Below are 57,238 nucleotides of genomic sequence, written 5' to 3' on the forward strand. Positions count from 1 at the left end.
GGCGTTGTGACGCGTCAGGATGTGCTTGACGATCGACAGGCCAAGCCCCGTGCCCTTCTGGGTCCGGCTGGTCTCGACATCGATACGATAGAAGCGCTCGGTGATGCGCGGTATGTGCTCCTCGGGGATGCCGGGACCAAAATCCCTGATCGTGACGTCGATGCCAGGTTCGGAACCATCATCGCCGCGCGTGATCGACACCACGACACGGCCGCCCGACTGTCCGTATTTGCAGGCATTTTCCAAAAGGTTCTCGAACACCTGGAACAGTTCATCGCGATCGCCCGGCACATTGAGAGGACCGGCTGCGAATTCGCGCTCGATGGCGACACTGGTTTCGCGGGCGAGCGGGCCGAGCGAATCGATGACACTGTCGACGGTCTGGCGCAGATCTACTTCGGTTCCCGGCTTCAGATAGGGCTTCATCTCCAATCGCGACAGCGACAGGAGGTCGTCGATCAGGCGCGCCATGCGGCCGGTCTGGTTCTGCATGATCTGGAGGAATTGCTCGCGCGCCGCCGGATCGTTGCGGGCCGGTCCGCGCAGCGTTTCGATGAAGCCCGCGATCGAGGCCAGCGGGGTGCGCAATTCGTGACTGGCATTGGCGATGAAATCGGCGCGCATGCGGTCGATACGCCGCGCCTCGCTCTGGTCCTTGAAAACCAGCACATAAAGATCGGTGCCATGCCCAACCGACGATGCGCTGACACGGTAGGCCCGTTCGACTGGCAGTTTCTCGGTGTAGTCGACGACATCCGAGGCGACAGTGCCCGACAGCACACTGTCGAGCAGCGCCTGCATTTCCGGCGCCCGGAATTTCAGCGGCAGCGATATGCCGGGCGCGATGCCGCCAAAGGCGGCAAAGGCGGCGGCGTTGGCGTGGACGATGGTGGCGGCGTGGTCGAAAATGATCAGCGGGTCGGCGACGGCGGCCGCCAGATATTCACCGGACAGGCGCTGCAAGCCAATCGCCTCGATCGCCGCGGCGTTCCCCGCGGAATGGCGGGCGCCGGTGACCGGCAATATTGCCGCGGCCAGCAGCAGGAGCAGCGCCGGCACCAGCACGTAGGCGGAAAAGCCCGCGAAGCCAAAGGCGATCAGAACCGCCACGACACCGGCCGCAAGCAGCCAGCGGCTGTGCCACAGCCGAGCGGCCACAGCTTGCCCCGTGCTCTTCTGCTCTGCGCCCAGCTCGGTCATTCGCGCGCCCAGCCTCCACCGGTCAGACGGCGGCGAAAACTTCCGCTGGACCGCAAATCAAAAGTGCTACAGCCTCCTTTGCGCGTCCAAACGGAGGCGCGGCGCTGTAGTGGCTCCCAATAGCATGAGTCCAGACACTTAAAAGGGTTCGTCTGCATGAAAAAAGCCAACGACAATTCGGTCACTCCAACCTCAGGCCCGCTGAAAATCAGGATCGGCGGCAAGGAACGGGAGTTCGATATCGAGAATCCCGAGCTTCCGGACTGGGTCGAGGAGAACAAGCTGACCGCGGGCGGATATCCTTACGACAAGAAGATGAAGAGCGAGGAGTATGACGAGACGCTCGAGAAATTGCAGATCGAGCTCGTCAAGGCGCAGGCATGGCTGCAGGCGACCGGCAAGCGGATGATGGCGCTGTTCGAGGGTCGTGACGCTGCCGGCAAAGGCGGCACGATCTTCGTGCTGCGCCAGTATCTTAACCCACGCACGGCGCGCAACGTCGCGCTGACCAAGCCAACCCCGACGGAACTGGGGCAATGGTACTACCAGCGCTATGCCGACCATTTCCCGACAGCGGGCGAATTCGTCACCTTCGACCGCTCCTGGTACAATCGTGCCGGCGTCGAGCCGGTGATGGGGTTCTGCACCCCCGAACAGCACGAGAAGTTTCTCGACGAGACGCCGCATTTCGAACGCATGATCGTCAATGACGGCATCCATTTCTTCAAATTCTGGCTGAACATCGGCCGGGAGACGCAGCTCGAGCGCTTTCACGATCGCCGCTACAGCCCCCTGAAGAGCTGGAAGTTCTCGCCGATCGACATTGCCGGCATCACCAAGTGGGACGATTACACCAAGGCGCGCGACACCATGTTCGAGCGCACCCACAAAGAGTTCGCGCCATGGATCATCGTGCGGGCCAACGACAAGCGCCGCGCGCGGCTGGCGGTGATGCGCCGCATCCTCCTGTCGCTGCCCTATGAGGGGCGCGATCTCGACGACATCGGCAAGGAAGACAAGAAGATCATCGGCGAAGGGCCGTCATTCCTGGGCAAGGAAAGTTGATACCGCCGTGCCGCGTGATGGTCCGCGCGGCACGGCATTCCGGGCAGTGGCTCAGGCAGCCAGCCTGGCGATCCGCTGCAACCGTCGCAACGTGGCGTCGTCCTGCAGCGCCTGCTGGAACAGCGATATCTCCTCGTCGATGCGCTCGCAAAGCGCGGCGGTGTTCCCCTTGAGCAGGCCGCGTGTCTGCAGCAAAGCGGCAACCGGCTTTTTGGCGAGCTGCCTGGCTCGGCCAAGCGCCGCTTCCTCGACGCTGCCTTCCGCGACGATCTCGGCAACGAGGCCGAGCGCTCTGGCGTCTTCGGCAACAAGCGTGTCGCCGAGACAGAAGAAGCGGAAAGCACCGGCATAGCCGAGTTTCTGCGGCGCCAGGATGCTGGTTGCCGCGTCCGGCACCAGGCCGAAATCGACGAACGGCACCCGGAACGTGCTTTTTTCAGATGCGATCACCATGTCGCAATGGAACAGGATGGTGCAGCCGACGCCGACGGCATCGCCGTCGACACAGGCCAGGATCGGCTTTGGAAACGTCGCCAGCATGCGGAACATGTCGGTGACGGCGGCGATCAGCTTCTGGTGCTTGGCGGCATCCAGGAATTCGGAAAAATCACCACCGAGGCAGAAGCAGCCCGCCAGGCCGCGCAGCACGACGACCCGCACCTCGTCATTCTCGGCGGCTTCATGGAACGTCCTGGCAAGGCTCTCATAGGCCCTCCGGTCGAGCACCGGCCGGCCGTCGTTCGACGACACAGTGACGATCAGTGTGTGGTTGCGCAGTTCGGGTTGCGGGTGCGCGTTCATGACGCCCTCCTTTGACCGAACATGTCGGGATATCCCCTGGCTAGGACGGGTGCATGATGATTGCGGCGCGAACGCACCACGTCCAGCGTGTGCTCGTTGAAGGTGAGCAGCGTCGCCACGACCTGCTGGTTGCCATAGGTGCGCTGATAACCGAGCGGCGTCGCCAGGAAGTGCAGTTGCAATGCGCGCAGCACCCACATCGGCTCGAACTCGATGATCACCTTGTCGACGCCGCGCTTCAGACCCCACTCGACGAAGCCGGCTATCAATTCCGTGCCGACGGTCGAGACGCCGCGCCGGCCATCGCGAAAACCCGGAGCCACCGCGTAGCGGGTCAACTCCCAGATGTTGGGACCCGCCGGCGGCGTTCCTTCGGAGAGATCGGTCAACACCTCGGTCAACAAATGCGGCCGTGTGGTCGGCAACATCCTCTGATAGCCCGCGACTTCATTGCCCCTGATGACGATCTGATGCACCGCCTCGTCATGATCGAACTGGTCGACTTCAAATCCGTCGGGGCGCCGAAGGTCCTCCCATCCCATCTCCTCGACGAATATCCGGTAGCGCAGCCGATGGACGGCCTCCCAAAGGTCGGGACGTTCCATCAATTCCTTGGTCGTAAGACAAAAAAGCATTCCGTAGTCTCCTGTGGTTCAGGGGAAGATACGGCCGTGCTTCGATGCGAAAATTGCGTGATCACGTAGGCAAGAAGTTCTAGGCCTGCACGGCCGACCTAGCTAATGTAGCCGCGCCTTATCGCCTCGGCGACTGCCTGGACCCGGTTGACGGCACCGAGTTTGCTTTTGGCGTTAAGAAGATGTTTCTCCGAGGTGTGCTCGGAGATGCCGAGGATTTGGGAAATCTCCCATTCGGACTTGCCGACGGCAGCCCATTGCAGGCATTCGCGTTCGCGCGGCGTCAGCTCGATGTGATCGATCGTCGTGGTCGCCATGGTGTGGAGTTGCATGGCGCGGCCGACGGCATAGGTCGAGACCAGGGAGACCAGGCCGAACTCGGCCGCCGACAGTTCCACGGCCTCGCCCCCCAGCGACACCATGACGATTTCGCCGTCGAGCGTGATCAACGGAAAGGCCAGCCCGTCGCGCAGCTTGAAGGCGCCGGCGTCGCCCATCACTTCGCCGCTGCTCTTGTCGATGCGGATGCCCTGGGCGGCTTCCCGCCACTGGAACGGCGCTTGCAGCTGTTTCATGTGACTGACGACGGGATCGTGATCGACATAGTTGCGCGTCACGTAGCGCTCGAGCCATTCGACCGGCCAGTCGCAGAGCAGCACATGCTGCTTCTGCTGGCCCGTCGGTGTGCCCGGCTGCGGAACGGTTCCGGCCATCAGCGCGGTCAGGCCGAACTCCGACGTTACGCCCAACAGTTTCTCGCAGACCGCGGCCGCCGTTGCGGCGTGCTGCAGTTGATCTATGTATTCCAGCGTTCGATCGAACTGACTCATCGCAACATCAACCCCATGTTGCCTCATGCATTAAGTCCATGGTCCGCGCCTTCCCGGCACTTCGCCACCGACCACGGATTGCAAAGCGCCCGCTTCCGGTTGTGGTTCTCGACCCTGGCATCCCACCAGGGCAGCCACCGCTGTTTGCAAACCGACCGAACCATATCCTGAAATCGAAGCGTTGAAATCAAAAAGCATTGTGCCTGCATCGTTTTCGTACCAAAACCGGCACGAGCACGGGTGCGGCGGAGTTTTATCGTGGCGTTCCAATGGAGGTCCCATGTCCTGGCAGCGGCGCTCATCGCCGCATTGTCATGGGTTTCCGGCGCGGGCGCGGCGGAGCCGCAGGTGCCGGTGTTGTGGGATGCCAAGGAGCGGCTTCCCAAGCCCGACCTTTCGGCGCTGCCGCGGCTGCGGTTCCTGACGACCACGGATTTTCCCCCCTTCAATTTCCTCGACGGCGCGGGGAAGCTGTCCGGTTTCCACATCGACCTGGCGCGCGCCATCTGCGCGGAACTCGGCATCGTCGACAAATGCCAGATCCAGGCCTTGCCTTGGGCGGAGCTTCAAGGCGCGCTTGAGAGGGGCGAAGGTGAAGCTGTTATCGCCGGCATTGCCCCAACGCCACAGTCGCGCCAGACATACGCCTTCTCGCGCGCCTACCTGCAGTTCCCGGCGCGCTTCATCACCGCGAAGAACAAGGCGCTGGCGGAACCGCTCTTCGACAAATTGCACGGCAAGCGCGTCGGCGTGATATCGGGCTCGGCCCATGAACGCATGCTGCGCGACTATTTCGGCACGGTCCAGGTCGTCCCCTTCGACAAGCCGGAAGCCCTCTATGGCGATCTCAAGGCCGGCAAGATCGACGCGGCCTTCGGCGATGGCATGCGCTTCGCCTTCTGGCTCGGCGGCTCCGATGCCGCCGGCTGCTGCCGCTTTGCCGGCGGCCCCTACCTGGCGCCCGAATATCTGGGCACCGGCATGGCCATCGCCACGCGAGCGGACAATCCGGCGCTGGCCGCGGCCCTCGACTACGCTTTGCAAGAGATTTCGATGAAAGGCACCTTTGCCGAATTCTACCTGCGCTATTTCCCGGTCAGTTTCTTCTGATCAGGTCCGGTCAGCTTTTCTGATCCGGCCGTAACCTCGTCAGGTCAGAGTTCGCAGCCGCGCCTTGGCCGCACGACCGATGGCCGCCACGGTCAGCGTGTCGAGATCGAGCTGACGACGGATCAACTGCAGCACCCGCACTTCCTCCAGCCGCATCTCCAGATCGACGGCGGCCACTTCGAAGGCCGCGGCATAGGCGGTGTCGCGCAACCGCTCCGGCAGCGCCTCCGAGACCTGGGTCAGGACACCTTCGAGCCCACCCTTCTCATGCAGCATCTTCTGGCAGGCCTGGGCCACGGCAACCAACCGGTCCTGCTTGAAATCCTCGAACACCGGCCACGAGCGAACAACCTCACCGATCCTGGCCAGTTCGACATCGGTCATGTCCCGGTCGGAGGCCGAAGTGATGACCATCAGATAGATCAGGGCTTCGTGCGGGGTGGGCGACAGCATTCTTTGCTCCTTGAACGGGCTCCGAAGGTAGGAAGGGGAGCCTGAGGCCGCAAGGAAAAAGCGCCCGACGCGTTGACGCTCCGGCCACGCACGCCTAGAGACCGGTTGAAAATGCACTTGCGGCTATTGCCGGGATACAATCTGGAAAACTGTGACATGGCGGGATCAAACATCATCGATCTCAATCCCGAACTGCTGACGGCCGCGGCCGAGAGCAAGGCATGGCCGTTCGAGGAAGCCAAAAAGATTATCGAACGCTACAAGGGCGCCGATTTCCCCGAAACGATCCTGTTCGAGACCGGCTATGGACCGTCGGGCCTGCCGCATATCGGCACGTTCGGCGAAGTGGCGCGCACCTCGATGGTGCGCCATGCGTTTCGCGTGCTGACGCAGGACAAGGTCGCGACCAAGCTGCTGTGCTTTTCCGACGACATGGACGGCATGCGCAAGATACCCGACAGCGTGCCGGACCGCGCTGCGCTCGAGCCATATCTGCACAAGCCGCTGTCATCGGTGCCCAACCCCTTCGGCGGCGACTATGCTAGCTTCGCCGACCATAACAATGCGATGCTCTGCCGCTTCCTGGACACGTTCGGCTTCGATTACGAATTCGCCAGCGCGACGCAATACTACAAGTCAGGCCGCTTCGATGCGATGCTGTTGCGCGCCGCCGAACGCTATGACCAGATCATGGCGGTCATGCTGCCGACGCTCGGACCTGAGCGGCAGGCGACCTACAGCCCCTTCCTGCCGATCTCGCCAAAGAGTGGGCGCGTGCTTTACGTTCCCATGAAGCATGTCGACGCCAAGGCCGGTACCATCACCTTCGACGATGATGGCACCGAAACCACGCTGCCGGTCACCGGCGGCCGCGTGAAGCTGCAGTGGAAGCCGGATTTCGGCATGCGCTGGGCGGCACTCGGCGTCGATTTCGAGATGTTCGGCAAGGATCATCAGACCAATGCAGTGGTCTATGACCGCATCTGCAACATACTGGGCGGGCGGGCGCCGGAGCATTTCGTCTACGAACTGTTCCTCGATGAGAATGGCCAGAAGATCTCCAAGTCGAAAGGCAACGGCCTGACCATCGACGAATGGCTGACCTATGCGCCGACCGAGAGCCTGGGGCTCTACATGTACCAGCGGCCGCGGCAGGCCAAGAAACTCTATTTCGACGTCATCCCGCGGGCCGTGGACGAATATTACACCTTCCTCGCCGCCTATCCCCGCCAAGAGTGGAAGGAGCGGCTGGGCAACCCGGTCTGGCATATGCATGACGGCAATCCGCCCGCCATCGACATGCCAGTGCCGTTCTCGTTGCTGCTCAACCTTGTCAGCGCCTCCAATGCGCAGAACAAGGACGTTCTGTGGGGTTTCATCTCGCGTCACGTCGCGGGTGTGACTCCGGCGACCCATCCCGAGCTGGACCGGCTGACGGGCTACGCGATCCGCTACTTCGACGATTTCGTGAAGCCGACGAAAACCTTTCGCCCGGCCGACGAGGTCGAGCGCGAAGCGCTGGTGGCTCTCGAAAAGGCACTTGGCGACTTGCCGGCGGGCGCCAGCGGCGAAGCGATCCAGAACGCTTCGCTCAACGTGGCGCGCAAGATCGAACGCTATCAGGATCATTCCAAGCAAAGTCCTGAAGGTGGCCCGGGTGTCTCAGGCGCCTTCTTCCAGATGATCTACCAGGTGCTGATCGGCCAGGAGCGTGGTCCACGCTTCGGATCGTTCGCCGCCCTCTACGGCGTCGCCGAGACCCGCTCGCTCATTCAGAAGGCGCTGGCTGGTCAGCTGGCTTGAGGACGCCGCCGTCCTCCTCCAGGATCGAGCCCGGCGCCTGAGGCGCTGGGGTGGGTGCGGCCGGCATCGCCGAGATGCCGGCAAGGTTCGGCGCCGACCCGAAAATGCCTTTCTTCGCGCCTTGTGCCTTGTCACCGGCCTCGACATAGGGTCCGCCCTTGGCGGCACGCGCCCACCCGTTTTCGACCAGCCATTGACCGACATCCTGCTTGCCGATCCGGCATTCCGCCGCGATCCGGTCGCGTCCGCCTTCCGGCGGCACCGTGCAAACCACGGCGCGGCCGCGCAGAAAGGCGCGGAATGCCGTGCGCGCGCGGATGCCGCACGGCCAGGATTTCCCGTCGGTGGTGCAGGTCTCGTCCTGCCTGACGACATCGATGCCGGAAATCGCGACCGAATACCCCTTCGCCTCGATCAGGCCGGCGGCCGGAGCGACCGGCTGGAACAGCTTCGTGCCGTTCCAGTCGTCGGGCATTTTAGGCTTGGGCGGCACGGCGAGCGCCAGCTTGCTCAACGGCGCACGCGGCTCGACCCGCTCGAGTTCGCCGGTGGGCAGTTCCGGCGGCGCGACCACGTCCGGGTCGATCGCCCGCGAATGCACCGCCGGATTTGGTGGCTGCGCCGGTGCACGAATCGCTGAGGTGGACGGTTCCTCGGGCGTCGCATCCCTATCTGCCTCAGCGGTAGTGTCGGCGCCGGGATCGATCTGATCCACCGCAACAGTGCTTTCGCTGCCTTTCAGCGTGCGTCCGCCGGCAACGACCAGCGCCGCCATCGCCGGGATCATCAGAACCGCCAGGACAAGATGAGGAAGTCGCACCCGTTGCACCTATTGGCTTGCCCAGACGATCCGCGCCACCCACTCGACCTCGAGCATGGGGATATCGCGGTCCGGATGCTCCGGATTGAGCGAGACCAGCGCGATCGACTTGACTGTCTGGCGCTCGAGCACCTTGGCCATCACCTCGCCCGAAGTGGTCTTGACGACGACGCGGTCGCCCTTACGGGTGGCCGCACCCGGCTCGACGATGAGGACGTCGCCATTGCGGTATAGCGGCAGCATAGAATCGCCCTGCACCTGCAGCGCATAGGAACTTTCGGTCGATTGCGCCGGCAATTCGACGAGATCCCAGCCCTGCCCCGCCGGAAAGCCGGCATCGTCGAAGAAGCCGCCGGCGCCGGCCTGGGCGAAGCCGAGCAACGGCACCGCGCGCCGGCTGGCGGGCGATGCGCCACGGCCTTCGATCAGCCCGGTGAATTCGTCCAGCGAAGCGCCCGTCGCCTCGATGATCTTGGCCAGCGATTCGGTCGAAGGCCAGCGCGGCCGACCGTCCGAGGACAAGCGTTTGGATTTGTTGAAGGCGGTTGAATCAAGTCCCGCGCGCCTTGCCAGACCCGAAGCCGAAAGCGAATAGCGCTCGGCAAGAGCATCGATGGCAGCCCAGACTCGGTCGTGCGAGAGCATGACGTGCTCTCCTTCGAAACAGGAAAAAATGCCTCTTCCTGTCTAACGCGCAACGGCTGCGTTGTCCACCAGCGGGCCGGCGGATCACGAACAAAGCTGTGTGCCGCAACGACGGCACAGTGTCATGGCCGAAGCCGCTATCCGGCCAATGCCGCCATCGCCCTCGGCAGGCCTTTCTGGAGCTCGTCGACGTTCATCACCGGGATCAGCTCGACGGTGGCATTGAAGGCGAAGAAGAACCGCTCGGCGACATAGGGCATGTCCGAACTGTCCTTTACCTCCAGGAAAAGGTAGGCCGTCCGCCAACCACCGTCTGCGGTAAAATAGGCAGCCTCCGGCTTGAGATCGGACAGGGTTTGCTCGATGATCTTGCCCATGCTGCCGTCCTTGATCGCCTTATTGCCTTCCTCGGCCGGGATGGAAACTCTCAGCATCATACGCATGATGATTACTCCTCCGCCAACATCATGTTAGCGATATCTAATATATCATCCACGCCTGGTTTGGGGAAGTCGATCGAATCCTGCTTACCAACGGGTTGATCAGCCGGACGATTTGGCCAGGCCGCGCAGTCCCTGGTGCGATGTCATGAAATTGCGTTCTGCCTCGGTCGGTGGCCGCGGTTCACCGCACGGCCAAGTGCGGCGACAACCGCGTCAATGTCGAGGAAGCGGCGCGCCTTGCGGCCATAGTCGGTCGGCAGGCAGCGAAAGGCCAGCCGGCCTTCACCGCCCATCATGTAGGGGCCACGGCTTCGCGCCGTGGCCAGCATGCGCGCCCAGACATAACATGACGCTCTGTCAGGCTGCCTGCTTCACATCGCCCTTGGCATAGGGGTCGAAGCGTTCGTAGAAGGTCTCACCTTTCTCGGCCATGTCGAGGAGCAGCTTGGGCGCCTTGAACTCGGCCCCATACTTCTTCTGCAGCGCCTTGGCGATCTTGACGAATTGTTTGGCGCCGATGCCGTCGATGTAGGACAGCGCGCCGCCGGTGTAGGGCGCAAAGCCGAAGGCCAGGATCGAGCCGACATCGGCCTCGCGTGGATCGGTGACGATGCCCTCTTCCATCACGCGCGCCGCTTCGAGCGCGATGGTGACCAGCAGGCGCTGCTGCAGCTCCTCATAGTCGACCTTCTCGGCCGCGAGCTGCGGATAAAGGTCCTTGAGGCCGGGCCACAGCTTCTTCTTGGCCGGCTTGGCCGGATAGTCGTAAAAACCCTTGCCGTTCTTGCGGCCGAAACGGCCGTGATCGTCGACCATGGTGTTGATCAGCGCCATCTGCCTGGGGTCGACGGCCTTTTCGCCGAGATCCCTGATGGTCTGCTTCATGATCTTCTGGGCAAGGTCGATGGCCGTCTCATCGGTCAGCGCCAAGGGACCGACCGGCATGCCGGCGGCCTTAGCCGCATTCTCGATCATCGGCGCGGGCACGCCTTCGATCAGCATCTTGTAGGCTTCCGACATGTAACGCAGCACGCAGCGATTGACGTAGAAGCCGCGCGTGTCGTTGACGACGATCGGCGTCTTCTTGATGGCCCGCACGAAGTCGATCGCGGTGGCCAGGGCCTTGTCGCCGGTTTTCTTGCCAAGGATGATCTCGACCAGCATCATCTTGTCGACCGGCGAGAAGAAGTGGATGCCGATGAAATTCTTCGGCCGCGCCGAATTCCTGGCGAGGCCGGTGATCGGAATGGTCGAGGTGTTCGAGGCGAAGATCGCCGACGATTTCAGCACGGCTTCCGCCTGTTCGGTGGCGTTCTTCTTGACGGCGGAATCCTCGAACACGGCTTCAACGACGAGATCGCAGCCGGCGAGGTCGGCATAGTCTGCCGTCGGCGTGATCAGAGACAAGAGCTTGTCCTTGTCCTCGGGCTTGGCACGGCCCTTCTTGACCTGATCCGAGATCAGGCCGTCGGAATGCGCCTTGCCCTTTGCGGCCGCCTCCATGTCCCGGTCGAGCAGCACCACCGGAATGCCGGCCTTGGCGGTGACATAGGCGATGCCCGCGCCCATGAAGCCGGCGCCGAGGATGCCGATCTTCTTGAACTTGGTGTCGGGCACGCCGGCCGGGCGGCGTGCGCCCTTGTTCAGTTCCTGCAGCGACACGAACAGCGAGCGGATCATCGCCGCCGCTTCCTTGGTCTGCATGATCTCGGTGAAATAGCGCTGCTCGATCCTGAGCGCCGTGTCGAAGGGCACCAGGAGGCCCTCATAGACGCATTTCAGGATCGCCGCGGCGGCCGGATAATTGCCATGGGTCTCGCGGCGCAGGATGGCGATGGCTGGCGGCCACAGATTGGCACCGGCCGCCGAATAGACCGGGCCGCCGGGCAGCTTGAAACCCTTCTCGTCCCACGGCGCCACCGGCTTGAGGCCGTTCCTGATCATTGCCTTGCCGGTCTCGACCAGCTTGGCCGGTTCGGCGATCTCATGGATCAGGCCCATCGCCTTCGCCTTCTGCGGCGACAGGGTCTGGCCGGAGGTCAGCATTTGCAATGCCTGCTGCTGGTCGGTCAGCCGCGGCACACGCTGGGTGCCGCCGGCACCGGGGAAGATGCCGATCTTCACCTCGGGGAGTGCCATCCTGACCTTGTCGGAGTCGGCCGCGACGCGGCCATGGCAAGCGAGCGACATTTCGAAGGCGCCGCCCATGCAGGTGCCGTTGATCGCCGAGACCCATGGCTTGCCGCAGGTTTCCAGCTTGCGGAACAGGCCGGTCATGATGCCGGCGTTGTCGAACAGCGCCTTGGTCGCCTTTTCGACATCCTTGACCTTGTCGGTGGCGAAGGTGGTCAGCATCTTCTGCAGCAAGGTGATGTCGGCACCGCCGGAGAAGGTGTCCTTGCCGGAGGTGATCACCGCGCCCTTGATGGCGGCGTCGCTGGCCACCTTGTCCACGATGTCGTTCAACTCGCGCATCACCTCTTCGGTGAAGACGTTCATCGAGCGGTCCGGGCTGTTCCAGGTGACCAAGGCGATGCCATCGGCGTCGATGTCGAGGGTGAAATTGGTGTAGCTCATCGTTCTCTCCCCGTCAGACGCGTTCGATGATGGTTGCAGTGCCCATGCCGGCGCCGATACAGAGCGTCACCAGCGCGGTGTTGAGGTCGCGCCGCTCGAGTTCGTCCAACACGGTGCCGAAGATCATCGCGCCGGTGGCGCCGAGCGGGTGACCCATGGCGATGGCGCCGCCATTGACGTTGATCTTGTCGTGCGGAATTTCGAAAGCCTGCATGTAGCGCAGCACCACCGAGGCAAAAGCCTCGTTCAGCTCGAACAGGTCGATATCCGACAGCTTCATCTTGGCGCGCTTCAGCAGTTTCTCGGTGACATCGACCGGACCGGTCAGCATCAGCACCGGCTCGGAGCCGATGTTGGCGAAGGTGCGGATGCGCGCGCGCGGCTTCAGGCCCATCGCCTTGCCGGCCTTCTTCGAGCCGAGCAGCACGGCCGCCGCGCCATCGACGATGCCGGACGAGTTGCCGGCGTGGTGGACGTGGTTGACCTCCTCGACCTCCGGATGCTTCTGCACCGCCACCGCGTCGAAGCCGCCCATTTCACCGGGCATGACGAAGGACGGGTTGAGCGAGGCGAGCGACTGCATGTCGGTCGACGGCCGCATATGCTCGTCATGATCGAGAATGGTGAGACCATTCTGGTCCTTGATCGGGATGACCGAGTTCTTGAAGCGGCCATCGGCCCAGGATCTTGCGGCGCGCTTCTGGCTCTCGACCGCGTAAGCGTCGACGTCGTCGCGCGAGAAGCCGTATTTGGTGGCGATCAGGTCGGCCGAAATGCCTTGCGGCACGAACCAGCCGGGCAGGCCGACCGAAGGATCCATGAACCAGGCGCCACCGGACATGCCCATGCCGACGCGCGACATGGATTCGACGCCGCCGGCGATGACGATTTCATCGGCGCCTTGCGCGATCTTGGCGGCGCCGAAATTGATGGCGTCCAAGCCGGAGGCGCAGAAGCGCGAGATCTGCATGCCGGGTGCCTTGGTGTCGTAGCCGGCCTCGAAGGCGGCGGCGCGTGGAATGACGGAACCCGCCTCGCCGACCGGGTCGACGCAGCCGAAGATGATGTCGTCGACGTTTGCAGTGTCCAGCCCGTTGCGATCGCGCAGGGCCTCGAGCGTCCTGGCGGCGAGCCGTACCGCCGGCACTTCGTGCAGCGATCCGTCCTTCTTGCCCTTGCCGCGCGGCGTGCGCACGGCGTCATAGACATAAGCTTCGGTCATTTTTCATGCTCCCTGGGGTTCGCTGAAAAGCTGCTCAGAGCGAGCGTCCGATCAGCAATTTCATGATCTCGTTGGTGCCGCCATAGATGCGCTGGACGCGAGCGTCGCGGAACATGCGGGCGATCGGATATTCATTCATGTAGCCATAGCCGCCATGCAATTGAAGGCATTCGTCGACGACTTTGCCCTGGAGGTCGGAGAGCCAGTACTTGGCCATCGAAGCGGTCACCGGATCGAGGCCGCCATTGGTGTGGCGGGTGACGCAGTCATTGTAGAAGACGCGGCCGATGGTGGCCTCGGTCTTCAGCTCCGCCAGTTTGAATTGTGTGTTCTGGAAATCGATGATCGCCTTGCCGAAGGCCTTGCGTTCCTTGACGTAGTCGATGGTCAGCGCCAGCGCCCGCTCGATCATGGCGATCGCCCCGGTGCCGATCTGCAATCGTTCCTGCGGCAGTTGCTGCATCAGCTGGACGAAGCCCTGTCCCTCTTCATGGCCGAGCAGATTGGAAGTCGGTACACGCACGTCGTTGAAGAACAGCTCCGACGTGTCGTTGGCCTTCAGCCCGATCTTGTCGAGGTTGCGGCCGCGTTCGAACCCCTCGACCTCGTCGGTCTCGATGACCATCAGCGATGTGCCCTTGGCGCCCTTCTCCGGATCGGTCTTGGTGACGACGATGATGAAGTTCGCCAGCTGGCCGTTGGTGATGAAGGTTTTGGAGCCGTTGATCTTGTACTGGTTGCCGTCCTTCTCGGCACGGGTCTTGACACCCTGCAGGTCGGAACCGGCGCCGGGCTCGGTCATGGCAATGGCGCCGATCAGTTCGCCGGTGGCGAGCCTGGGCAACCATTTCTTCTTCTGCTCTTCCGAACCGTAATGGAGGATGTAGGGGGCGACGATCGAATTGTGCAGGCCGATGCCGAAACCGTCGACGCCGACATGGCCGATCGCCTCGATGATGGCGCTCTCATGCGCGAAGGTGCCGCCGGAGCCGCCATATTCCTCCGGCATGGACGCGCAGAGCAGGCCGGCGGAACCAGCCTTGAGCCAGCTTTCGCGGTCGACCATCTCGTTCTTCTCGAACTCGTCGTAGCGCGGCGCGATCTCCTCCGACATGAAGCGGGTAGCCATGTCGTAGAGCATGCCGACCTCGTCGGCCGCCCAGGCTGGTTTCGGCAAAGAGAGCACTTCGGCGGGATTTGTCGCCACGATTTCCTCCGCGTATCGACAGACAGAAAGGCTAGCGAGACGGAGTTTAGAACGCTTCCGCCGGCAGGGCCATCAGCGTATCGGCACCACTCGAAATACGGGCGAGGTGCGCCGAGGTCTCCGGCATGATCCGCTCCATGAAGAAGCGCGCCGTCACCACCTTGTTATCGTAGAAAGACTGGGAGCCGTTGGCATCAGTCTTGCCCTGTGCCGCCTTGGCCATCTGCGCCCACATGTAGCCCAGCGCGACGAGGCCGAAGAGATGCATGTAGTCGGTCGAGGCCGCACCGGCATTATCGGGCTTGGCCATGCCATTCTGCAGCAGCCACATGGTCGCCGCCTGCAAATCGTTGAGGCCCTTCTTCAGACCCTTGGTGAAGGGCGCCATCTTCTCGTCCGCGCGGTTTTCCTCGCAGAACTCGCCGACCTCCTTGAAGAAGGCCTGGATGGCTCGGCCGCCGTTCAAGCCGAGCTTGCGGCCGACGAGGTCGAGCGCCTGAATGCCGTTGGCGCCTTCATAGATCATGGCGATGCGGGCATCGCGCACGAACTGGCTCATGCCATGTTCTTCGATGTAGCCGTGACCGCCGAACACCTGCTGCGCCATGACGGCGTGATCAAAACCCTTGTCGGTCAGCACGCCCTTGACCACCGGCGTCATCAGGCCGGTGTAATCGTCGGCCGCCTGGCGATCCTTGTCGTCGGCGGAGCGGTGCGCGATATCGGACTTGATCGCGGTCCACAGCGCCAGTGCACGGCCGGCCTCGTTGAACGCCTTCATGGTCATCAGCGAGCGGCGGATGTCGGGATGAACGATGATCGGGTCGGCCTTCTTGTCCGGCGCCTTCGGGCCCGACAGCGAGCGACCCTGCAACCGGTCCTTGGCATAGGCGGCGGCATTCTGGTAGGCGATCTCCGACAGCGACAGGCCCTGCAGGCCGACGCCGAGGCGGGCCTCGTTCATCATCGTGAACATCGCCTTGAGGCCGCCATTGGCCTCGCCCAGCAGCGTGCCTTCGGCCTCGTCATAATTCATGACGCAGGTCGAGTTGCCGTGGATGCCCATCTTCTCCTCGATCGAGCCGCAGGAGACGGTGTTTCTCGTCCCCGGATTGCCCGATGCGTCGAGCTTCAGCTTGGGCACGATGAACAGCGAAATGCCCTTGACGCCCTCCGGCGCGCCTTCGATGCGGGCCAGCACCAGATGGACGATGTTGTCCGACATGTCGTGCTCGCCGGCCGAGATGAAGATTTTCTGGCCTGAAATCTTGTAGGTGCCATCGCCGTTCGGCACCGCCTTGGTGCGCAGCAGGCCAAGATCGGTGCCGCAATGCGGCTCGGTCAGGTTCATGGTGCCGGTCCAGCTGCCCTCGACCATCCTGGGCAGCCAGGTCGCCTTCTGCTCGTCGGTGCCGTGGGTGATGATGGCGGCGATCGCGCCCTGGGTCAGGCCCGGATACATCATCAGCGACATGTTGGCCGACACCATGTATTCAGCCACCGCCGTGTGCACGGCATAGGGCAGGCCCTGGCCGCCGAACTCGACGGGCGCCGCCAGGCCCATCCAGCCGCCTTCGCGATACTGGTCGAAGGCTTCCTTGAAGCCCCTGGGCGTGGTCACCGAGCCGTCGTCATGGCGCATGCAACCCTCCATGTCGCCGACACGGTTGAGCGGATGCATGACGTTCTCGGCGAGCTTGGCCCCTTCGGCGAGAATTGCCTCCAGCACGTCAGGCGTTGCGTCGGCGAATCCCGGAAGGTTCGAATAGCGCTGATAGCCGAGCACCTCGTTGAGCACGAACAGCGTGTCCTGGACCGGGGCCCTGTAGATCGGCATGCTTTTCCTCCACCATGCGGATTGACCCCGAAATCAAGCCGTGCGCGGCAAGCGGGCCAATGTCGAAGCCGCAATAGCAAATATTGACGTTTGCGTAAACGTCAATATTTGCGCTGCGGCAAGATTTCCGCCACCACGGGCGCAATCGGCCAAGCGTCACGGCAATGCGCAAGCCAGCGCGAAGCACGCAGGCCAGACAGCGAAAAAGCCGCGCGGCATGGCCACGCGGCTTTGTGGTGAAGGGTCCGACAGTATCGGAGGGCGGCTTAGCTCGCGACGCTCGCTTGCGGCGCCGAACGCTCGGCCAGCATCTGACGCACCGCCGACATCGAGCCGCCGAGCTCATTGATGGCGTCGTCGATCAGCGCCCGCTGCTTCTGCAGGCGAGCGAGCTGCTTTTCCGACTTGTCCAGCGCCAGCCGCAACTGCTTGGTGTTGGAACCGGTCGGATCGTAGAGGTCCATCATCTGCTTGACGTCGCGCAACGAGAACCCAACCTTGCGGCCGAGCAGGATCAGCTTCAGCCTCGCCTTGTCGCGGCGCGTATAGAGACGGGTCGAACCGTCGCGCTGGGGGTTGAGCAGGCCCTTGTCTTCATAGAAACGGAGCGTGCGCAGCGTCACGCCGTACTTCTTGGCCATCTCGCCGATGCGGGAGAGATCCTCGCCGGCTTCAACGGTTGCATTATTGGTGTTGGCCGCGGTCTCGCCGGCCGAGATAAGCTTCATGGTCACTGGCTTCCCCGTCTGGTGGCGTCGCGGTCCCGGACCATGCGTCGCCTGACTGGAAGCGGGGGCGTGCTTCCGGCCGTGGTTTCGACAAACAAATCGAAAACAGCGCAGTTGATACGCCATTTACGTTTACGTCAATTCTATACCGGTAGCCGTCTCATGACGCAAGGGCGTTCTGAGAACGGTGCTTTATGCCGCACCGGAAGTCACGTCAGCCAACTTCCTTGCAACTTCTTAAGCTTGGTTAACGCGTTGTTTACCACGTTGGGCGAAATGTGCGCGTGTCGGCTACCCGTGGTTATCCTGTATCGAATTTTCACGGTTTTTCGGAGCGCGGGGAAACCCGGGAAGCTTGTCTTCCACCGTGGCATCGAAGCGCGGTCGCCTCGTTCCGGCAGGGACTTGGGGAGCTGGCCGCAAGCCGGCCAATCTGAAAGACGGACGCACCGATGAACAGCAAGCGGTCCTACCTCGATACACTCAATGCTGGCAGGCAGCGCAAGCCGCAGACCACGCTCGAGCAGCTGAACCGCTCCCTGGAGACGCTGGAACAGCGCCTGGGGCAGACGCGCGAGGACGCGACGGCACGACCCGCTCCTCGCCAATATGGCGCCGAACCGCGTTACCCCGCCTCCGACCCGCGCTATCCCGCTGCGCAGCCGACGGCCCAGCAGCGCTGGTACGAGGATCCGCAGCCGGCACCGCGTGCGCACAACCCGGCGCCCTCCCCTGCACCCTTCGACCAGAATTATCAGGCGATCGCGCGTGACATCGACCGCGTGCGCGGCCAGGAAGACAGCGTCGCCATGGTCGGCAAGATCGCCGGCGAACTGCGCGGCATGCGCGAGGAACTGCGCCACCAGGTGACTTCAGGGCTGCAGCGCGAATTCGACGCGCTGCGCAAGGACATCGACCGCGCCTTCCAGTCGAACGCCAAATCCGGGACATCGGGTAAGGGCAGCGCCGAACTCGGCGTGGAATTCGAGCGGCTCTCCGGCGCCATCAAATCGCTGTCGGAGAAGAGCGACGACAGGAGCGTCAACCTGCTGCGACTAGAACTCGAACAGGTCAAAGCCGCGCTCGACACGCTGGCGCGCGAGGAGAGCGTGCAGAAGGTCGACCGCCGCTGGGACGAGTTCGACCGCCGCTGGACGGCCTTCGAGGACCGCGTCGACGCCGACCAGCGCAAACGCTCCGACGACCCCGCCCTTGCCGCCTTGACCGACCGGCTGGAGCAAATCAGCAACGCCGTCAACAACCTGCCGGAATCGCTGTCCCTGCGTTCGCTGGAGGAGAAGGTCCGCACGCTGGCCGGGGCGGTCGACCATTTCGCCAGCCAGCAGGACAATCGCGGCGGCGGCACGCTGGCCATGATCGATGAGCGGCTGGACGAGATTTCCCGCGCCATCGTCGCCTCGACAGTCGCCGCACAGGCGAATTCAGTCGACCACGAAGCCTTCGAGCGCATCGAGAAGCGGATCGACTCGCTCGCCCAGCAGATCGAGGAAGTGGCGCAGGACCGTCCCGCAAATGTTGTGATCGACCGGCTGAACACGCTGTCGAGCCGGGTCGACGACCTCGCCGGCCGCGCCAACCTGCCCGAGCAGGCGATGGAACGGCTCGCCAAGCAGATCGCGCTGATCGCCGACAAGATCGATCAGGCGCCGGCCATGCCCGACGCCGACTACATCTTCCACGGGCTGGAGCAGCGCTTCGACGTGCTGTCGGGCATGATGGAGCGGCGCCAGGGCGACGCCATCGAGCAGGGCAACATGCTGTTTCGCGATCTCGAGCGCCGGCTGGACGAGGTTGCCGACCGGCTGGACCAGCGCAGCATGCCGCAGGTCGACAGTGCCGGCATCATGGACGCCATCGACGCTCGCTTCACCGCACTGGCAAAGCGCATGGAGACACGCGCTCCCGATCCCGCCGGCGAGGCGGCGATCCGGGGCCTGGAAAGCCGGCTCGAAGATATTTCAAGCCGGCTGGACGCTTCGGCGGCCCAGGTGGCCGGCATCGATCCGGCGCTGATCCGCAGCCTGGAGGCGCAGGTCGCCGGCCTGTCGGCGCATCTTTCCAAACCCAGCACGCCGCTGCCGGACTTCGAGGACATCAGCCCTCGCCTCGACGAAATCGAAAAAGCGCTGGCCGGGACCCGCGATTCCATCCTCGGCGCGGCACGTGAGGCGGCCGAGAACGCGGTGCGCTCGCTGGCCGGAACGAGCACCAATACGGCCGCGGTATCCGGCCTCGCCCAGGATCTGAAGACCCTGGAGACGCTGACGCGGCGTTCCGACGAGCGCAATTCGCGGACCTTCGAGGCCATTCACGACACACTGCTCAAGATCGTCGACAGGCTGGGCTCGCTGGAAACCAGCGACCCGTCCGAGGCGGTAAGCGAGCTCCTGGACGCGGCCTCGATCGAACCCAGTGGCTGGCGTGGCTTGCAGCGGCCCAAGATGGCCGTGAACGCACCATCCATGACCATGGACGAGCTGCCGCTGACTGGCGACATGGCCGATCTGGACGCGCGTGCCGCGGCCATAGTGCGCACCGAGCCCGGCGAGCCCGCACTGCACGTTGGAACGGGCTTGTCTCCCCGGCCGGGCACGCGCTCGCCGGCGGAAGCCGCCGCCGCCGCCGCGATGGCCGCACTCGGTTCCGACACCACCGCCGGAAAGGACCAGCCGGCAGGCCGCAAGTCGATGTTCGGCGGTCTGGCGCGGGCCTTCAAGGGCAAGAAAGCGGCGGATGTTCCGCCGCTGGCCGGCTCGGCGCCGAGCGCCGACATCCCGAGTGTCGATCTCGACGAGCCGCTCGACCCGAAGGTCGCCAACCGCCCGCTGGAGCCGGGCTCCGGCGCGCCTGACCTCAATGCCATCATGAAGCGCGTGCGCGACGAGCGCGGACAACCGGCAAAGCTCGGCGACAGCGACGCGGCGAAATCGGATTTCATCGCCGCCGCCCGGCGCGCGGCGCAGGCGGCCGCGGCCGAGGCCGACGCCCTGAAGCGCCAGTCGACGATGAAAGGCCCGGTCAAGGCGCTCAGGATAGGCGACCTGCTCAAGGCGCGGCGCAAGCCGATCCTGATGGCGGCGGCAGCGATCATGCTGGCGCTTGCCGGCCTGCAGCTCGGCAAGGCGTTCCTTTCGGATCCCGCCCAGGTGGCAAGCAACGACGCATCCCCGATCGTCGCCCCGCAGCCGGTTCGGACGGCATCTCTCGATACCGCCAGCCAGCCGAAGACCGAAGTTCAGCCGACGACGATGAACAGCGCGCCGGCCCGTCCGGCCAGGCAGGCCGAACAATCCGCGCCCGCCAGCAAGGACGATATGGCGGCGCGGACCGTCGTGGCCATGCCGTCTGATACGGACGCGATGCCGGACACAGCGCCCACGGCCGACCCCGCTTCGCCGGTCACGTCGGCCATGGCTTCCGGCCCGAGCGCCCCCGACGCGATGGCTTCGGCCGCGCCGGTTGCTCCGATGACCGCTGCCCCGGCCATGACGGATCCGGCAGCAGCCGCCGGCGCTACGCAGGCGACGGATGCCGATCTCCAAGCGGCCCCTGCCGCGCCAGTGGCGACCGAGGCGACGACCAACGACACGACTGGCGCCGTTGCGCCCATGGACAAGCCGGCGGCGACAGCCGCGATCAAGTTCGACATTCCGGCCGATGCCGGCCCGGTCGCCTTGCGTGACGCCGCCGCCGGTGGCGACGCCAAGGCGCTGTTCGAGGTCGGCTCGCGCTACGCCGAGTCGCGCGGCGTCAAGGAAGACATGCCGGCTGCCGCCAAATGGTACGAGAAATCGGCGGAACTCGGCTTCGCGCCGGCTGAATACCGCATCGGCAATTTCTACGAGAAGGGCATCGGCGTCGCGCGCGACATCAAGAAGTCGAAGACCTGGTACCAGCTCGCCGCCGCGCAGGGCAACGCCAGCGCCATGCACAATCTGGCGGTGCTGTTCGCCATGGCCGCCGACGGCGCAACCGACAATGAATCGGCCGCGCATTGGTTCCAGGCGGCCGCCGACCTCGGCGTCAAGGACAGCCAGTTCAATCTTGGCATCCTCGCCGCCAAGGGCGTCGGCATGAAGCAGAACCTGGAGGAATCCTACAAATGGTTCGCGCTCGTCGCCAAGACCGGCGACAAGGATGCCGCGGCCAAGCGCGACGAGATCGCCAACGCGCTGCGGCCCGAGCAGCTCGAGCGGGCGCGCGCGGCGACCGAATTGTGGAAGGCCAAGCCGCTCAACGCGGCGGCCAATTCGGTGGACATTCCCGAATCCTGGCAGGAAGGCACGCCGCAGACGACGGCCGGCATCGACATGAAGAAGGCGGTCAAGAACATCCAGCTCATCCTCAACAAGAACGGCTATGACGCCGGCGGCGCCGACGGCGTGATGGGCGGGAAGACCAAGAACGCGATCATCGCTTTCCAGACCGACAACAAGCTGCCAGCGACGGGCGCGGTCGACGAGAAGCTGGTCAAGGCATTGCTGGCGCGCAAATAACGGCAGAAGCGTCGTTTCCACGACGCCCTTGCCTTACATTTGCCTGTTAACTGATTGAGTTGTTTTTTGTTTCGGCGCGGTGACGGGGTTTGGTCCCGCTGCCGCGTCGGCGCAAGAGAAAATTGGCTTTTCGATGCGATAGTGCCCGCAGCGGCTTTATTCGCCGACAGGCAAACTGATCGAGACAGACGGGTGGGCATCTATCTCCCGATCGCGGAAATTTCCGTCAACGTCTTCGTGCTGCTGGCCATGGGCGCCGCGGTGGGCTTCCTGTCGGGCATGTTCGGGGTGGGCGGCGGCTTCCTAATCACGCCGCTCTTGATCTTCTACAACATCCCGCCGGCGATCGCGGTCGCCACCGGCGCCAACCAGGTCATTGCTTCTTCCGTCTCCGGCGTGTTGTCGCACATGAAGCGAGGGACGCTCGACTTCAAGCTCGGCAGCGTGCTTCTGGCCGGCGGCGTCGTCGGCTCAACCGGCGGCATCTATGTGTTCGGCTTCCTGCGCAGGCTCGGCCAGCTCGACCTGTTCATCTCGCTGCTCTACGTCGTGCTGCTCGGCACCGTCGGCGGGCTGATGCTGGTCGAGAGCATCAACGCCCTGCGCGCCACGCGCAGCGGCGCGGCGCCGGTGCTGAAGAAATCCGGCCAGCACAACTGGATCCACCGCCTGCCGCTGAAGATGCGCTTCCGCGCGTCGAAGCTGTTCGTCAGCGTCATTCCGGTGCTCGGGCTTGGCGCCGGCATCGGCTTCCTGTCGTCGATCATGGGTGTCGGCGGCGGCTTCATCATGGTGCCGGCGCTGATCTATCTCTTGAAAGTGCCGACCAATGTCGTCATCGGCACCTCGCTGTTCCAGATCATCTTCACCTCCGCCTATACGACGCTGGTCCACGCCACCACAAACCAGACCGTCGATGTGATGCTGGCCTTCCTGTTGATGGCCGGCGGCGTGGCCGGGGCGCAATATGGCGCCAAGGCCGGCCAGCGGCTGCGCGGCGAGCAATTGAGGGCGCTGCTGGCGCTGCTGGTGCTGGCGGTGGCGATCCGGCTTGCCACCGATCTGTTCGTCACGCCGCCCAACCTTTATTCGCTGTCCGGCCTGGGCCTCAACTGATGAATGGCCTGAAAGCGCTCGCAGCCGTCGCTCTCCTGTCCCTGACCGCCGCCGCGCCGGCGAAGGCGCAGACGCCGCTGACGGAAGGCATCCAGATCGGCCTTTCCACCGACGCGGTGTCGATCACCGCCGGTTTTTCCGGGGCCGACCTGACCATCTTCGGTTCGCTGGAAAATCCCGACCCGCTGGTCGCACGCCAGGGCCGTTACGACGTCATCGTCGTGCTCGAAGGGCCGCCGAAACCGGTGGTCGTGCGCCGCAAGGACCGGGTGCTGGGCGTCTGGGTCAATTTGGATTCCGAGACCTTCGAGAACGTGCCGGTGTCCTATTCGGTCGCGACGACGCGGCCGCTGCAGGACATCACCGAACCCAACAGCTACAAGCAGCTGTCGCTCGGCGCCTCCAACCTCTACATGCAGCCCGCCGAAGCCGGTGACAGCCCGGCGACGATCGAGGAATTCACGGCCGCGTTGCGCGAACGCAAGGCCGCCGCCGGCCTCTACAGCGAGAATGTCGGGGGCGTGCAATTCCTGTCGCAGAACCTGTTTCGCGCTACCGTCAGGCTGGCGCCTGATGTCTCGGTCGGCACGCACAAAGCACGCGCATTCCTGTTCAAGAGCGGCCTATTCGTCAAGGAGAGTTCGGCGCAGCTCGAAATCCGCAAATCGGGCTTCGAACAATCGATCTTCCGCGTTGCCCACGACTATTCGTTCCTCTACGGCGTGTTCGCCGTATCGCTGGCCATGGTGACGGGCTGGCTCGGCCGGCTGGTGTTCCGCAAGGATTGATGCCGCGGGAAAAGAGGGGTTCCCCTTTTCGCCGCCATGCGATAAACCGCCGCCTCCCAACCCAGGGGCAAACAAGCACATACCGTTCGCCAGGAGCGGTCCGGCCATCCCGATGACAGCGCGACGCTGTTTTGCCGCCACGAAACAATGACAGGAGGCTGCGATGCATCAGGCATTCGGCGGCATTGACTTCGGCACGTCCAATTCCACGGTAGGCGTCATCCGGAACGGCAAGGCGCGGCTGGTCCCGCTGGAGGGCGAGCAGCCCACTTTGCCAAGTGCCGTGTTCTTCAATTTCGAGGACGGCCATACTTATTTCGGCCGCCGCGCGATCGGCGACTATACCGACAGCATCGAAGGCCGCCTGATGCGCTCGTTGAAGAGCGTGCTCGGCAGTTCGCTCGCCCACGAGAAGACGCGGATCAAGGCACGCCAGATCGGCTTCATCGACATTATCGGCCTGTTCATCGGTCATCTGAGGACGCGGCTGGAAGAGGACGCCGGCGGCGTGGTGGAGAGCGTGGTGCTCGGCCGCCCGGTGCAGTTCGTCGATGACGACGCGCAAGCCGACGCGGAGGCGCAAGGCGAACTCGAGAAGGCTGCCCGTGCCCAAGGCTTCAAGCATATCGCTTTCCAGTTCGAGCCGATCGCGGCGGCGCTCGATTACGAGCAGAAGGTGACACGCGAGGAACTGGCGCTGATCATCGACATGGGCGGTGGCACGTCCGACTTCTCCATCGTGCGGGTCTCGCCGGAGCGCGCGCGATCGACCGATCGCAAGGACGACATCCTGGCCAGCCGCGGCATCCATATCGGCGGCACTGATTTCGACCGGCTGCTGAGCATCGCCCATGTCATGCCGCAGCTCGGCTACCTCTCCGCGACCAAGGACGGCAAGCGCAATCTGCCGGCCAGCTACTTCATCGATCTCGCCACATGGCAGCGCATCAATCTGGTCTACACCGCCAAGGCGATGACGCATCTGCGCCAGATCCGCTACGAGGCCGCGCGCGCCGACCTGGTCGACCGCTTCATCCATATCGTCGAGCACCGCTACGGGCACGCGCTGGCGGCGCTGGTCGAGAAAGCCAAGATAGAGCTGACCGACATGTCATCGGCGGACGTGGCTGTGAAGCTGCCGGGCGCGGCGTTCGCCGCCGGGATCACACGCGACGGGCTGGAGGCGACGATCGCTCGGGACATCGAGCGGGTTACCGAAACGGTGGCGCAGACCATCCGCGACGCCGGGGTCAAGCCCTCCGACATCACCGCGGTGTTCCTGACCGGCGGATCGACGGCGATCCCGCTGGCAAGGCGGGAAATCCTGTCGCTGGTGCCGCGGGCTTCCGTCATAGAAGGCGACATGTTCGGATCGGTCGGGCTCGGCCTGGCGCTCGATGCGCAGCGGAAGTTCGGCTGAACCTACCCCAACGTGGACCGGTTCGCCTCCGCGGCCAGATGCGCCTTCAGCGCCATCTGGGCCAGGCTTGCCTGACGGTCGCGGTGGGTGATCATGGCGAAGTCGCGCTTCGGCAATTCAATCGGCACGGCTCTCAGGCTCCCCTCGGCGACCGCGCGCCCGACCACCAGCTCCGAAATGATGGTCGCGCCGGCACCCGCCTCGACAGCTTGGCGAACCGCCTCGTTGCTGGGCAGCACCAGGAATATCCTGAGGTCGGCAAGCGAAATCCCCTCGCGGCGCGCCAGATCCTCCAGCACCTCGCGCGTGCCGGAGCCGCCCTCGCGGATTATCCAGCGCAGGCCGGTGATGTCGGGGCGGCCCGGCGCGATTTCGGCGATCTCTGGATGGGAGCTGGCAACGACCAGCATCAACCGGTCGGTATCGACCTTGACGCGGCGCAACAAGTCGGACTCGGTGCGCCCTTCGACCAGGCCGAGATCGGCGGTTCCATCCAGCACGCTGGCCTCGACCTGCCTTGTGTTGCCGATGGTGACGCTCAGCCTGACGGCCGGATAGGCCTCGTGGAAAGAGGCCAGCCGGCGCGGCAGCCAGTAGCTGGCGATGGTCAGGCTGGCAGCGATGGAGAGGCTGCCGGCGACCGTCTGCGAAACATGTTCCAGGACATTGCGCGCGGCTGCGGCCCGCTCCAGCACGGCCTTGGCCTCCGGCAGGAACCGATGGCCGGTCTGGGCCAGCTCGATGTTGCGGCCGACGCGGTTGAACAGATGGACACCATGCTGCTCTTCCAGAGCGCGAATGGCCGCCGACGCGGCCGACTGGGAAATGCCCAGGAGCTCCGCCGCCTTTGTCATGTGGCCGCGCTCTGCGACGGCGACGAAAATGCGCAACTGATCCAGGGTCATGCCTGTATTAAGAACCAATATCGATCGAATTTACAAGAACAACTGATTAGACGGATCGATAGCTTTATTCTACTTTTCCTGCGGAATTTAGAAAAAATTAGCCTGCAGGTCGCAAAGAGCAAAATGATCGGGCGGTTCAGATCCCTGCTTGCGCATTGGAGCCGCGGTATAAGGCGACGGCTGGCCGGCGACCGCTACCATCCCGAAGAACATTATATGCGCGGCCCCGGGCCGAAGACGCGAGCCAAATCCGCTGACCGCGCGAGCACCACGGGATCATGATGCAAGGACCGCCGCGCGGCGCCAATTCAGCCCCCTCGCAACGCCCGCTTGCCGACACGCGGGCGCCCGATGAAGGCGACGGTGTCGACACCTCGCCTGATGTTTCCGACAGCATCGCCAAGACGACCTGCTACATGTGCGCCTGCCGCTGCGGCATCGACGTGCACATCAAAGACGGCAAGGTCCGCTACATCAACGGCAACAAGGATCATCCGGTCAATCGCGGCGTGATCTGCGGCAAGGGCAGCTCCGGCATCATGCAGCACTACAGCCCGGCCAGGCTGAAGAAGCCATTGCTGCGCACCGGGCCGCGCGGCTCGGGTGAGTTCCGCGAGATCGAGTGGGAGGAGGCCTTCTCGATCGCCACCGAGCGGCTGTCGAATATCCGCCGGACCGATCCTAAGAAACTCGCTTTCTTCACGGGCCGTGACCAATCACAATCTCTTACAGGGTGGTGGGCGAGCCAGTTCGGCACGCCGAACTTCGCCGCTCATGGCGGCTTCTGTTCGGTGAACATGGCGGCGGGCGGGCTCTACACGATCGGCGGCTCGTTCTGGGAGTTCGGCGAGCCCGATTGGGACAACACGAAGTACTTCATGCTGTTCGGCGTTGCCGAGGACCATGATTCCAATCCGATCAAGATCGGACTGGGCAAGCTCAAGGCGCGCGGCGCCAAGGTGGTATCGATCAATCCGTGCCGGACCGGCTACAATGCGATCGCCGACGACTGGATCGGCATCCGGCCCGGCACCGACGGCCTGTTCGTGTTCGCGCTGATCCACGAACTCTTGAAAGCCGGCCGCGTCGATCTCGATTATCTGCTCCGCTACACCAACGCGCATGTCCTGGTTATCCAGGAGCCGGGCGCGGCCGATGACGGGCTGTTCATGCGCGACAGCGACGGCAATCCGCTGGCATGGGACAGAGTGGCGACGACCTCCGTCAACGCAGTCGATTCAAATGCCAAACCGGCACTGACCGGCAGCTTCACAGTCGACGGGCGCAGGTGCCTTCCCGTGTTCCAGCTGATCGCGGACCGCTACATGGACGTCAGCTATTCTCCCGATGCGGTCGCGGAGCGTTGCGGCATCCCGGCCGGAACGATCCGGCGGATCGCCGCCGAACTGGCCCATGTCGCCTTCGAGCAGGCGATCGAACTGCCGGTCGCATGGACCGACTGGGCCGGGCGCCGGCATCAGACGATAAAGGGACGGCCGGTTTCGATGCATGCCATGCGCGGCATCTCGGCCCATTCCAACGGCTTTCACACCTGTCGCGCCATCCACCTGCTGCAGGTTCTGCTGGGCACGGTGGATGTGCCGGGCGGCTTCCGCTTCAAGCCGCCCTATCCCAGGTCGGCGCCGCCCGGCCCGAAGCCCTGCGGCAAGGATGTCAGGCCGATGACGCCGCTCGACGGCATGCCGCTCGGTTTCGTCTGTGGACCCGACGATCTGCTGGTCGACGAAGCGGGCACGCCGCTACGCATCGACAAGGCCTATTCCTGGGATTCGCCGCTTGCGGCGCATGGGCTGATGCACACAGTCATCCGCAACGCCTGGGCCGGCGATCCCTACCCGATCGACACGCTGATGATGTACATGTCGAACATGGCCTGGAATTCCTCGATGAATACCGTCGAGACCATGGCCATGCTCACCGATCGTGACGAAGCGGGCAACTACAAGATCCCCTTCATCATCTATTCCGATGCCTATTACTCCGAGACCGTACCGTTCGCGGACCTGGTCCTGCCCGACACCACCTATCTCGAGCGTCATGACTGCATCAGTCTGCTCGACCGGCCGATCAGCCATGCCGACGGGCCGGGCGACGCCATTCGCCATCCGGTCGTCGAGCCCGACCGCGACGTCAGGCCCTTCCAGTCGGTGCTGATCGACCTCGGCGCGCGGCTTGGCCTGCCCGGCTTCGCCGATAACGAAGGCTCGCCGAAGTACCGCGACTATGCCGACTACATCGTCAATCATGAACGCACGCCCGGCATCGGCCCGCTCGCAGGCTGGCGCGGCAAGGACGAAACCTCGGTCGGCAAGGGCGACGTCAACCCCAACCAGTTGCAACGCTACATCGACAATGGCGGGTTCTGGCACCACGATTTCACCCAGGACCAGCGCTACTACAAGATGGCTAACCGCTCCTATCTCGACTTCGCGGTGCAACTGGGCTTCATCCCCAACGCCGAGCCGATCGTCTTCCAGCTCTATTCCGAACCGATGCAGCGTTTTCGGCTGGCCGCGCGTGGTCATGGCCGGGTGGTGCCGCCCGAAAGCGAACGCAAGCGCGTCGAGACCTACATGGACCCGCTGCCGTTCTGGTACATGCCGTTCGAGGAAGCGTCCGTCGACCAGGAAGAATACCCGCTGCACGCGCTGACGCAGCGGCCCATGCACATGTACCATTCCTGGGGTTCGCAAAATGCATGGTTGCGGCAGATCACCAGCCAGAACCGGCTGTTCGTGCATCAGCGAACCGCCGCCGGGCTCGGCCTTGGCGACGACGACTGGGTCTGGATCGAAAGCATCAACGGCAAGGTGAAGGGGCAGATCAAGCTGGTCGAAGGGGTCAACGAAAGCACGGTGTGGACCTGGAACGCGATCGGCAAGCGACGCGGCAGTTGGGGGCTCAAAGACGATGCCGCCGAAAGCAATCGCGGCTTCTTGCTCAACCACATCATTGGAGACCAGACCTTGGCCGACGCGCAGGGCAAGCGTTATTCGAATTCCGATCCGGTCACGGGCCAGGCGGCGTGGTTCGATCTGCGCGTGCGCATCGTCAAATGCGCGGCGGAGGAGGCCGGCTTCACCGAGCCGCAATTCGAGCGTTTTCAACAGCCGCCGCATTTCGAACCCTCGCCCGACAAGCTCACTTTCGGCGCCGGGTTTCGGCAGGCAAGAGAGGCAACCGAATGACCTGTCTTCCAAGTCCAGGCGGCAAGAAGCTTGGCCTCGTCATCGACCTCGACACCTGTGTCGGCTGCCAGGCCTGCGTCACCGCTTGCAAGGAATGGAACACCGGCGGCCACATGGCGCCGCTGACCGACATCGACCCCTATGGCGGCCATGTCGACGGGGTCTGGTTCAACCGCGTGCACAGTTACGAGCACATCACCGAGATGGGGGGGCGCACGGTCAACTTCCCGCGTTCCTGCCTGCATTGCGAGACGCCGGCCTGCGTCACCGTCTGCCCGACCGGCGCCTCCTACAAGCGCGCGTCGGACGGCATCGTGCTGATCGACGAGGACAAGTGCATCGGCTGCAAATTGTGCAGCTGGGCCTGCCCTTACGGCGCGCGCGAATTCGATGGCGATGTCGGGGTGATGAAGAAATGCACGCTCTGCGTCGACCGCATCTATAACGACAACCTGGCCGAGGGGGACCGCGTGCCGGCCTGCGTCGCCGCCTGCCCCACCAGCGCCCGGCATTTCGGCGACCTCGGCGATCCCCAATCCCCCGTTTCGCAACTGGTGGCGGAGCGCGGCGGTGTCGACCTGATGCCCGAACTCGGCTATCGCCCGACCAACAAATACCTGCCCCCGCGCCCTCACACGCAACGCGCCGCATCGGTGATCGCTCCCGCGCTGGAGCCGCTACGGGCCGAGGGCGGTTTCCTTGGCTGGGTCGACCGCATGCTTTCGAGCTGACCATCCATGCATCCGGCTTTTTCGGTCGTCTTCTTCACCACCGCCACGGGTGCCGGCTATGGCCTGCTCGCGCTGCTGGGCGTGCTCGGCCCGGCCGGCTTCGTCGCGCCCGATTTCTGGCCGGGCTTCGTCGGCATGGGGCTGGCGCTCGGCCTGATCGCCGCCGGCCTGTTGTCATCGACCGGTCATCTCGGCAGGCCCGAACGGGCCTGGCGGGCGTTCTCGCAATGGCGCAGCTCATGGCTGTCGCGCGAAGGCGTTGCCTCGGTCGCCACCTTCGTCCCGGCGGGACTGTTCGGCATCGGCTGGGTCCTTTTTGGCCGGGTCGATGGATGGGTCGCTGCTGCCGGACTTCTTGCCGCGATTGGCGCCATCGTCACCGTCTGCATGACCGGCATGATCTATGCCTCGCTGAAACCGATCGCCCAGTGGCACAGCCCCTATACCTTGCCCGGCTATCTCATCTACTCGGCGATGAGCGGCTGCGTGCTTGTGAATGCCCTGCTGCAAGGTCTTGCGCTCGGCTCGACTATTCTCCTTGCAGCTTCCGTGCTGCTCACCTTGCTTGGCTGGGGCTGGAAGCTCGCGACCTGGCGCCACAACGACCGGCTTGAAATCCCGACCAGTGCCAACACCGCGACGGGGCTGATCGGTGGCACGGTGCAGTCGCTGGAGTGGCCGCATACGGAAGAAAACTACCTGCTCAAGGAAATGGGCTTTCGCATCGCGCGCAAGCACAGCGCCAAGCTGCGCCGGATCACGCAGGCGCTGGCCTTCGGTTTGCCGATCCTGTTGCTGCTTGCCGCCTTCGCCTTGCCGTGGCCGCTCGCGGCGGCGCTATCGGCGCTGGCCGCGATCGCCCAGTTTGCCGGCATGCTGGTCGAACGCTGGCTGTTCTTCGCCGAAGCGAAGCACACGGTCATGCTCTATTATGGGCGATAGATATCAGCCTGGCCGCAGCATCGAGTGCGAGATGGCGAAGATGCGCTCGGTGCCGAGCATGTAGGCCATCAGCGACTCCAGGCGAAACAGCCCGGCATAGGCGCGGTCGAGCACGTTGAGCGAACCGGTATAGGCGCCGAAGGCCGGCATGATCATGCGGCCGCCATCGCCGGCAAAGCAGCGCCTGCGCACCGAGCGGCCTTGTTGCACGATACGGGCGCAGGGATGGAGGTGGCCCGATATTTCCCCCTCTACCCTCACCTTCGATGGCTCATGCCGGAACAGCAGCGAGCCTATGGCCAGTTCCCGCACGGTCTCGCCAGGCAGATCCGCCGGCGCTTCGGGGTCGTGATTGCCGGCGACCCAGAACCAGTCACGGCCTGCCATCTGCGCTTCCAGCCGTTCGCGAAAGCTCGAATGCATGCGCGCTGCGCCGCCACCGTCGTGGAAGGAGTCACCCAGGCTGATGACGATCGACGGCTGGTAGTCCGATATGACCGCCTGCAGCCTGAGCAGGGTCGCGCCAGTATCGTAGGGCGGGATGAGCGTGCCGCGCCTTGCCAGGGACGACCCCTTCTCCAGATGCAGGTCCGATACCGTCAGCAGCTTGAGCTCGGGGAAATACAGCACACCGCGCGGATCGCAGACCGCGCGCTCGCCCGCGATGCCGACGAGATCGGCCTCGGCGATCAGCGATGCGCGCGCCAGCGAGAAATTCATTCATCAACCATCCCGGGCCCCATGGCCTCTTCGACCAGTGTCGCCGCATCCATAAGCAGCGTTTCATCGGCCTCGCCGTTCACCGGCATCTTGCCGATCTCGAGCATGATCGGCACGGCAAGCGGCGATATCTGTTCGAGCGCCTTATGCATGATTCGACCCTGGATGCGCGAGAGCATGTCCGCAAGTCTGCTGACATCGAGCAGGCCGGTCGCCGCATCGGCACGCGTCGCCTGAAGCAGGATGTGGTCCGGCTCATGGCTGCGCAGCACGTCGTAGATCAGGTCGGTCGACACGGTGACCTGCCGGCCGCTCTTCTCTTGGCCGGGGTGGCGTTTTTCGATCAGGCCCGAGATCAGCGCGCAATTGCGGAAAGTGCGCTTGAGAAGCCAGCTGTCGGCCAGCCAGGCTTCGAGATCGTCGCCCAGCATGTCCTGATCGAACAGCGCGCTCAGTGAAGGTTTCCTGGCTTTGAACATCGCGCCCATGTCGCCCAGCGACCATATGGCCAAGGCATAATCAGTGGCGACAAAGCCGAGCGGCCTGACGCCCGCCCTGTCGAGGCGACGGGTGAGCAACATGCCAAGCGTCTGGTGCGCCAGCCTGCCCTCAAAGGGATAGGCGACCAGATAATGGCGATTGCCACGCGGAAAGGTCTCGATCAGCAAATCGTCGCGCTTGGGCAGCATGGATTTGTCCGACTGGAACCGCAGCCAGTCGGCCACCTGCTCCGGCAGCTTCTTCCAGCGCTGCGGATCGTCCAGCATGATGCGGACCTGCTCTGCGAGGTAGGTCGAGAGCGGGAACTTGCCGCCGCCATAATATGGCACCTTGGCGTCGCTGCCGGGCGCGTTCGACACGAAGCACTCATTCTCGCGGATGCCCTCGAAACGCAGCACCTTGCCGGCGAACATGAAAGTATCGCCATGCGTCAACGTTTCGAGGAAGGCCTCCTCGATCTTGCCGAGCACGCGGCCACCGTGCGACGCCGCGCCTTTGCTGCCGGCCTTGACGTAACGCACGTTGAGGGCGGGCACCTCGATGATGGTGCCGACATTGAGCCTGTATTGCTGGGCGACGCGCAGATTGGAGACGCGCCACAGTCCATCCTTGTTGAGGCGGATGCGGGCGTAACGCTCATAATTCTTTAGTGCATAGCCACCGGTGGCGACGAAATCGATGACACGGTCGAAGGTCGGCCGATCGAGGTCGGCATAGGGTGCCGCCGCTCGTACCTCCGCGTATAGGTCATCGGCGCGGAACGGTGCGCCGCAGGCGCAGCCGAGCACATGCTGGGCCAGCACGTCGAGCCCGCCATTGACCAGTGGCGGCGTATCCTGCGCGCCGAGATAATTGGCGTCGAGTGCGGCCCGGCACTCAAGCACCTCGAAACGATTGGCGGGGATCAAAATCGCCTTGGACGGCTCATCCATGCGGTGATTGGCACGGCCGATGCGCTGTGCCAACCGGCTGGCGCCCTTCGGAGCACCGACATGCACGACCAGATCGACATCGCCCCAGTCGATGCCGAGATCGAGCGTCGATGTGGCGACGATGGCGCGTAGCGCGTTCTCGCCCATTGCCTTCTCGACGCGCCGGCGCTGGGCGACGTCGAGCGAGCCATGATGCAGGGCGATCGGCAACGTGTCCTCGTTGACGCGCCACAACTCCTGGAACAGCAGCTCCGCCTGACTGCGTGTGTTGACGAACAGCAAGGTCGTCTTGTGGCGCTTGATCTCGCGGTAGATTTCCGGCGTGGCGTAGCGCGCCGAGTGCCCTGCCCACGGCACGCGCTCCTCGGAATCGAGGATCGAGATTTCGGGCTTGGCACCACCCGTCACAGTGATCAATTCCGCCATGTCACCCGGTGGGTTCTGGCTGACAAGCCAGCGCCGCAACTCGTCCGGCTCGGCCACCGTCGCCGACAGGCCGATCGTCTGCAGGCCAGGGACAAAGCTGCGCAACCGCGCGAGGCCGAGCGCCAAAAGATGGCCGCGTTTCGACGTCACCAGCGAATGCAATTCGTCGAGCACGACATAGCGCAGATCCTCGAAGAAGCGTCTCGCGTCGCCTGCCGCGATCAACAGCGCCAGTTGCTCCGGCGTGGTGAGCAGAATGTCGGGCGGCGCAAGCTTCTGGCGCTGGCGCTTGTGGGCGGGGGTGTCGCCGGTGCGCGTTTCGATGGTGACGGGCAGGCCGATCTCCTCGACCGGCTTGGCGAGATTGCGCTCGATGTCGACGGCCAGTGCCTTAAGCGGCGAGATGTACAGCGTGTGAATCCCGCGCCGCGCCTGGCCTGGGTTTCGCCTTGGCCTGACGGCCAGTTCGGTCAGCGACGGCAGGAAGCCGGCCAGCGTCTTGCCGGCGCCGGTCGGCGCGATCAGCAGTACCGATTGCCCGGCCTGGGCCTTCGCCAGGAGCTCGATCTGATGCGCGCGCGGCGACCAGCCTTTCTCGCCGAACCATTTCAGGAATGGCTCGGGCAGGACGACTGCGGCATTCTGGTCGGCGAGGCGGGGCTCAACTGTCACGCGCCAGAGGTAGCGCGGCGACAGGCAATCGCCAAGCAGATTCGGAACAAAAGGGGATCGAAAAAGCCTTACGGGCGCCGGAACCCTGTCGGCCCGCCATAGAGATAGCCGATGCGAGCTATCGCCTCCTTCAGCCCTTCGCGCGACACAAGCATGGTGTGGCCGTTGGCGTGGATCATGGTTTCGGCGTCGGTCATGATGGCGACATGCCCTTTCCAGAACACCAGGTCACCACGTCGCAGCCCCGAAAAATCAGGGCCCGGCCCGAGCGGCTCGCCGATCGAGGCGGCCTGCATGTCGGAATCGCGCAGCACATCCTTGCCGGCCATGCGCATGGCCAGTTGCACCAGGCCGGAGCAATCGATGCCGAAGCCGGAAACACCGCCCCATAGATAGGGCGTGCCTAGAAATGTCTCGGCCACGGACACATAGTCGCCGGCCACTTCGCTGATCGGCTGCAAATGGCCAGCGATCACGGCTTTACCGGAGGGCAGCAACGCATAGTGCGTGCCCCGTGTTTCAGCGGCACCCGTAACGGTTACGGTCGATCCCATGGACAATTGCCCGGCAATCGGAAAGCGCAGGTCCGGACCGGGATAGAGAAACGTGCGTGGCACCGAAACGATATGAGTGGACGCATGGTCACGCCCGCCCAGCATGGCATCGGCGACATAGCCGACATAGCCATCGCGTTCGCCCTGGACCCAGGCCCAGCCTTCAGTTTGCTCGAAGACGAGGACATCGTCGCCGAACAGGAACTGCGTGTTGATGCCGGCATCCGGGCGTGGCGCCTTGCGCACTTCGGCAACGGATGCGGAAATCCGCGCCGGCCGGCCGGCGACGAAACGCTCCGCCGTGACCTCGCCTATCAGGCGCGAATCGGCAAGGTCGGAGCGGAAAGCGTGCAGGCGGGCGTCCCTGGCAGTCAAATCGTCAAATCCGGTCAAATGGAAATCGGTTACATCGGCAGTTCGTGGGCCTTGGCGATGATACCATCTCCGAAGCGCTCGACAAAGAGCGCGCCTTCGACGGTGCGCTTGATCAGGACGTTGCGCTTGTCGAGCTCGTCGCGATGGCGCGACACCAGTTTCAGCGCGCCCATCGTGTCGAGCGCGCGCGTGATAACCGGCTTGGTGACGTTGAGGCGGGCGGCGAGCCCGCGCACGGTGTGCGGCGGCGGATCGAGGTAGATGGTGAACAGGATCGCCGTCTGGCGCATGGTGAGATCAGGCGCGTCCTCGCGCACCTGCGACAGCATTACTTGCTGCCACAGTCGCAGGGCCTGGCTCGGGCGCATCGCAATCGACATCGCGCCAGCATGACGGCAAATTGTTTCGGTTCCGTTTCAGTTTCCAGCAATTTGCCGGCTCTGCTTGCGGGCCGTCCCTTCAGCCAAAGCGTGTCGAAATGACCCGCTCCAGCGCCCGGATGCCTTGCGCTTCACCACCAGCGGGGCCGTGGGGGCGATCGGCGGGGTTCCAGGCGAAGATGTCGAAATGCGCCCAGCTTGCCGTCTTCTCGACGAAGCGCCTGAGGAACAGCGCCGCGGTGATCGAACCGGCGAAACCATCTGATGTGACGTTGTTGATGTCGGCTATCTTCGACGACAGTTTCGCGTCGTAAGGCCGCCATAGCGGCATGCGCCACAGCGGATCCTCGACCGCCAGCGCCGCCGCCGCCAACTCCGAGGCAAGCGCCTCGTCATCGGTGTAGAAGGGCGGCAGGTCGGGGCCAAGCGCGACGCGGGCGGCGCCGGTCAGCGTCGCCATGTCGATGAGAAGCTGCGGCTCCTCGTCGTCGGCCAGCGCCAACGCGTCCCCCAGCACCAGCCTACCCTCGGCGTCCGTGTTGCCGATCTCTACCGTGATGCCCTTGCGGCTCGCCAACACGTCGCCCGGGCGGAAAGCGTTGCTGGCGATCGAATTCTCGACTGCGGGGATCAGCACGCGCAGCCGCACATTGAGCCCGGCGGCCATGATCATCGAGGCCAGGCCCAGCACATTGGCGGCGCCACCCATGTCCTTCTTCATCAACAGCATGCCCGATGACGGCTTGATGTCGAGCCCGCCCGTGTCGAAGCAGACGCCCTTGCCGACCAGCGTCACCTTCGGCGCGCCCTGCCGCCCCCAGGTCATGTCGATCAGACGCGGGGCATCGGACGAAGCGCGGCCGACGGCATGGATCATTGGGAAGTTCTGTGCGAGCAGGTCGTCGCCCTTGATGACCCAGACTTCGGCCTTGTGAGCCCCAGCCAGGATCCGCACCGCCTTCTCCAGATCGTCCGGCCCCATATCGTTGGTCGGTGTGTTGACCAGGTCGCGCGTCAGGAAAACACCATCGACGACGTGGCGAACGCGCTGCGCATCGACGCCGGCCGGCAACTCGAAGCGCAGCGCCTTGCCCGGTTTCTTGCCGTAGCGGGCAAAGACATAACCGCCGAGCACGATTGCAAGAGCCGCCAGTTCCGGCTCCGCAGGCCTGGAGGCAAAATGCCAATCGCCCTCCGGCAAGGTTTTCGCCAGCGCACCGACGGCAAGCGCGCCCTCGCCCTCACCGAGGCCGAACATGGCGCCGCCAAGCGCTCCGTTCTCGCCTGGCAGGACCAGCGTCCTGCCAGCCTCGCCGGAAAAGCCGTTTGCCTTGGCCCATGCGACAATAGACGGCGACAGACCGGCTGCCTCCAGCCCGTCCCTGGCGACCAGATGGATTGGCAGCGGGTTCTTCGGCTTGCTCTCGACCAGTTCAACGGACATCAGATGTTTCTCCTGCCGAGTTTGCGAGTCGGCGCGTCTTAACCCTCCGTTAGGGTTAACAGAATATTTCTGCTGGAGGGAAGATGGCCACGCAATGGCCACGCATGAATGGAGGCCCAGGTGCCGATGCCGACCAACCGCACGATAGACATCCGGGGAAAACGGCTCATTACCACGGCATTCATGCTAGCGCTCGCGGCGGGCGTTGCCGGCTGCGCGACCGACAAACTCACCACAGGCTCGATCGGACGCACCAGCGGCAAGCCGCTGGAAACGATGTCGGCGGGAGAATTGCACAACGCCACGGCCGCACTTGGCCAATCCTACGCGAGGAACCCCAACGACAAGCGGATAGCGACCAACTTCGCGGCGGCGCTGCAGATGGACGGCGATGCCGACCAGTCGCTTGCCGTGATGCGCAAGCTGGCGATCGCCTACCCCAAGGACCGCGAAGTTCTCGCCGCCTATGGCAAGGCATTGGCCGCCAATGGCCAGCTCGAGGCAGCGCTCGACGCCGTGCGCCGCGCACAAACGCCGGAATACCCCGACTGGAGGCTGGTGTCGGCGGAGGCGGCCATCCTCGATCAGGTCGGCCAGAAGGACGAAGCGCGCCAACTCTACCGCAAGGCGCTTGAACTCAAGCCGAACGAGCCATCGATCCTTTCCAATCTCGGCATGTCCTATGTGCTGGAAGGGGATCTGCGCACCGCCGAGACCTATATGCGCTCTGCCGCCCAGCAGCCGAATGCCGACAGCCGGGTGCGTCAGAACCTGGCGCTCGTTGTCGGGCTGCAAGGTCGCTTCGACGAAGCCGAGAAGATCGCCTCGCAAGAACTTTCCCCCGAACAGGCACAGGCCAACGTCGCCTATCTCCGGCAGATGCTGGCCCAGCAGAACGCCTGGAGCCAGCTCAAGGATCAGGACAAGGCGAAAACGGCGAAAACCGCCAACAACTGATCGTCGCGCGGGGCGCCCGATCGCGCCAAACGAAAGAGCCGCGTGGCATTTTCCGCGCGGCTCTTTCGCTTGGATTGTGCGGATGCGCCTACTGGGTGCCGTTGCTTTGCGACTGGCCGAAGATGCCGCGCTGGCTGACCTGGATGCCGGCAGGACCCAGGATGATGGCGAACAGCACCGGCAGGAAGAACAGGATCATCGGCACGGTGAGCTTGGGCGGCAGCGCGGCGGCCTTCTTCTCGGCCGCGTTCATGCGCATGTCGCGGCTTTCCGCGGCAAGCACACGCAGTGCGAGCGCCACTGGCGTGCCGTAGCGCTCGGCCTGGACGAGCGCCTGTGACACGGACCTGACCGATTCCAAGCCGGTACGGCTCGCAAGATTCTCGTAAGCCTGCTTACGTTCCTGCAGGTATGAGAGCTCGGCGTTGGTCAGGATGAATTCTTCCGCCAGGGCCACCGATTGCGCGCCGATCTCGTCGGCGACCTTGCGCAGGCCGGCTTCCACCGACATGCCGGATTCCACGCAGATCAGCATCAGGTCGAGCGCATCCGGCCACGCCAGCTGGATCGACTGCTTGCGCTTGGTCGCGCGGTTGTTGACGTAGAGGACCGGCGCATAGAAGCCGCCATAGGCAACGAGGATGCAGACGAAAAGCCGGATCACCAATGGCTTGTCGGGCAACCCTCCCAGCACGAAAATATAGAACAGACCCAGCGCGAAACCGACAAAAGGAAGCACCAGACGGAAGAACAGAAATCGCGTTAGCGGATTTTGCCCGCGAAAGCCGGCGACCTTCAGCTTTTGCAAGGTGGACTCGTCGGCCAACGCACGGCGCAGATCGAGCCGGTCGACAATGTTGCGCATACCGACCGACTGCTGCTCGCGCAGGCCCTTGCGGCGGCGATCGGCCTCGTTCGCAAGCCGCGCGCGCTGCTTGGCGCGAAGCTCGTCACGCTCCAGCGCGACCGACTTCATGCGCGCCTTGAGCTGGTTTCCGCCAAGGGCCGGCAGCAGCGTAAAAACGGTTGCGAACACGGCGACAGCGACCAGCATCGCAATCAGGAGGCTGGGATCCGTCAGTGATTTGATGACTTGTTCGGTCATGCCACGGCCCTAGACTTCAAAATTCATCATCTTGCGCATCACGAAGATGCCGATCGACATCCAGATGCCGGAAACACCGAGGATCAGATGGCCGACGCTGGTCGTGAACAGCGGCATCAGGTAGTTGGGACTGGAGAGATAGACGAGAAAGGCAACGATGAAAGGCAAGGCGCCGATGATGGCGGCGGATGCTTTCGCCTCCATCGACAGGGCCGCGACCTTGGCCTTCATCTTCTTGCGGTCGCGCAAGACGCGCGAAAGATTGCCTAGCGCTTCGGAGAGATTGCCACCGGCTTGCGACTGGATCTGGATGACGATGCCGAAGAAGCTCGCCTCGGTGCATGGCATGGTTTCGGGCATGCGCAAGGTGGCGTCGGGGATCGACAGGCCCATCTGCTGCGAATCGACGATGCGGCGAAACTCGGTCTTGACCGGTTCAGGGGATTCGTTGGCGATCAGGCGTATGGCATCGTTCAGCGGCAGGCCGGACTTGACCGCCCGCACGATGACGTCGAGCGCGTTTGGAAATTCGTTGAGGAATGACTTGACGCGCCGGCTACGACGAAAAGAAACGAACCAACGCGGCAGGCCAAGCGCTCCGGCGAGCAGCACACCGGGCAAGACAATCATCGGCGCACCGGCCACGAACGCGACCACCGTCAGCGCGAGACCGCAGATGGCCGAATAGATATAGAAACGTTCGATCGACACCTTCATCCCAGCCTGGCGAAGCTGCGCCTTCAGCGGCGGCTTCTTGACGGCGATGTCCTTGGATTTCTGCTTTTCGTCGAGATCCTTCAGTGAATCCTGCACCGATTTGCGGCGCTTGGCGGCGTCGGCCGCCCGGTCGCGGGTGGCCTTGACGACGGAACGGTCCGTCTCGGCGGCCTTGATCGTTTCCAGCCGCCTGCCGGCCTGTTTCTCGTTGCTGATCTGGTTGAACAGAAATACATAGGCGACCGCGCCGGCGCTGAAGCCGGCGAGTACGACAAACGCCAGTACGGTGCCGTCAATTCCAAACATCGACCAGAACCTTCACGCCTGTGAGTGCGTCAGTCAGCACGTTTCTCCATGGCCTCGAGCGCTATTGCGAGGCGCTGCTCTTCGCCGTAGTAGCGCGCGCGTTCCCAGAAATGCGGGCGGCCGATGCCGGTCGAGACGTGTTCTCCCAGCAGCCTGCCGTTGGCGTCCTCGCCCTTGATGTTGTAGAGGACGATATCCTGGGTGATGACGACGTCGCCCTCCATCCCGATCACTTCGGTGATATGGGTGATGCGGCGCGATCCATCGCGCAGGCGTGCCGCCTGGATAATGACGTCGATGGAGCCGACGACGATTTCGCGCACGGTTTTCTGCGGCAGCGAATAGCCACCCATGGCGATCATGGATTCGATACGGTTCAGGCATTCGCGCGGGCTGTTGGAGTGGATCGTGCCCATCGAGCCGTCATGGCCCGTGTTCATCGCCTGAAGAAGGTCGAAGACCTCGGGTCCGCGCACTTCGCCGACGATGATGCGTTCAGGCCGCATGCGCAGGCAATTCTTGACCAGGTCGCGCATCGTCACCTCGCCCTCGCCCTCGAGATTGGGCGGACGCGTTTCCAGGCGCACGACATGCGGCTGCTGCAGCTGCAGTTCGGCCGAGTCCTCACAGGTGATGACGCGCTCGTCGCGGTCGATGTAGTTGGTCAGGCAGTTGAGCAATGTCGTCTTGCCGGAGCCGGTGCCGCCCGAGATGACGATGTTGCAGCGGACACGGCCGATGATCTTGAGAACTTCAGCCCCTTGCGGAGAGATGGCGCCGAACTTGACCAGCTGATCGAGCGTCAGCTTGTCCTTCTTGAATTTGCGGATGGTGAGCGCGGTGCCATCGATAGCCAGCGGCGGCGCAATGACGTTGACGCGCGACCCGTCGGGAAGACGAGCGTCGCAGATCGGGCTGGATTCGTCGACGCGGCGGCCGACCTGGCTGACGATGCGCTGGCAGATGTTGAGAAGCTGCTGGTTATCGCGAAACCGAATGCCGGTCTGCTCGACCTTGCCGTTCACTTCGATGTAGACGTTCTTGGACCCGTTGACCATGATGTCGGCGATGTCGTCGCGCGCCAGCAACGGCTCGAGCGGCCCATAGCCAAGCACGTCATTGCAGATGTCCTCGAGCAGTTCTTCCTGCTCGGCGATCGACATCGCGAAGTTCTTGATCGCGATGATGTCGTTGACGATGTCGCGGATTTCCTCGCGCGCGCTTTCGGGATCGAGCTTGGCGAGCTGCGACAGGTCGATCGTATCGATGAGAGCCGAGAACACCTGGCTCTTGGTGTCATAGTAGGTTTCGCTCTTTTCGCGGCCCCTCCTCGGTTCCGGCGCCATGGGTGGCGCTTCGACCGCGCGCCTGGCCGGCGGCGCGACAGGTGCGCTCGGCTGAGTCGTGGCCGCGGGCCGGGCAAGCACCGCGGTGTCGGCCGGACCCGCGGCGGCCGGCGCAATCGTAGCCGGTGCCGATGCCGGCTGGCGGAATTCCGGCGTGAACCGGTTGCCGTCGTCGTTGCCTCTTTTACCGAACATGACCGACTACCGACCCCATTGCGTCACTTCTTGTTGCGCGAGAGCTTGCCGAGCAGACTGCCCAGGCCAGCTTTCTTCTTCGCCCGGATTTCGCTGCGGCCCGTCAGCACATGGGCAATCTCGTTGATCGTGGCCACAACCGGATTCTTGGCATCCATCTCGCCCAGCATGCGCCCGTTGTTTGCGGCATTGCCGAACAGCAGGGGATCAAAGCCGATGACCGACATTGGTGTCAGGCCGAGCGGTTCGGCGAAATCGGATGCCGAGATCTCGGGCCGCTTGGGCACGCCGGCCTGGTTGATGATCAATTTCGGCGGCGGGTCGTTCGGACGAAGCCGCTTCAACATGTCGACCAGGTTCTTGGTGTTGCGCAGATTGGCCAGTTCCGGAGTCGCCGTGATGACGATCTCGTCAGCCTTGACCAGCGTGTTCTTGGCCCATCCCGTCCAGACATGAGGAACATCGAGCACAAGCAGCGGCACGCTGCGCTGCGCGGTATCGACAAGTTGCGCGAAGGCATCGGGATCGAAGTCGTAGACGCGTTCCAGCGTCGAGGGCGCCGCAAGCAGCGACAGGTGCTCGGCGCATTGGGTCAACAGCCGGTCGAGATAGACTTCGTCTATGCGCTCGGGCGAGAACACCGCCTCGGCGATGCCCTGGGCCGGATCCTGGTCGAAATTGATGTTGGCGGTGCCGAAGGCGAGATCGAGGTCGGCGACAACGACCTCGGATTTGAACAGGGAGGACATTGCCCAGGCGACGTTGTGGGCGATAGTGGAAGAGCCGACGCCGCCCTTGGCGCCGACGAAGGCGACGGTGCGGCCGAGCGGTTCGGCATCCGGATCGACGAAGATCGACGACACGACGCTGACGATGTCGGCCATCGACACCGGCGCGATGACATACTCGGAGATGCCGGAACGGATGAGTTCGCGATAAAGACCGACATCATTGTAGTGACCGATCACCACCACTTTCGAGGATGGATCGCAGTATTCCGAAAGCTGGGCGAGCTGCTCCAGCAATTGCTTGGGTTCGCTGCGCGATTCCAGCAGGATCAGGTTCGGTGTCGGCGCCGACTGGTAGAATTCGATTGCGGTGGCGACGCCGCCCATATGGACCTTGAGATGCGCCTTGGTCATGCGACGGTCCTCCCCGGCGCGCTGGACCGGATTGGCAACGCCCTCGGTCTCGCAGAATGCCTGGATCGAAATGCGCGGAACCGGCCGCAACGCCTGCATCGCGGCGACGTCCTGCGGCGAGGTATCGCCGCCCTCGACGGTGGCGTCATAGGCAAGGCTGCTCATGGTCATGCTCTTTCCGTGGCCTGTTCCTGGCGTCGCTTCTTTCCGAGGGCGGCTTAGTAAGTCACTTCCGAGTTGCCGAGGAATTCATCCGAAATGCCCCTGTCTTGGTAGACACCGATGGCTTTGCTGCGATTTGCCGCATCAATGGTGGTAGACTTGCGCGGCCCGAGAAGGTCGGCCGGATTGGCCATCTGGGCGGCCAGATTGTTCTGATAGGAGCAGCCGAAATCGGCGTAGTGCTTGTTTTCCGACGTTTCCACCAGGTCATCGGGCCAACGTCCGCATTTGTCTGTCTGTGCCCTCACCGCGATATAGGAGACGCGAACCGGGGCTGATGCCTCGCTCGATCCAGCCTGATAGGAGACCACGACGATCCGGTTGCGCTTGATACCGGCGGCGGCCGCGAGCCGGGCGAAATCACGGCCGGCCGCCGTCGCGGCGACTTCGTTGGCGGATCCGCTTGGAATCTGGATCGTCAATGTCGGAGCGGCAGACTTGTCGTAGCCGTCGAGGAACCCCAGAAGCGTGTCGCGCTGCGCGCCGGTCATGCCACGGTCGCCGGCGCCGACGGGAAGATCGATCTTCTGGTTCTTCTCCGCGATGACGATCGGATGATTGGTGCGATAGTCGTCGGGGATGGCGCCGACGGTAATGCTGTCGCGGTGGGCGCAACCGGCCAGGAGAGCCGTCAACGCTGCCGCGAGGATCGGAAGGACCCGCAGGCCCGTTCGAGAACGGCCGGAGCGCATCGCCATGGTCTTTGCCTTCAATACTGACTGAGACATGTCCGCTTTCCCGTTCACTTGTAGATGAAGCCGACAACGCCATGATAGCGGCCGTTGGGCCTGTCGGTCTGCATGGTGCCGTAGACGCGATTGACACGCCCAAGGAACATGCCGGCCCCGTCGCTTGGAGGGTTGAAATTGTCGTCCGGCTTGGCGAGTTCATTGCGCGCCACCGGCTTCACCAGATAGGGCGTAATGATGATGACGAGCTCGGTCTCGTTGCGCACGAAATCCCTGCTGCGGAAGAGCGCGCCGAGCACCGGGATCTTTGTCAGTCCAGGCAAGCCGTTGACGGCTTGCCTGACATCGTCGCGAACAAGGCCGGCGATCATCATGGAGCCGCCGGAGGGCAGTTCCACCGTCGTATCGGCAAGACGCTTGCGCAGAGACAGGACATTCGTGCCGGGACTTGTCACACCCGAGGACAGCGAAACGGACCCTTCGGTGGTCGGCTCGGAAACCGACGTTCTGACTTTCAGGCTGATGCGACCGGGAGACAGCACCACCGGCTGGAACTCCAGGCCGATGCCATATTCGATCTTGTCGATGGTATAGTTCTTCAGGCCAGTCTGGTTGTCGGTCGACACGTTCGCCGTGACGCCGCTCACCATGTTGTATTCACCGCCGACCTTGAAGGTTGCCTTCTCGCCGGATACGGCAGTCAAGGTGGGCTCGGCCAAGGTCTTCATGACCCCGGACTGCTCCATGGCATTGACATAGGCTTGCAGCCCCGAGGCGCCTATATTGAACCCCGAATTCGACAGCTGCTTACCGAGTCCGGTGAAATTGTCGCTAGTCGCTCCATAGCTGATGCCGTTGCTGCCGCCACTGCCGACCATATTGACGCCGAGCTGCTTCATCACGGAACGGCTGACTTCGGCCACCGTCACCTTCAGCGTGACCTGATCATCTCCGATGATCTGCAGCAGATTGACGATCTGGCTGACGCGGCGCTCCTGGTCCGGATTGTTGATGTCGACACCGCTCTGGGCCGAGCCGCCAGCGGCGGTCTGCGAATATTGTCCCGTCGTCGCTTCACCGCCGGACACAAACATATTTGCCAGCTGTTCGGCACGCTTGGCATCCAAGGGGGTATCCACGGTGCCGGTCAGAACCACGTTGTCGTTGAGCAGTTCCACTTTGACGGCCGAGGTCGGAAGGAAGCGCTTGATATAGTCTTCCAGGCCGGCGACGTCGCGCTCGATGGCCAGGTCCAGGCTGGCGATCTGTTCGCCGTTCGGTCCAAAGACGAAGATGTTGGTTTCGCCGACCGACTTGCCAAAGAGATAGATACGCCTTGCGGTACGGGTCACGGCGTCGGCAACGGAGGGATTGGCGACAAGAATGTCATAGGCATCGCTCGGCAGGTCGATGACCACCGACTTGTTGAGGCCAAGCTTGACGCGCTGGGTGGCTGTCGTGGCCGACACCTGCGTGCTCTTCGCCTCGACGCCCTGCACATTCGCTCCGACGAGCAGCAGGCCGAATGCCATGGCTACGATTGCCGGCAGTTTAGCGCTTAGCCTCATTTCCTTGCCCCTACCTCGGAGACTTCGCCCGACTTGATCAGCCTCACCGTTCCCCTGCGACCATTGCCGGAAACGAGATAGTCGGCCTCGTCCACATTCTTTTCCTGGGTGTCCGTGATCGCCCGCAGCGCCAGCGTCAGGCGATCCGCCATCTGCTGGGCAACGGTGATGATCTCCGCCTGTTTGGGTGTCAGCTCCAGCGTGGCGGTCTGGCCTACCCTGGTCTTCTTGCCTTCCTCGTCTTCCTGGATGGTCTGATCGATTGCCAGGACGCGGATATTCTTCAGGATGGTCTCGGTGCTGAAGCCGGCCCCGGTGTTGGCATCGGCCCTGCGGGTCATGATGACGTCGACGAAATCGTTTGGAAGAATGAAGCCGCCGGCCGAGGTGTCGGCCGATATGGTCGTGGCGACCGCCCGCATGCCGGAAGGCAGGATGGACGACATGAAGCTTTGCCCCTCGCCGATCAGCTTGGAGCGCCGCACGGGCTCGCCCGCATACATCGGCACACGGGCAATCGACGCTTTCAGCTTCTCCAGGGCATCGGGAGCGGTGGCCTTGGTGATGAAATTCGCGTTGATGCCGTCAGCGGGCCAGGATTGCCAGGCGATGCTGTTCTGGAGCGCGTTGCCCATCGCGACATCACCCGAAAGCACGAGCACATCCTGCAGGGATACCGCCGGGGCCTGGGGGCCAGAATCGACGACGATCTGAGGCGGCGGAGCGACCATGTTTTTTGCGACATAGCCAGCACCGCCCGCCGCGGCCACCGCCACGCTCAGAATAATCAATCGGGATGCTGGCATCTGTCCGAACCCTCGCCCTTGGCAAACCACCTAGCCAAGCCGGACTTTGCAGCGGCAATCGTCAAAACAAGGTTAATGCAATGCTTACGATCGTGATTAATTTAAGGTTTACATAAATTGGATGGATCGCGCCGAGATGCGTGGAAATGCTGGGCCGCTGCTCCGCAAGACGGCTTGCAAGGCACGCCAGCCGACGAAAAATTGATGAATTCAGTTCGCCAGCCTTGCCAGCGCCCATACCATCATGGGGGAATCGGGGAAGGTCAGCAGTCCGCCGAGGCCGAGCGCGATCCCATAGGGAACACCGGCCGACTCTTCGGCGAAATGACGCAGGAATGGATTGCGGCCGGTGAAAACCGCCAGCGTCGACTTCCGGTAAAGCAGGATGGCGATTGTCAGAAGGCCGCCGATGAATGTCGAGACGACCAGATATTCGACGAGATGCACGTTGAGCCCCATCCACACGGCCGTGGCGGCCAGCAGTTTGGCGTCGCCGCCGCCCATGCCACCCAAGGCGAACAGGCCGAACGTCACGGCAAGGACGATGGCGCCGGCGGCGAAATGTCCGCCATAGGCTGCCCAGTCCATGCCCGTCAGCGGCGCCACCAGCGCGAAGACGACGACAAGCAGCACCGGCACGCGATTGGCGATCGTCATCGACAGCATGTCGGAGATCGCGGCGAACAGCATGCAGAACGGGAAGACGACGAAGATCAGGGCTTCAAGCATCGGCGCTTATGCCTATTGTGCGGATTTCCAGGATACTCAATCTAGGTCGGTTCGATTAACGATTGATGAGGTCCGCATGAAAAGACGGTCGTTGTCGGCAGCACTCTGGACCGGTCACAGAGAAACAGGGGCCGCAATGTGGCGACCCCTGTCCAGAATGCAATCCAGGTGATCAGCAAATAAGCAGATCAGCTGCCGCTGCTGTTCAGCGTTGTACCGATGGTCGTGAACTTGGCGTTGATGGCATTGCCGAGCGCGCCTGCGCCGGTGATGATGGCGAGCGCGATGAGAGCGGCGATCAGACCATATTCGATGGCGGTCGCGCCGGATTCGTCCTTCACGAAACGTGCGATGAGATTAGACATTCGAGAGCTCCTACTCCACGTGTTACAGCACTTCCGTCAACTTCTGTGATGGTTGATCGGATGCTGCAAATCTAGGGAGAAGCTCTTTCGATCGGCTTAATAAACAGCCTTACCGATTCCTTTCCCGGCTAGAACATGTTGCGTGGTTAACTCCACACTAAGCGCTGGCTAATGTTCTGTTTTGCAGGTCGACGCCGCAAACGGCAAGGGCTTGGGCAGGCTTGCGACGCCTGCACGAGTCCGATGGTGCGCTCGGCCATGCCGACCGCCATATCCGGGCGCAACAAGTCAACTTAACCGTTGGTTCACCAATCTCGTTCATGTTCTGTTGAACAGTCCGCTTGCGTGGAGCGCCTTGATGGCCGTGCCGAGATCCTCAATTCTGATTGCCCTGCTTCTTGCCGCCGCCAGCTTGACCGCGCCCGCCAGGGCCGGTGCCGGGATCGAGGTCACCATGAACCAGGCCAAGATCGTGAAATTGTCGCGCCCCGCCGATACGATCGTCGTGGGCAACCCGGCAATCGCCGACGCCTCCGTCCAGGATGCCTCGACGATCGTGCTCACCGGCAAGGGTTTCGGTGTCACCAATCTCGTCGTTCTCGACCCAGAGGGCAGCCCGATCGTCGACGCACAGGTTACCGTGGTCCGCCAGGCGGCCTCGTCGGTTCGCATTTACCGGCGCGCGGAGGTCCAGACCATGTCGTGCACGCCCTATTGCGAAAGCTCCTACAAGAGTGACGCGGAGAAATCGTCCGAAGCCGAGATGAGCGTCAGCAAATAAGCCATGCGGGCCGTGCCAGCGCCCAGGTTACTGCCTGGTTAAAGCGCCTGCGCCGAGTTTAACGATCATTCAAACCGGACCTCAATTGGTTTGCACTAATACACCTGTCAGCACCGTCCAGGATGGCAGGAACATCGCATGAGCAAGGAATTCGGCTCGACAGATCAATGCAAGATCGAGCGCGCCAGGCCTTTCCAGCGCTTCGTGCGCGACCGGCGCGGCGCCACGGCGCTGGAGTTCGCGCTGCTTGCGATGCCGTTCGCGCTTCTTGTCTTCGCCATCCTTGAAAGCTGCATCTCGTTTGCCAGCCAGGAGGTGATGGCCAACATTACCGACGATGTCGCGCGCCGGCTGCGCACCGGCCAGTTGAGGGCCGCCGATGTTGCCGGAGATAATTTGAAGAACATGATCTGCGGCAAGCTGGAAATCATCGTTTCGCAGGATTGCCCCAATCAGTTGAGCGTCGATCTTCGCCAGTACACTGCATTCGCCGACGCGGCCCAGGCCGGCTTCAGGATTCAGGGCGGTAACATCCAGTTGACGAATAGCGGCGCCGATGTGCCCTTTACCGTCACGGCGGGTGCGGCGGAGTCAAGGAACATGCTGCGGGTTTTCTACAAATGGCCCATCATGACCAACCTGATGGCGCAGTCGATGGGCGGCAACAGAACCCTGCATTTCGCTTCGGTGACCTGGCAGAACGAGCCGTTCGACAATTGAGACCATCAGCGAAGCAACAATAAGAAAAAAGGCAGTGAATATGATGCGTGCGGGGGCACATCAGGGAATTGCTGGGCTCTGGGGCAAATCAATGCTCTGGGGCAAATCAACCCGGTTCTGGTCCAATCGTCGCGGCGTCGCGGCGGTCGAGTTCGCGCTTATCGCGCCTATCCTGCTGGTCATGTATTTCATGACCATGGAGGCTTCGCAGGCCATCGAGACGAGCAAGAAGGTCAGCCGTGTCGGCAGCATGGTCGCCGATCTCGTCACACAACAGCCGACCATCGCCAAAGTGGACCTCGATGCCATCATGAAGATCGGCACCTTGACCCTTCAACCCTATAACCGCTCCGTGCCGGACATCACCATCACGGCCATACAGGTCACCACCGATGCCACGCCGCAGGTCCTGGTGGTGTGGTCGCGCAAGGTGGTCAACGGTGTGAACGGCGTCGGGGCCACCGCCGGCACCGCCACCACGGTTCCGGCAAGCCTCAGGGTCCCCGGAACCTTCCTCGTCCGCGTCGACAGCACCCTGGCCTATAAGCCGATCATCAGCTGGACGACCGACAGCCAACAGAAGCTCGGGTTTGTCGAGACGCTCGCCAAAGGCATGACGATGAGCGAAACCTATTATCTGCGTCCCCGCAGAAGCGTCACGATCCCTTGCAGCGATTGCTGAAGGACTTATTGCCGCCCATCGACCGATACCATCCGCACGATGGCCTCCGCCGCCGCATAGTCCTTGGGAGCCACGGGCATGAAGCCGCCAGCATGCTTCGGCTCCAGAAGGTCGTAGACATCCGGCGTCGTCGATTTGAGGTTGGTGAGGAACACGGTCAGCCGACGCTTGGCTTCCGGATCGAGGTCGCCGCGCACCGCATGGGGACCGTATCTCAGCAGACCCGACGTCCACACGACCTGAAGGGCCGAGGCCGAAAGGCCCGACGATTCGAGCCTTGCCTGCGTACCCCCAGGCAGTCGCGGCTGACCGTCGGCCGCTGCCTTCACCCAGCCGAACATGGCGTCGGCCTTGCCGTCGACGAGCATGGTTTCAGCCGCCGACGCCGACGGGGCATGGACAAGGAATGGTGCGTCTTCGGCGATCCTGACATGCTCGGCGGCCAAGCCCGCCAGCGGCAAAAGCGAACCGCCGACGCTGTCCGGCGGCGGCATGGCGATCCGGCGGGTCTCCATGTCAGCCAGGCCGGGCAATTCGCCGTCCCTGGTCAGCAGTACCGAGCGGATGCCGGCCGCACCGTCTGAATCGACCGGAGCTACGAGCGGCTCGACGCATTTGCAGCGTTGCAGCGCCGTGGCGTAAGCGGTCGCCGAATAGATGGCGTATTCGATCCGCGCATTGGCCTGTGCCTCGATCAGTGCCGCGTAATCGCGGGCAACGACGAATTCCACCTTCATGCCGAGCGCATCGGTAAAGGCTTGCATCAGCACGGCCAGCCCCGGAACGGTATTGCCGGCGCCGGGTTCGGCGACGATACCGATGCGAAATGTGCCGATATCGTCGCGCCAGTCTGCCCACGCCGGTCCACAACAGAACGCGCTGTTCACAGCCATGAGGGCAGTCCAGGTCTTGAGCGCAGCCTTCATGACGGGACCGCCTTGCCTCTTGTTTCGTCCATGGGCGCCCAACTGGTCGCGACACCTGATCTTTGCGCCTTCCGAATTGCCAAGGCCGCCATGGAACCCTATGTCTTGAGGTCCACACTGGCAACAAATGACCCGATGGCGCGTGCATTCCTCTTTGTCCTGGATTCCTTCGGCATCGGCGGCGCGGCCGACGCAGAACGCTATGGCGACGCCGGTGCAAACACGCTGGCGCACATCGCCGAAGCTTGCGCGGAAGGGCGCGCCGATCGCGACGGGCTTCGTCAGGGACCACTGTTCGTCCCCCACATGGCATCGCTGGGACTTGGCAAGGCGGCCGAGACGGCGACAGGACTGGGTTTTGCTCATTTCGGGACGGACCTGCTCGCCAATGCCTTCCATGGCGCGGCGCAGGAGATTTCGAGCGGCAAGGACACGCCTTCCGGCCACTGGGAGATCGCAGGCCTGCCAGTACGCTTCGACTGGGGTTATTTCCCGGATACGGTTCCCGCCTTTCCGGCCGACCTGACCGAGGCGATCATCCGCGAGGGCAAGGTTTCAGGCATCCTCGGCAATTGCCATGCGCCAGGCACCGAGATCATCGAGCGGTTCGGCGAGGAACACATCCGCACGGGCAAGCCGATCTGCTACACGTCGGTCGATTCCGTCCTGCAGATCGCCGCGCATGAGATCCATTTCGGCCTGGAGCGGCTCTATGAATTGTGCCAGGTGGTGCGCCGGCTGGTTGACCCGCTGAGGATCGGACGGGTGATCGCGCGCCCCTTCGTCGGCGAGACGTCAGCCACCTTCGAACGAACCTACAACCGCCACGACTACGCCGTGCCGCCACCCGAAGCGACATTGCTCGACCGGCTGACGGCGCGCGGCAGCCGCGTCATCGCCGTTGGCAAGATCGGCGACATCTTCGCCCATCGCGGGATTTCGCAGGTGCGCAAGGCGGCGGGCAACATGGCCATGTTCGACCAGGCGCTGGGCGCCATGGACGAGGCCGGCGACGGTGACCTCGTGTTCGCCAATTTCGTCGATTTCGACACCGAATTCGGCCATCGCCGCGACGTCGCCGGTTATGCCGCCGCACTCGAGGCCTTCGACCGGCGTCTGCCGGAGGCGTTTGCGAAGCTGAAGCAGGGCGACCTTCTCATCCTGACCGCCGACCACGGCAACGATCCGACCTGGCGCGGCACCGATCATACGCGCGAACGCATTCCGGTCATCGGCACTGGACCCGGCCTCAAAGGCGGCGACATAGGGCTGAGGGCGACATTCGCCGATATCGGCGAGACGGTTGCCGAACATCTGCGGCTGGCGCGCGGCCGTAACGGCACGTCCTTCCACGCCACGATTGGCGGCCATGCCTGAATTGCCCGAAGTCGAAACGGTCCGGCGCGGCCTGCAGCCGGTCCTGGAAGGTGCCCATCTGGCCAAGGTCGAGATGAGACGACCCGATCTGCGCTTCCCCTTTCCCGAACGGTTCTCGGAGCGGCTGACAGGCAGGACGGTCACGGCGCTTGGCCGGCGCGCCAAATATCTGACCATGCATATGCAAGGTGGTCCGGTTCTGATCTGCCACCTCGGCATGTCGGGCTCCTTTCGCATCGAGACCGGCGACGACGACGAGACACCGGGCGTGTTCCATCATGAGCGTTCGAAGAGCGCGGCGCACGATCATGTCGTGTTCCATGTCGTTTCCGCGGCCGGCGCGCGCTCCCGGGTGATCTTCAACGACCCGCGCCGCTTCGGTTTCATGCTGTTTGCGGAAGAGCCGCCGGAGACGCATCCGATGCTGGGCGGGCTGGGTGTCGAGCCCACCGGCAATGCGCTGGACGGCGGTCTGCTTGCCTCGCTGCTGAAAGGCCGCAGAGCGCCGCTCAAGGCAGCGCTTCTCGACCAGAGGCTGATCGCCGGCTTGGGCAATATATACGTCTCGGAGGCGCTCTGGCGCGCAGGCCTATCACCCCTGCGCGAGGCAGGCACCATCGCCAAGCCAGGCAAGAAGGCCAGGGAACAAAGCGAAGGCCTCGCCGAGGCAATCCGTTCGGTCATCGCGGACGCCATCGCGGCCGGCGGGTCTTCACTGCGCGACTATGTGCGCACCGATGGGTCGCTGGGTTATTTCCAGCATTCCTTCGCCGTGTACGACCGCGAGGGTGAGCCTTGCCCCAAGCCCGGCTGCAGCGGCCATGTCCAACGTATCGTGCAGAGCGGACGCTCGACCTTCTATTGCCGGACCTGTCAGAGGTAAGCTAGACCGCCATCGAGCAAGGAGAAGCAGCCCATGGACTATGAGACGATCATCACCGAGACGCGTGGCAAGGTCGGGCTGATCACGCTGAACCGGCCAAAAGCGCTCAATGCGTTGAATTCCCGGATCCTTGCTGAACTCGTCTCGGCCGTGAACGGTTTCTGCGCCGATCCTGGCATCGGCGCCGTGGTTGTTACCGGTTCCGACAAGGCCTTTGCCGCCGGCGCCGACATCAAAGAAATGCAGGCGATCTCCTACGCGGATGCCTACAGCCAGGACTTCTTCGTTGGCTGGGAAGAGTTCACGCGGGCACGAAAGCCGATCATCGCGGCGGTGGCCGGCTATGCCCTGGGAGGCGGCTGCGAACTCGCCATGATGTGCGACTTCATCATTGCCGCCGATACGGCCAAATTCGGCCAGCCCGAGATCACGCTCGGTGTCATTCCCGGCATGGGCGGGTCGCAACGCCTGACCCGGTTCGTCGGCAAATCGAAAGCAATGGACATGTGCCTGACGGGACGAATGATGGATGCCGCCGAGGCCGAACGTTCGGGCCTGGTGTCGCGGGTCGTTCCGGCCGCCGAGCTGGTCGAAGAGGCCGTCAAGGCGGCGGCCAAAATCGCGGATTTCTCGCTGCCATCGGTGATGATGGCCAAGGAAGCGGTGAACCGGGCCTATGAGACGACGCTTGCCGAGGGATTGCGCTTCGAACGCCGCCTGTTCCACTCGCTTTTCGCGCTCGAAGACCAGAAGGAAGGGATGGCGGCGTTCGCCGAAAAGCGGAAGCCGAATTTCACCAACCGGTAGGGCGTGGCGGGCCAGCGTCCGAAACCCGTGGCATCGGCAAAAAGAACGCCCGTCGGCGTTGACGCGCCGGAAAAGCTGAACTATAAGCCGCACCAACCGAGGCGGCCCCGTGGCTGCCCGTTTGTTTTTTGCGCCCTGCGGCACGCCGCGTGCGCCGACCAGATCAGAAGAGAGGCATCATGGCCAACACATCCTCGGCCAAAAAGGCAACGCGCAAGATCGCCCGCCGCGCAGCGATCAACAAGAACCGCCGCTCGCGCGTCCGCACCTACGTGCGCCAGGTCGAAGAGGCACTCGCCTCCGGCGACAAGGCCGCCGCACAGGCCGCCTTCAAGGCAGCCGAGCCGGAATTGATGCGCGCCGCAACCAAGGGCGTGATGCACAAGAACACAGCGTCCCGCAAGGTGTCGCGCCTCGCCCAGCGCCTCAAGGTGCTGTCGGCCTGACATCGCCTTTTCAGGACGATCTTCTTCGAACCCGGCCGATCGCGCCGGGTTTTTTCGTTTGCCGGCAAGTACTTAAAAAGAATAGCCGCAGACAGCCCCAAGTGCAGATTCCCGAGTGCGAAATGATTTGCCGGCACATACATGCCCGCTGATGACCGGCACGCTTGAAAAGCGCCGACTGAAAAAACTACGCTCCGCACAAATAGCTATTTTTTTTCAATCGGTTAGCGGCAGTCATCCACAGCTTGTCCACAACGCGCCGAAGAGACGGGAGGACAACTGGCTGTCAAGTGAATTATTTCAGAAAATTTCGCGCCGGCCCGGCTTTTTCATATTCGTCGGAAAAGGGTTTGAATCCCAATGGCTTTGTCAAAATATGCCGCTGCGGCATGGCGCTCCAACCTGCCCGAGGTAACCAGATTCCTTAAAAATCCGTTAGACGTGGCCTTGCCCTATCCACAGCGATTTCGGTAATGTCGATCTATCGAACGGGACGGGCCTCTGGCCCTAACCCAGCCTTACGCGGCCAGCTTAAATTGGCGGGATTTGCGACGTGGATCAAGTCCGCGAACGGGTATGGTTTGCTCTTTTTCGATACGGTAGGGGACTGGCGTAACTAGACATGGCAGGTAGGACGGCGCGCCGGCGCTCTTTCGCCGGACGGCGTTGTATTGCCCTGACATACCCAACGCGGACTGGCTTCCATGGGCCGGCACCGGTTCCCGTCGGATAGTGGGCGACGTTCATTGCCGGCGGCGGCAATGGCCATCGTAGCGAAGACACGGTCGCCGGAAAAGGATGCAGGAGGCGCATCCCCAGCGAAAAACAGGTACAGAAAGGCAAGGAACTCGATCATGCAGAGCGGCATCGAAAGGGAGCTTACGGGCGACCTCCCATTTCCTGGAACTTTGATCGGAGCAAACGAGATGGCGGTCTCCAGCGACGCGGAACAGAAGTTCGACCGGGTCAAGGCCCAGTTGAAGGCGCGCCTGGGAACCGAAGTCTATTCCAGCTGGTTTGGGCGCATGAAGGTCGCGGAAGCGTCCAAGGGCATTGTCCGCATCTCCGTGCCCACCGCATTCCTGCGCTCGTGGATCAACGGCCACTATCATGATCTCATTTCAGAGCTGTGGAAGCACGAGGATCCCGAGCTTCTCAAGATCGAAATCGTCGTGCGCACCGCAACCCGTCAGGGGCGCGGCCAGCCCGAACCGGAATTGGCGCCGGCCCGCAAGATGACGCGGCAGACGCAGACGGCGCTGGCCGCCGGCACCGTCAGTCCAAGTAGGGTGGAGCGGTCTCCGATGCCGCGTCCGGGCGTGCCGGTCGAGAGCGAGTTCCGCCACAATGTCCTGGGATCACCGCTTGATCCGCGTTACACGTTCGGCTCCTTCATCGAGGGACCGTCGAACCGCGTTGCCTTCGCCGCCGCCAAGGCCGTGGCGGAATCGCAGTCGAGCGCGGTACGCTTCAACCCGCTTTTCCTGCATGCCACCGTCGGGCTCGGCAAGACGCACCTGCTGCAGGCCATCGCGGCGGAATCGCTGAAGCAGAACCCGAAGTCACGCGTCGTCTACCTCACCGCGGAGTATTTCATGTGGCGCTTCGCCACGGCGATCCGCGACAACAACGCACTGACGCTCAAGGAGCAGTTGCGCGACATCGATCTCTTGATCATCGATGACATGCAATTCCTGCAGGGCAAATCGATCCAGCATGAATTCTGTCATCTGATCAACATGCTGCTCGACAGCGCCAAGCAGGTCGTCGTTGCCGCCGACCGGCCACCGTCGGAGCTGGAATCGCTCGAACCGCGGGTCCGTTCGCGTCTCAATGGCGGCGTCGCGCTCGAAATGTCGGCGCCCGATTTCGCCATGCGGCTCGGCATGCTCAAACTGCGTCTGGCCACGGCCAGGATCGACGATGCATCGCTGGGCATTTCCGAAGAGATCCTCAACCACGTTGCCCGCACCGTGACCGGCAGCGGACGTGAACTGGAGGGCGCCTTCAACCAGCTCCTGTTTCGCCAGTCGTTCGAGCCGCAGATCACCATCGACCGCATCGACGAGATCCTCGGCCACATCTATCGCACGGGCGAGCCGAAGCGGGTCCGCATCGAGGACATTCAGCGCATCGTGGCGCGTCACTACAACGTCTCGAAGACGGAATTGCTGTCCAATCGGCGCACGCGCACCATCGTCAAGCCGCGACAGGTCGCCATGTATCTGTCGAAGGTGATGACGCCGCGCTCGCTGCCGGAAATCGGACGGCGCTTCGGTGGTCGCGATCACACGACGGTGCTGCACGCCGTGCGCAAGATCGAGGACCTTTCCGGCAATGACAACACGCTGGCGCAGGAACTGGAATTGCTGAGAAGGCTGATCAACGACCAGGCCTGACCGGCCAGAAGCGCCCGCTTGCGGGGTTGGCCAGCTTTATCCCCAGAAAGCCCGCGCAACCGGCCCGAACCGGTGGCGCGGGCTTGCGTTCACTGGTTTTTTCCTGTCAGTTTGCGTAGATTCTGAAGCCTGTTCAGAGCTTTCGCGGGGCGCCGGCAGCCGGAGACCCGTTCATTCATTCAAGCGAGCCTGTTTCGTCATGCGTGTTATCCTGGAACGGTCAAATCTCCTGAAGTCGCTCAACCACGTGCACCGCGTGGTCGAACGGCGCAACACCATACCGATCCTGTCGAACGTGCTTCTCAGCGCGGACGGCGCCAGCCTCGAAATGAAGGCCACCGACCTCGACCTGGAGGTGACGGAAGCGACGCCCGCCAAGGTCGAGCGCGGCGGCGCGACGACGGTCCCCGCGCACCTGCTCTATGACATCGTGCGCAAGCTCTCCGACGGCGCCGAGGTAATGCTGAAGACGGATGAGGACGGCAACGCCATGACGGTGACGTCGGGCCGCTCGAGCTTCCGCCTGCAGTGCCTGCCGCAATCCGATTTTCCCGAGCTTTCGGCCGGATCCTTCTCGCACATCTTCCGCCTCGATGCGGTGGCGCTGAAGGGCCTGATCGAGAAGACGCAGTTCGCCATCTCCACCGAGGAGACACGCTACTATCTCAACGGCATCTACCTGCACACGCATGAAGTCGGCGGCAAGCTGAAGCTGCGCTCGGTGGCAACCGACGGCCATCGGCTGGCGCGCGCCGAGATTGACGCGCCGGCCGGCTCCGAGGGCATGCCGGGCATCATCATTCCGCGCAAAACAGTGAGCGAGTTGCAGAAACTGGTCGACGATCCGGATGTCGCCGTGACCACCGAACTGTCCGACACCAAAATCCGCTTCACCATCGGCAGCGTCGTCCTCACCTCGAAGCTGATCGACGGCACCTTCCCGGACTATCAGCGGGTCATTCCGACCGGCAACGACAAGAAGCTGATCCTCGACCGCCAAAGCTTCGCCGCCGCGGTCGACCGGGTCTCGACCATCTCTTCCGAACGCGGCCGCGCGGTGAA

The 57,238-nt window shown here is 63.3% G+C and carries 49 protein-coding genes and 1 pseudogene (2 of these 50 cut by a window edge); 20 read left to right on the forward strand and 30 right to left on the reverse strand.

Features of this window, described 5'->3' with window-relative positions:
- On the reverse strand, nt 1–1,200 hold the 5' portion of the coding sequence (locus FJ943_RS16040) for an ATP-binding protein (RefSeq protein WP_140722857.1). 66 nt of this gene lie to the left of the window's left edge; 1,200 of the gene's 1,266 nt are visible here — the first part of the coding sequence; it begins with the start codon at nt 1,198–1,200; its stop codon lies beyond the left edge, outside the window.
- A gap of 156 nt (nt 1,201–1,356) precedes the next feature.
- Between FJ943_RS16040 and ppk2 the strand changes: the two genes are divergently transcribed.
- The gene (gene ppk2, locus FJ943_RS16045; RefSeq protein ID WP_140660679.1) at nt 1,357–2,265 is read left to right on the forward strand and encodes a polyphosphate kinase 2; all 909 of its coding nucleotides are present in this window, start codon (nt 1,357–1,359) and stop codon (nt 2,263–2,265) included.
- A gap of 51 nt (nt 2,266–2,316) precedes the next feature.
- Here ppk2 and FJ943_RS16050 read toward each other — a convergent pair whose 3' ends face one another.
- The 3 genes from FJ943_RS16050 to FJ943_RS16060 all read right to left on the reverse strand — a co-directional run bounded on the left by FJ943_RS16050 (nt 2,317) and on the right by FJ943_RS16060 (nt 4,531).
- Complete coding sequence (locus FJ943_RS16050) at nt 2,317–3,066, reverse strand: enoyl-CoA hydratase-related protein (RefSeq protein ID WP_140660678.1); 750 nt, start codon at nt 3,064–3,066, stop codon at nt 2,317–2,319.
- A complete protein-coding gene (locus FJ943_RS16055; protein WP_015319299.1) occupies nt 3,063–3,701 on the reverse strand; it encodes an acyl-homoserine-lactone synthase in 639 nt (212 codons plus the stop codon). Before FJ943_RS16055 ends, FJ943_RS16050 begins: the two co-directional genes overlap by 4 nt.
- Before the next feature lie 98 nt (nt 3,702–3,799).
- Nucleotides 3,800–4,531, reverse strand: coding sequence for a LuxR family transcriptional regulator (locus FJ943_RS16060; protein WP_041163567.1), 732 nt, complete (start codon nt 4,529–4,531; stop codon nt 3,800–3,802).
- Nucleotides 4,532–4,789: 258 nt separating this feature from the next.
- Between FJ943_RS16060 and FJ943_RS16065 the strand changes: the two genes are divergently transcribed.
- Nucleotides 4,790–5,641 (forward strand): transporter substrate-binding domain-containing protein, encoded by an 852-nt coding sequence (locus tag FJ943_RS16065; RefSeq protein ID WP_140722860.1) that lies wholly within the window; start codon nt 4,790–4,792, stop codon nt 5,639–5,641.
- A 39-nt stretch (nt 5,642–5,680) separates the two neighbouring features.
- Here the strand turns inward: FJ943_RS16065 and FJ943_RS16070 are convergent, their stop codons facing one another.
- A complete protein-coding gene (locus FJ943_RS16070) occupies nt 5,681–6,094 on the reverse strand; it encodes a tellurite resistance TerB family protein (protein WP_015319302.1) in 414 nt (137 codons plus the stop codon).
- 156 nt (nt 6,095–6,250) lie between these two features.
- Between FJ943_RS16070 and FJ943_RS16075 the strand changes: the two genes are divergently transcribed.
- On the forward strand, nt 6,251–7,897 hold the full coding sequence (locus FJ943_RS16075; RefSeq protein WP_140722863.1) for a lysine--tRNA ligase: 1,647 nt from the start codon (nt 6,251–6,253) through the stop codon (nt 7,895–7,897).
- Here the strand turns inward: FJ943_RS16075 and FJ943_RS16080 are convergent.
- The 9 genes and pseudogenes from FJ943_RS16080 to FJ943_RS16120 form a co-directional block, all read right to left on the reverse strand.
- Nucleotides 7,863–8,717, reverse strand: a complete 855-nt coding sequence (locus tag FJ943_RS16080; RefSeq protein WP_348642090.1) for a thermonuclease family protein — start codon at nt 8,715–8,717, stop codon at nt 7,863–7,865. The two genes, FJ943_RS16075 and FJ943_RS16080, sit on opposite strands and share 35 nt — an antisense overlap.
- Nucleotides 8,718–8,726: 9 nt before the next feature.
- Entirely contained in the window at nt 8,727–9,362 is a 636-nt protein-coding gene (locus FJ943_RS16085; RefSeq protein WP_015319305.1) for a helix-turn-helix transcriptional regulator, read from the reverse strand.
- A gap of 137 nt (nt 9,363–9,499) precedes the next feature.
- Entirely contained in the window at nt 9,500–9,805 is a 306-nt protein-coding gene (locus FJ943_RS16090) for a hypothetical protein (protein WP_015319306.1), read from the reverse strand.
- A 99-nt stretch (nt 9,806–9,904) separates the two neighbouring features.
- A pseudogene (locus FJ943_RS16095) lies at nt 9,905–10,134 on the reverse strand (hypothetical protein).
- Nucleotides 10,135–10,162: 28 nt separating this feature from the next.
- Nucleotides 10,163–12,382, reverse strand: a complete 2,220-nt coding sequence (locus FJ943_RS16100; protein WP_140722866.1) for a 3-hydroxyacyl-CoA dehydrogenase NAD-binding domain-containing protein — start codon at nt 12,380–12,382, stop codon at nt 10,163–10,165.
- A gap of 13 nt (nt 12,383–12,395) precedes the next feature.
- Nucleotides 12,396–13,604 carry an acetyl-CoA C-acetyltransferase gene (locus FJ943_RS16105; protein WP_140722869.1) on the reverse strand — a complete coding sequence of 403 codons (1,209 nt, stop codon included), beginning with the start codon at nt 13,602–13,604 and terminating at the stop codon, nt 12,396–12,398.
- Nucleotides 13,605–13,638: 34 nt separating this feature from the next.
- Nucleotides 13,639–14,811, reverse strand: a complete 1,173-nt coding sequence (locus FJ943_RS16110; protein WP_140722871.1) for an acyl-CoA dehydrogenase family protein — start codon at nt 14,809–14,811, stop codon at nt 13,639–13,641.
- 46 nt (nt 14,812–14,857) lie between these two features.
- Nucleotides 14,858–16,648: an acyl-CoA dehydrogenase gene (locus FJ943_RS16115; RefSeq protein WP_140722874.1), complete on the reverse strand. Its 1,791-nt coding sequence runs from the start codon at nt 16,646–16,648 to the stop codon at nt 14,858–14,860.
- A 266-nt stretch (nt 16,649–16,914) separates the two neighbouring features.
- Nucleotides 16,915–17,376 carry a MerR family DNA-binding transcriptional regulator gene (locus tag FJ943_RS16120; RefSeq protein ID WP_015319311.1) on the reverse strand — a complete coding sequence of 154 codons (462 nt, stop codon included), beginning with the start codon at nt 17,374–17,376 and terminating at the stop codon, nt 16,915–16,917.
- Nucleotides 17,377–17,828: 452 nt separating this feature from the next.
- On the opposite strand from FJ943_RS16120, the gene FJ943_RS16125 reads away from it, so the two are divergent.
- The 4 genes from FJ943_RS16125 to FJ943_RS16140 all read left to right on the forward strand — a co-directional run bounded on the left by FJ943_RS16125 (nt 17,829) and on the right by FJ943_RS16140 (nt 25,217).
- Nucleotides 17,829–21,893, forward strand: a complete 4,065-nt coding sequence (locus FJ943_RS16125) for a peptidoglycan-binding protein (RefSeq protein WP_140722877.1) — start codon at nt 17,829–17,831, stop codon at nt 21,891–21,893.
- 192 nt (nt 21,894–22,085) lie between these two features.
- Nucleotides 22,086–23,009 (forward strand): sulfite exporter TauE/SafE family protein, encoded by a 924-nt coding sequence (locus tag FJ943_RS16130; protein WP_015319313.1) that lies wholly within the window; start codon nt 22,086–22,088, stop codon nt 23,007–23,009.
- The gene (locus FJ943_RS16135; RefSeq protein WP_015319314.1) at nt 23,009–23,797 is read left to right on the forward strand and encodes a TIGR02186 family protein; all 789 of its coding nucleotides are present in this window, start codon (nt 23,009–23,011) and stop codon (nt 23,795–23,797) included. The genes FJ943_RS16130 and FJ943_RS16135 overlap by 1 nt, the downstream gene beginning before the upstream one ends.
- A 163-nt stretch (nt 23,798–23,960) precedes the next feature.
- Nucleotides 23,961–25,217 (forward strand): Hsp70 family protein, encoded by a 1,257-nt coding sequence (locus FJ943_RS16140; protein WP_140722880.1) that lies wholly within the window; start codon nt 23,961–23,963, stop codon nt 25,215–25,217.
- A 2-nt stretch (nt 25,218–25,219) separates the two neighbouring features.
- On the opposite strand, the gene FJ943_RS16145 is transcribed toward FJ943_RS16140, so the two are convergent.
- Nucleotides 25,220–26,122, reverse strand: a complete 903-nt coding sequence (locus FJ943_RS16145) for a LysR family transcriptional regulator (protein WP_140722883.1) — start codon at nt 26,120–26,122, stop codon at nt 25,220–25,222.
- A 278-nt stretch (nt 26,123–26,400) separates the two neighbouring features.
- Between FJ943_RS16145 and FJ943_RS16155 the strand changes: the two genes are divergently transcribed.
- The 3 genes from FJ943_RS16155 to FJ943_RS16165 are packed head-to-tail and all read left to right on the forward strand — an operon-like array spanning nt 26,401 to nt 31,004.
- Nucleotides 26,401–29,331: a molybdopterin oxidoreductase family protein gene (locus tag FJ943_RS16155; protein WP_181174570.1), complete on the forward strand. Its 2,931-nt coding sequence runs from the start codon at nt 26,401–26,403 to the stop codon at nt 29,329–29,331.
- Nucleotides 29,328–30,062 carry a 4Fe-4S dicluster domain-containing protein gene (locus FJ943_RS16160; protein WP_140614753.1) on the forward strand — a complete coding sequence of 245 codons (735 nt, stop codon included), beginning with the start codon at nt 29,328–29,330 and terminating at the stop codon, nt 30,060–30,062. Before FJ943_RS16155 ends, FJ943_RS16160 begins: the two co-directional genes overlap by 4 nt.
- Before the next feature lie 6 nt (nt 30,063–30,068).
- Nucleotides 30,069–31,004: a DmsC/YnfH family molybdoenzyme membrane anchor subunit gene (locus tag FJ943_RS16165; protein ID WP_140722888.1), complete on the forward strand. Its 936-nt coding sequence runs from the start codon at nt 30,069–30,071 to the stop codon at nt 31,002–31,004.
- A gap of 3 nt (nt 31,005–31,007) precedes the next feature.
- On the opposite strand, the gene pdeM is transcribed toward FJ943_RS16165, so the two are convergent.
- The 5 genes from pdeM to FJ943_RS16190 form a co-directional block, all read right to left on the reverse strand.
- On the reverse strand, nt 31,008–31,724 hold the full coding sequence (gene pdeM, locus FJ943_RS16170; RefSeq protein ID WP_140722891.1) for a ligase-associated DNA damage response endonuclease PdeM: 717 nt from the start codon (nt 31,722–31,724) through the stop codon (nt 31,008–31,010).
- Nucleotides 31,721–34,255: a ligase-associated DNA damage response DEXH box helicase gene (locus FJ943_RS16175; protein ID WP_140722894.1), complete on the reverse strand. Its 2,535-nt coding sequence runs from the start codon at nt 34,253–34,255 to the stop codon at nt 31,721–31,723. Before FJ943_RS16175 ends, pdeM begins: the two co-directional genes overlap by 4 nt.
- Before the next feature lie 68 nt (nt 34,256–34,323).
- Nucleotides 34,324–35,184: an NlpC/P60 family protein gene (locus FJ943_RS16180; RefSeq protein WP_140722897.1), complete on the reverse strand. Its 861-nt coding sequence runs from the start codon at nt 35,182–35,184 to the stop codon at nt 34,324–34,326.
- Nucleotides 35,185–35,213: 29 nt separating this feature from the next.
- Nucleotides 35,214–35,564 (reverse strand): MarR family winged helix-turn-helix transcriptional regulator, encoded by a 351-nt coding sequence (locus FJ943_RS16185; RefSeq protein ID WP_023773016.1) that lies wholly within the window; start codon nt 35,562–35,564, stop codon nt 35,214–35,216.
- Between the two features lie 79 nt (nt 35,565–35,643).
- On the reverse strand, nt 35,644–37,008 hold the full coding sequence (locus tag FJ943_RS16190) for a leucyl aminopeptidase family protein (protein ID WP_140722900.1): 1,365 nt from the start codon (nt 37,006–37,008) through the stop codon (nt 35,644–35,646).
- A gap of 126 nt (nt 37,009–37,134) precedes the next feature.
- Between FJ943_RS16190 and FJ943_RS16195 the strand changes: the two genes are divergently transcribed.
- Nucleotides 37,135–37,965 (forward strand): tetratricopeptide repeat protein, encoded by an 831-nt coding sequence (locus FJ943_RS16195; RefSeq protein ID WP_015319326.1) that lies wholly within the window; start codon nt 37,135–37,137, stop codon nt 37,963–37,965.
- Between the two features lie 88 nt (nt 37,966–38,053).
- Here FJ943_RS16195 and FJ943_RS16200 read toward each other — a convergent pair whose 3' ends face one another.
- The 9 genes from FJ943_RS16200 to FJ943_RS16240 all read right to left on the reverse strand — a co-directional run bounded on the left by FJ943_RS16200 (nt 38,054) and on the right by FJ943_RS16240 (nt 47,155).
- Nucleotides 38,054–39,070 (reverse strand): type II secretion system F family protein, encoded by a 1,017-nt coding sequence (locus FJ943_RS16200; protein ID WP_015319327.1) that lies wholly within the window; start codon nt 39,068–39,070, stop codon nt 38,054–38,056.
- Nucleotides 39,071–39,079: 9 nt separating this feature from the next.
- A complete protein-coding gene (locus FJ943_RS16205; protein WP_015319328.1) occupies nt 39,080–40,093 on the reverse strand; it encodes a type II secretion system F family protein in 1,014 nt (337 codons plus the stop codon).
- A gap of 29 nt (nt 40,094–40,122) precedes the next feature.
- On the reverse strand, nt 40,123–41,634 hold the full coding sequence (locus tag FJ943_RS16210; protein ID WP_140722903.1) for a CpaF family protein: 1,512 nt from the start codon (nt 41,632–41,634) through the stop codon (nt 40,123–40,125).
- A gap of 23 nt (nt 41,635–41,657) precedes the next feature.
- A complete protein-coding gene (locus FJ943_RS16215) occupies nt 41,658–42,947 on the reverse strand; it encodes a CpaE family protein (protein WP_140714020.1) in 1,290 nt (429 codons plus the stop codon).
- Between the two features lie 47 nt (nt 42,948–42,994).
- Nucleotides 42,995–43,726, reverse strand: a complete 732-nt coding sequence (locus FJ943_RS16220; RefSeq protein ID WP_140722906.1) for a CpaD family pilus assembly protein — start codon at nt 43,724–43,726, stop codon at nt 42,995–42,997.
- A 14-nt stretch (nt 43,727–43,740) separates the two neighbouring features.
- Nucleotides 43,741–45,255, reverse strand: coding sequence for a type II and III secretion system protein family protein (locus tag FJ943_RS16225; RefSeq protein WP_140722909.1), 1,515 nt, complete (start codon nt 45,253–45,255; stop codon nt 43,741–43,743).
- The gene (cpaB, locus tag FJ943_RS16230; protein WP_140722912.1) at nt 45,252–46,061 is read right to left on the reverse strand and encodes a Flp pilus assembly protein CpaB; all 810 of its coding nucleotides are present in this window, start codon (nt 46,059–46,061) and stop codon (nt 45,252–45,254) included. The genes FJ943_RS16225 and cpaB overlap by 4 nt, the downstream gene beginning before the upstream one ends.
- A gap of 210 nt (nt 46,062–46,271) precedes the next feature.
- On the reverse strand, nt 46,272–46,790 hold the full coding sequence (locus FJ943_RS16235; protein ID WP_015319334.1) for a prepilin peptidase: 519 nt from the start codon (nt 46,788–46,790) through the stop codon (nt 46,272–46,274).
- Between the two features lie 188 nt (nt 46,791–46,978).
- Nucleotides 46,979–47,155: a Flp family type IVb pilin gene (locus tag FJ943_RS16240; protein ID WP_140614764.1), complete on the reverse strand. Its 177-nt coding sequence runs from the start codon at nt 47,153–47,155 to the stop codon at nt 46,979–46,981.
- Nucleotides 47,156–47,513: 358 nt separating this feature from the next.
- On the opposite strand from FJ943_RS16240, the gene FJ943_RS16245 reads away from it, so the two are divergent.
- The 3 genes from FJ943_RS16245 (at nt 47,514) to FJ943_RS16255 (ending at nt 49,338) form a co-directional block, all read left to right on the forward strand.
- Nucleotides 47,514–47,936: a pilus assembly protein N-terminal domain-containing protein gene (locus FJ943_RS16245; protein WP_140614765.1), complete on the forward strand. Its 423-nt coding sequence runs from the start codon at nt 47,514–47,516 to the stop codon at nt 47,934–47,936.
- Nucleotides 47,937–48,074: 138 nt separating this feature from the next.
- Nucleotides 48,075–48,656: a TadE/TadG family type IV pilus assembly protein gene (locus tag FJ943_RS16250; RefSeq protein WP_140722915.1), complete on the forward strand. Its 582-nt coding sequence runs from the start codon at nt 48,075–48,077 to the stop codon at nt 48,654–48,656.
- A gap of 40 nt (nt 48,657–48,696) precedes the next feature.
- Nucleotides 48,697–49,338 (forward strand): TadE/TadG family type IV pilus assembly protein, encoded by a 642-nt coding sequence (locus FJ943_RS16255; RefSeq protein ID WP_140723475.1) that lies wholly within the window; start codon nt 48,697–48,699, stop codon nt 49,336–49,338.
- Nucleotides 49,339–49,343: 5 nt separating this feature from the next.
- On the opposite strand, the gene FJ943_RS16260 is transcribed toward FJ943_RS16255, so the two are convergent.
- On the reverse strand, nt 49,344–50,264 hold the full coding sequence (locus tag FJ943_RS16260) for a phosphate/phosphite/phosphonate ABC transporter substrate-binding protein (protein ID WP_140722918.1): 921 nt from the start codon (nt 50,262–50,264) through the stop codon (nt 49,344–49,346).
- Between the two features lie 135 nt (nt 50,265–50,399).
- Here FJ943_RS16260 and FJ943_RS16265 point away from each other — a divergent pair, with 135 nt between their 5' ends.
- From FJ943_RS16265 to dnaN, 6 genes are all read left to right on the forward strand, one after another.
- Nucleotides 50,400–51,641, forward strand: a complete 1,242-nt coding sequence (locus FJ943_RS16265; protein WP_140722921.1) for a phosphopentomutase — start codon at nt 50,400–50,402, stop codon at nt 51,639–51,641.
- Nucleotides 51,634–52,524 (forward strand): bifunctional DNA-formamidopyrimidine glycosylase/DNA-(apurinic or apyrimidinic site) lyase, encoded by an 891-nt coding sequence (mutM, locus tag FJ943_RS16270; RefSeq protein ID WP_140722924.1) that lies wholly within the window; start codon nt 51,634–51,636, stop codon nt 52,522–52,524. Before FJ943_RS16265 ends, mutM begins: the two co-directional genes overlap by 8 nt.
- Nucleotides 52,525–52,557: 33 nt before the next feature.
- Nucleotides 52,558–53,331, forward strand: a complete 774-nt coding sequence (locus FJ943_RS16275; protein WP_015319342.1) for an enoyl-CoA hydratase — start codon at nt 52,558–52,560, stop codon at nt 53,329–53,331.
- Nucleotides 53,332–53,510: 179 nt separating this feature from the next.
- Nucleotides 53,511–53,777 (forward strand): 30S ribosomal protein S20, encoded by a 267-nt coding sequence (gene rpsT / locus FJ943_RS16280; protein WP_015319343.1) that lies wholly within the window; start codon nt 53,511–53,513, stop codon nt 53,775–53,777.
- A gap of 854 nt (nt 53,778–54,631) precedes the next feature.
- On the forward strand, nt 54,632–56,176 hold the full coding sequence (dnaA, locus tag FJ943_RS16285) for a chromosomal replication initiator protein DnaA (protein ID WP_015313987.1): 1,545 nt from the start codon (nt 54,632–54,634) through the stop codon (nt 56,174–56,176).
- A gap of 199 nt (nt 56,177–56,375) precedes the next feature.
- Nucleotides 56,376–57,238 carry the 5' portion of a DNA polymerase III subunit beta gene (gene dnaN, locus FJ943_RS16290; protein ID WP_015313988.1) on the forward strand. Its footprint extends 256 nt past the window's final position, so only the first 863 of its 1,119 coding nucleotides appear in the window; the start codon lies at nt 56,376–56,378; the stop codon falls past the right edge of the window.

Source organism: Mesorhizobium sp. B2-3-10, assembly GCF_006442275.1.
GTDB classification, from domain to species: Bacteria; Pseudomonadota; Alphaproteobacteria; order Rhizobiales; family Rhizobiaceae; genus Mesorhizobium; species Mesorhizobium australicum.

Bases quoted from the DNA above. Each gene is read 5' to 3' on its own strand.
- ppk2 (WP_140660679.1), top strand. From the start codon at position 1,357: ATGAAAAAAGCCAACGACAATTCGGTCACTCCAACCTCAGGCCCGCTG.
- FJ943_RS16050 (WP_140660678.1), bottom strand. From the start codon at position 3,066: ATGAACGCGCACCCGCAACCCGAACTGCGCAACCACACACTGATCGTC.
- FJ943_RS16055 (WP_015319299.1), bottom strand. From the start codon at position 3,701: ATGCTTTTTTGTCTTACGACCAAGGAATTGATGGAACGTCCCGACCTT.
- FJ943_RS16060 (WP_041163567.1), bottom strand. From the start codon at position 4,531: ATGAGTCAGTTCGATCGAACGCTGGAATACATAGATCAACTGCAGCAC.
- FJ943_RS16070 (WP_015319302.1), bottom strand. From the start codon at position 6,094: ATGCTGTCGCCCACCCCGCACGAAGCCCTGATCTATCTGATGGTCATC.
- FJ943_RS16075 (WP_140722863.1), top strand. From the start codon at position 6,251: ATGGCGGGATCAAACATCATCGATCTCAATCCCGAACTGCTGACGGCC.
- FJ943_RS16085 (WP_015319305.1), bottom strand. From the start codon at position 9,362: ATGCTCTCGCACGACCGAGTCTGGGCTGCCATCGATGCTCTTGCCGAG.
- FJ943_RS16090 (WP_015319306.1), bottom strand. From the start codon at position 9,805: ATGCGTATGATGCTGAGAGTTTCCATCCCGGCCGAGGAAGGCAATAAG.
- FJ943_RS16100 (WP_140722866.1), bottom strand. From the start codon at position 12,382: ATGAGCTACACCAATTTCACCCTCGACATCGACGCCGATGGCATCGCC.
- FJ943_RS16105 (WP_140722869.1), bottom strand. From the start codon at position 13,604: ATGACCGAAGCTTATGTCTATGACGCCGTGCGCACGCCGCGCGGCAAG.
- FJ943_RS16115 (WP_140722874.1), bottom strand. From the start codon at position 16,648: ATGCCGATCTACAGGGCCCCGGTCCAGGACACGCTGTTCGTGCTCAAC.
- FJ943_RS16120 (WP_015319311.1), bottom strand. From the start codon at position 17,376: ATGAAGCTTATCTCGGCCGGCGAGACCGCGGCCAACACCAATAATGCA.
- FJ943_RS16125 (WP_140722877.1), top strand. From the start codon at position 17,829: ATGAACAGCAAGCGGTCCTACCTCGATACACTCAATGCTGGCAGGCAG.
- FJ943_RS16135 (WP_015319314.1), top strand. From the start codon at position 23,009: ATGAATGGCCTGAAAGCGCTCGCAGCCGTCGCTCTCCTGTCCCTGACC.
- FJ943_RS16140 (WP_140722880.1), top strand. From the start codon at position 23,961: ATGCATCAGGCATTCGGCGGCATTGACTTCGGCACGTCCAATTCCACG.
- FJ943_RS16145 (WP_140722883.1), bottom strand. From the start codon at position 26,122: ATGACCCTGGATCAGTTGCGCATTTTCGTCGCCGTCGCAGAGCGCGGC.
- FJ943_RS16155 (WP_181174570.1), top strand. From the start codon at position 26,401: ATGATGCAAGGACCGCCGCGCGGCGCCAATTCAGCCCCCTCGCAACGC.
- FJ943_RS16160 (WP_140614753.1), top strand. From the start codon at position 29,328: ATGACCTGTCTTCCAAGTCCAGGCGGCAAGAAGCTTGGCCTCGTCATC.
- FJ943_RS16165 (WP_140722888.1), top strand. From the start codon at position 30,069: ATGCATCCGGCTTTTTCGGTCGTCTTCTTCACCACCGCCACGGGTGCC.
- pdeM (WP_140722891.1), bottom strand. From the start codon at position 31,724: ATGAATTTCTCGCTGGCGCGCGCATCGCTGATCGCCGAGGCCGATCTC.
- FJ943_RS16185 (WP_023773016.1), bottom strand. From the start codon at position 35,564: ATGTCGATTGCGATGCGCCCGAGCCAGGCCCTGCGACTGTGGCAGCAA.
- FJ943_RS16190 (WP_140722900.1), bottom strand. From the start codon at position 37,008: ATGTCCGTTGAACTGGTCGAGAGCAAGCCGAAGAACCCGCTGCCAATC.
- FJ943_RS16195 (WP_015319326.1), top strand. From the start codon at position 37,135: ATGCCGACCAACCGCACGATAGACATCCGGGGAAAACGGCTCATTACC.
- FJ943_RS16200 (WP_015319327.1), bottom strand. From the start codon at position 39,070: ATGACCGAACAAGTCATCAAATCACTGACGGATCCCAGCCTCCTGATT.
- FJ943_RS16205 (WP_015319328.1), bottom strand. From the start codon at position 40,093: ATGTTTGGAATTGACGGCACCGTACTGGCGTTTGTCGTACTCGCCGGC.
- FJ943_RS16210 (WP_140722903.1), bottom strand. From the start codon at position 41,634: ATGTTCGGTAAAAGAGGCAACGACGACGGCAACCGGTTCACGCCGGAA.
- FJ943_RS16215 (WP_140714020.1), bottom strand. From the start codon at position 42,947: ATGACCATGAGCAGCCTTGCCTATGACGCCACCGTCGAGGGCGGCGAT.
- FJ943_RS16220 (WP_140722906.1), bottom strand. From the start codon at position 43,726: ATGTCTCAGTCAGTATTGAAGGCAAAGACCATGGCGATGCGCTCCGGC.
- FJ943_RS16225 (WP_140722909.1), bottom strand. From the start codon at position 45,255: ATGAGGCTAAGCGCTAAACTGCCGGCAATCGTAGCCATGGCATTCGGC.
- cpaB (WP_140722912.1), bottom strand. From the start codon at position 46,061: ATGCCAGCATCCCGATTGATTATTCTGAGCGTGGCGGTGGCCGCGGCG.
- FJ943_RS16235 (WP_015319334.1), bottom strand. From the start codon at position 46,790: ATGCTTGAAGCCCTGATCTTCGTCGTCTTCCCGTTCTGCATGCTGTTC.
- FJ943_RS16240 (WP_140614764.1), bottom strand. From the start codon at position 47,155: ATGTCTAATCTCATCGCACGTTTCGTGAAGGACGAATCCGGCGCGACC.
- FJ943_RS16245 (WP_140614765.1), top strand. From the start codon at position 47,514: ATGGCCGTGCCGAGATCCTCAATTCTGATTGCCCTGCTTCTTGCCGCC.
- FJ943_RS16250 (WP_140722915.1), top strand. From the start codon at position 48,075: ATGAGCAAGGAATTCGGCTCGACAGATCAATGCAAGATCGAGCGCGCC.
- FJ943_RS16255 (WP_140723475.1), top strand. From the start codon at position 48,697: ATGATGCGTGCGGGGGCACATCAGGGAATTGCTGGGCTCTGGGGCAAA.
- FJ943_RS16260 (WP_140722918.1), bottom strand. From the start codon at position 50,264: ATGAAGGCTGCGCTCAAGACCTGGACTGCCCTCATGGCTGTGAACAGC.
- FJ943_RS16265 (WP_140722921.1), top strand. From the start codon at position 50,400: ATGGCGCGTGCATTCCTCTTTGTCCTGGATTCCTTCGGCATCGGCGGC.
- mutM (WP_140722924.1), top strand. From the start codon at position 51,634: ATGCCTGAATTGCCCGAAGTCGAAACGGTCCGGCGCGGCCTGCAGCCG.
- FJ943_RS16275 (WP_015319342.1), top strand. From the start codon at position 52,558: ATGGACTATGAGACGATCATCACCGAGACGCGTGGCAAGGTCGGGCTG.
- rpsT (WP_015319343.1), top strand. From the start codon at position 53,511: ATGGCCAACACATCCTCGGCCAAAAAGGCAACGCGCAAGATCGCCCGC.
- dnaA (WP_015313987.1), top strand. From the start codon at position 54,632: ATGCAGAGCGGCATCGAAAGGGAGCTTACGGGCGACCTCCCATTTCCT.